This window comes from Motilimonas sp. 1_MG-2023, from assembly GCF_030547455.1.
GTDB lineage: Bacteria > Pseudomonadota > Gammaproteobacteria > Enterobacterales > CBDFNC01 > Motilimonas.
This window is the reverse complement of record NZ_JAUOPX010000016.1, coordinates 1-57671: the sequence shown is the minus strand read 5'-3', so window position 1 is coordinate 57671 and position 57671 is coordinate 1. Positions and strand designations below refer to the sequence as shown.

Here is a 57671-nt window from a genome sequence, read left to right as displayed (position 1 = left end):
AGGTGACAGCGCCGGTTTATTCCCATTTACAATACGACATTGTTCCGGGTGAATATCAAGTAGTTGAACAACCCGATATTTTGATTTTAGAAGGACTTAACGTGTTGCAAAGTGGCATGGATTATCCTGACCAGCTACACCGCGTATTTGTATCTGATTTTGTTGACTTTTCACTGTTTGTACATGCTGAACAAAAGCAGTTGAAAGATTGGTATATACAGCGTTTTCTGAAATTTAGAAGCGGTGCTTTTACCGACCCCAATGCATACTTCCATCATTATTCTAACCTTTCTGAGTCGGAAGCCAGCAAAACGGCGAGCCGGATTTGGGATGAGATCAATGGCGTTAACTTAGTTGAAAATATTAGTCCAACCCGTGAACGCGCCAACTTGATTTTGACCAAAGGTGAGGGGCATCAAGTTGAGAAAATTTGGCTGCGTAAATAGCCTAAGCTGAACGTGAGCTAGACGCCATTCTTGTAAAAAGTGCTTTTATCACCGCACAGTTTTGACTTTTATCCTCTTTCGCTATCTTGCTGCTTGCAGCCTTTCTTGCTGTAATATTGGACTCAATTGTCATTAAAAAGTAAACGTAAGCAAGATATACTGCGCGTTTAATGGCGATATTTTGCCGTGTCACAACGGTTATTGTTTTAGACTGCAAGGAAGGTTGCTGTGAGTAATTCAGTTCAGTTTTTGGTTGATGCCAATGGCGTGCGTCAAGCTGTTGTTATTCCGATTGATTTGTACAATGAGCTGATTACCTTAAAGCAAGAAATAAAAACCCTCAAACCCGCACAGCAAGAAAGTTATCACTTCCAAAGTAAAGATGCCCTCGCCAATGGCTACCCGAAAGGCCCTGTGACTAAGCCGAGTTTTGTCGTGTTACGTGGCTCTACCGCTAACTTTTCAAATGTTGGCTCGTTACGACCCGCTATTAAAAAATTACGTGATGAGCTGCTCGCTCAGGGCACGGTGGTGCAACAAGGTGAGTTGTTATTGTTTGATAAGGAAGTAGAGTTTACTAGCCCCAGTATGGCGGCTTGCTTTATTGCCGGTAACGCGCGCAGTGGGTTAGATGCTTGGGTTAATAGCCAGGGCAAAACATTAAAGCAATCTGGCTACGGTAAGAAGTAGGCTCTTAGGGCATTATTGTTTATAGCTTTGGAGCAGCTCTGCGAGTGCGCGCTGGTAATGGGCTTTTGCCGTCTCTGGCGCCAGCCAATCAAACCAGCAAACACCAAGATACAGGCTATTTATTTGATAAACAAAGTAATCTAAATCAAGGTCTGGTTTAAATAAGCCGAGGTTAATTGCCTGCTGGGCGCATTGCTTAAGGTGATCGCCCCAAGTTTGCTGTTGTATTTTTAGCTCGTTTTCTATTGCCCCGCCGATATCATCAAACCCAACCACAGCACCAATAAAGAAACAGCCACCACTGAATCTATGGTTCCATTGGTACCAGTGCTCACAAATACTGATTAAGCGCTCGATAGGGTGCTCTAAGTGTCTTGTCGGTTTTATCACCCGTTCATTAAACACCAGTTGTGCATATTGCAGCAGATCGAGTTGCAGTTTTTGTTTTGATTGAAAGTGGGCATAAACCCCGCTTTTTGACATTCCGCGGGCTTTGGCTAGATTGCCTATAGTTAAGCAATTAAGCCCCTGTTGACTCGCGAGATCCAGCGCGGTGCGCAAAATGGCCATTCGAGTGACCGTGCCTTTTTTCATCTATGCCCCTCAGTTGACTTAGTTGAGCGCGTATTTTTTTGGTGGCTAAAATTACGTAATGCTTGTTAAGCAATGATTGTTAAGTAATAGTGCGTTCGTGCGCTTTTTTCAATAAGGCTTTGCAGTTTACATTTTGATTAACTGCGATGGCAGGGGCCGCTTAGCTTGTTTGCGAAAGCAGTACTTCAGGGGGGAAGATGATATCAATTTTTAGGCCCGGCTGATTGTCACTTAAATGGATTTGGCCTTGGTGCAAGCTAACAATGGCTTTTACAATTGATAACCCCATGCCAAAACCGCTACTGTTACGGCTCTTGTCTAAGCGGTATAAGCGTCTAAATACCCGATCAAATTCTTCTTCAGGGATGCCGTTGCCATTATCCGCTATGGTAATGCCGTTACTCGCAATCGTTACGTCGACTTGGGTTCCGTCGGGACCATACTTAACGGCGTTGTCGACGAGGTTATAAATCGCCCTAAACAATAAATTAGGATCACCAGTGAGCTGGCAAGTGTCGTGGACTGTCAGGGTGATTTTTTGCTCTTTATCTTCAGCAATAGGTTGGATCAAATCTTGTACATCTTGGCATATCGAGGCTAAATCACAGGTTTTATGTTCGGTGCCTGAGACACCTTTCTCTAATCGCGACAGCTCTAACATGGCATTAAAGGTATCCATAATGTGATCAAGCTCTTGCAATAATAAATTGCGCCACTCTAAGTCTTCGTCCGTTAACGATTGCTGGCTAAGGCTATCTTCGACACGGATCCGAAGGCGCGACAGTGGGGTGCGCAAATCATGGGCAATGTTATCGGTCACACTCGATACCGAACCAATAAGTTCGTCTATTTCATCAAGCATTTGGTTGATTTGCATGGCGATATGATCAAATTCATCGGACTCATCGCTGATAGGCAAGCGTGCTTGTAAGCGGCCTGCTTTTACCTCTGCGGTTAAGCGGTTGATTTGCCTTACGCGGTGTAACACGCGTGAGTTAAAGATAAAACCAACCACTAAGGTAAAGATCATCCCCGCGCCAAGGGCACTTAAACTAGCGGTGCTAAAGCTTTGATCTAGCGCATCTTGGCTATCATCTATCAGGCCAACCAGTAAGGTGCCAAAGGGGGTTTTTAATCGCGTGGCCATTACTTTCTTTAATTCCATTTCACCTAAGTAATTGGTGGCAAGAATGGGAAAGTGTAAAACCGCAGGGTAGTGGGGAATATTTTGCGGCAAGTGGTTAAGGTTGCCAAATACTTGGTTGTTGCGCCTTAAGGCGAGTACCATATTATTGGTTTGTGAAGCACGCTCCACTACCGATTGAATAAAGCTTTGTGTGGTCATGCTGTTAGCATTTGCGAGGGAAATAAAACCCTCTGCAGCTAATGTTAACCTTTGATTTTGCTCTCTTTGCTGTCCAGCAATGGAAAAGTGGTAAACCATCGCCAAGATACCGCCACTGATAAAAAGCACCAGTAGGGTAAAGGCTAAGGTAAAGCGCCAAATAGAGGTGCGAGTAAAAATACTAAGGTGCTCGGACAACATAGCCAGCACCGCGAACCGTATGGATCAGTTGGCTTTCACCTTCTTCTTCTAGCTTTTTACGCAATTTGGCGACATGTACGTCGATCACATTGGTTTTTGGATCAAAGTGGTAATCCCACACCGATTCAAATAATAAGGTGCGTGAAACCACCTGATCTTGATGCTCGAGTAAATAACGCAGTAGCTGAAACTCTTTCGGCTGCAGCTTTACTTCACGCTGACCACGCATGACCTTGTGACCCACTAAATCCATCACTAGGTCTTCAATACTTAACTCAGTAATTTGTTGTGGCTGATGTTGCTTGCGTTGCATCAAGATTTCAGCGCGAACTAATAGCTCTTGAAAAGAAAAAGGTTTAGTTAGGTAATCATCACTGCCGGCTTTTAACCCTTTTATGCGCTCATCAACATGGCTTAAGGCACTTAAAAATATAACCGGGGTTTGATTGCCTGTGGCACGTAAGGCTGACAGAAGCTTAAGTCCATCCATTTTTGGCAGCATGCGATCAAGTACAATTAAATCATACTCTTGTGTTGTTGCTAAAAATAAGCCATCGGGACCTTCAATGGCGGTATCAACTGTATGACCTTGTTCTTGGAAGCCTTTTTGGATGTATTCTAAGGTAGTTATGTCGTCTTCTACGGTGAGGATTTTCATTTAGGTCCTTGGAGTGCAGATCGCTTATTTACGGTAAACTGGGATGAGATCTTGGGTTGAAATATCAACTAACCAGTTTTGTTTGCCTTCTGGCGTGGCTAACTCAATTTCAAATAAATTGATGCCCTTTTTGTTCTCTAGCTCGGCATCAACAAGAAAGCCTGGATGCTGCGATTGCACTATTTCCAGTGCTTTTATCATAGAAAAGCCTGTTTCTTGAATTTCTTCAATGGCAGTAATGTTTTTGTTGTCATTAAACCAACCTGTCATAGCCGTTTCTTTACCACTGATGAATAAAGTGGTTTGAGCATCATATACCAAGTGGCGCTTCACGTTATTGGCGAGATCGATCACTTCTACTTGATAAACTAAAACACCTTGTTGATCGTCAAGTTCAAAATTGGTGATGACGCCGCTGTATTGCTCGGTCACTTTTTCTAGAATTTGCTTAGGGCCTTGTTGATGACGTTGTTCTATCAATTGTGCGACCGCTTCGCTTTCGTGAGATTCAGCAAGGGCTCCAGCGCTAAGCAATAATGCTGGGCCGAGTAAACATGCTGCAAGAAGATTGTGTTTCATTGTCTTGCTCTCTTGGTAATGGCTAACTATCTGTCATTGTAGCTAAAAATGAATAAAGCTTGGCTATGCGTTATATTAATCATATTTCATCTAAAGATATGGGGGCTTTTTCACAGAGTTCAATATACCCAATCAACTTGAAGGTGCATGTTTCATGCATCTCCAGATTGATTAGGTATATACCCAAATAAACTCTCGCTGAACAAGCATCTTGAAGTTGCTTGGGCATATATTCAAACCAGCTGGACGAGTATATGAGTGTTTAATAACTGCTGCTTCAATGAGGCAGATATTCGTACAAGAAAGCGTCACTGTCGCGGAAAAACTATTAGAGGTCTGCCTTGTCCAAACAAGCCTTTAAAACTGGTTGAGTTATACAAAAAAACCAGTTTAATTTGATAGAAAAAGCAGTCATCCTAGCGCTATTTGTTATATTATTACGTTCCAATTTTTAGAGCTATGCATCCATGTTAGTGATCTTAAGTATTATTGCCTTATTTATGGGGCCATTTATTTGTCAATCTATACAGCAACGTAAGGGTTGGTTTTCGCTATTAGATGCGTTTATTTTTGTCACTATTAGTGGCTTAGTGCTGTTTCATATCTTACCAGAAGCCTTATATCACGGTGGTTTGGTTTCATTTGTTTTTGTTGCCTTGGGTCTATTTGGCCCAGGCTTGGTCGAAAAATATTTCCATGGTATTGCTAATCAAGCCCATAACTACACCTTACTTTTTGGTGTAGGCGGATTAGTGCTACATGCGGTGACCGATGGCGGAGCGTTGGTGGTTGATGAGTCTCATACCGCTTGGTTATTGGCGCTAGGGGTTATTTTGCACCGTTTGCCTGTTGGGTTGACGGTGTGGTGGTTATTACGGCCACAGTATGGTCGTATGTTGCCGATTGCGGTGTTAACAGCAATGTCTTTGGCTACGTTAGCGGGAAGCTATTTTGGCAGTCAGGTTATTCCGCATATGAGTAATGAATGGCTGGCATGGTTCCAAGCGTTGGTCACAGGGTCGATTTTACATGTGGTATTTCATCGCCCCTATCAAGACAAAAACAAAGCGATGGACGAAGTGCTGGAAAAGCGTATGGCTGGCTTAGGAACCTTATTTGGTTTGTTGTGTTTAGCGGCGGTGCTACTTCCTCATTGGCTCGGTTATGTGGCACACAATCATGTGCATATGGACTCTATTTGGGATCGTGCCCAAATGTGGCAAGGTGAAAGCCTGAGTGGCCATGGTCATGAGACAGCGCTGGCGTTACAGCGGTTTATCAGTTTGGCATTACATAGCTCACCCGCCTTATTACTGGCTTATGCCATTACTTATTTACTCAACTATTTGCGCATGCCAGCCCGATGGTTAACCCAGCTTAATCGTCATCCGGGCTCGACTGACAGCATAAAAGGGGCTTTTTTAGGTTTGTCTGTGCCTATTTGTGTACCGGATGCAGCGCGGATGTATCAGAATTTACAGGCGCAAGGCTCTAGTCAAATTTTTGCTTTGTCTTTTTTAATCGCCGCGCCCATTCTGAGTTTTGATGCGTTATTACTTTCTTGGCCATTGTTGGGCTCGCAATGGGTAATGCTCCGGTTGGTGTTGGCACTGTTGTTGATCCTGATTATTGGCGTGTTGGTGGGACGTTGGCTGCAAAAGCAGGAAGACATGTCTCATTCTCAAGCTGTTATGGAAGTGAATCAAGCCCAAGGCTCTCGCTTGTTAGGGGCGATAAAACACAGTTATGAACACTTAATTGATCACACGGCTCCTTGGATTATTGTGGGTTGGATTGTAGCAGCAACATTGGCGCCAACGCCGGGATGGCAGATGTTCGCTGAGCACTTATGGTTGCAAATTTTGCTGGTTATTGTTTTGGCCTTACCGATGCATTTATGTGCCACTGGGCTAACACCTGTTGCCGCCGTTTTATTGTTGATGGGCGTGTCACCGGGAGCGGTGCTTGCGTTGTTATTAGTAGGCCCGACGATTAATTTGTCGCTGTTTAGCTTCATTGAAAAACTACAAGGCAAGCGTGTGGCGATTACCTTGTTTGGGTCCATTGCGGCTTTTGCTTTTATGGCCGGCTGGGTGTTGAATCAATATGCAGAAGTAACCGTGTTGCCTTGGTTAGAGCATGATCACAGTTGGGCGCAGGATTGGTTGGAATATATTAGTTTGGCGGTAATATGCGTGTTGTTTGCTGTGTCTTTATTTAAGCGCGGCGCAAGAGCTTTTCTAGCTGAGTTAATACCTGCTAGTTTATTAAAAAAACACCAACATGAGCATGCCCATCACCATGAACACCACCATCATTAAATTTATCGTTGTTGCAATCGCGTTAAGCCTATTTTCGCCTTTGTCACTGGCCAGCAAGGTTGATAAGGTGCTGGTGATAAAAAGCGCGCGCACTTTATATTTATTGGATAATGGTCGGATTTTACAAAAATACGATATATCTCTTGGGAAACGTCCCGAAGGCCATAAAAAATGGGAAGGGGATAAACGTACTCCAGAGGGGCGCTATACGTTAGATTACCGCAATCCGGAAAGTAACTTCTTTCGCTCAATCCATATCAACTACCCGAACGAAAAAGATTTGGCTTATGCCAACCAGAAGGGTTATGAACCTGGTGGCGCCATTTTTATTCATGGCTTACCCAATGGTAAGGGACACCTTGAGGATGAATATAAAGGTCGGGATTGGACCGATGGCTGTATTGCGGTACTGAATGATCACATGGCAGAAATTTGGCAATTAGTGCCTGATGGTACCGAAATTGAAATCAGACCATAACGGTTTTTTAAAACAGCTCTCCCTGTGGTGGCATTTGTTCACCACTTTTATTCTCAGCGGCTAATGCTCGCTCAGCTCTGATTTTTCTTATCATTCTTTGACGGCATAACCGAATTATATTTCGCTGCTCAGTTGGGCTTAATTGTAGCCAACCAAATCTTTCTTCACGACTGCGCATGCAGCCCATGCAATAGCCGCGGTTATCTGTTTGGCAGATCCCGCGACAAGGGCTTTGTATTTGAAAAAATTCTAACTGTTCCATGCTCTGAAGATAGCAGTGTTTGCTGAAAATATGAACGATTTAATGTGTTTTGCAATACAAAAAAGGTGCCGACAAAGGGCACCTCATATCATTTAATGCTAGGTAAATTCAGGTAATCACTGAATTATTTTTTAATACCTTCGATATGAAACTCAAGCTCAACCGTTGCTGATTGTGGCCCTAAGTCCATTGGGATGCCGTAGTCTTTCATCGTGATAGTGGTGGCCCCTTCAAAGCCAGCGCGGTAACCGCCCCATGGGTCTTTACCTTCGCCAACTTTAGTTACGTCAATTACTATGTCTTTGGTTACACCGCGCAGTGTAAATTGGCCATGTAGTTTACCGGTTTGACCATCTGTTGAGTCAAACTTGGTGCTGACAAACTTAGCTTCTGGGAATTTGTCCACTTCTAAGAAATCTTTACCGCGGATATGCTTGTCACGCTCAGCGTGGTTAGAGTTTACGCTCTTCGTGTCGATTGTTACTGCAATCTTAGCCGCGCTTGGGTTTTCTTGGTCATAGCTAAAGTCACCCGAGAAAGTGTCAAAACGACCCACTACCCAACTGTAGCCTAAGTGATTTACTTTAAAGTTGACCGAAGCATGGGCACCACGGGTGTCGATCGCATAGTCTGCGGCTAATGCCGGCGTTGCAGCAGCAAATAAACCAGCCGATAAGATGGCAGCAGTAAGATGTTTTTTCATTATTGTTTCCTTGTTTCTGTAGAGTTCACCGGCTTTAACATCCGGCTGAGGGTAGAGTCTTTATCAATAAAGTGGTGCTTTAAAGCCGCCAGTGCGTGACCTGCGCTGAGTACGAGTAGGCTCCAAGCTAAAATTTCATGTATATCACCAGCTATTTCTTCCTGCTGGGGTAAACCCGATAGTAGTGCGGGTACATCGAACCAACCAAACACAGAAATAGCGCGCCCGTCTGCGGTGGAGATAAGATAACCAGAAATCATCAGCACAAACAATATGGCGTATAAAGCAAAGTGGCCTAGTTTAGCGACGGTTTTTTCCCAAGCTTGATGATTGGATAAGCCTTTTGGTTTGGGGTTAGTTAGACGCCAAATAATACGAAATACCATTAACGCGAATAAGCAGATACCAAAACTTTTGTGCAACATAGGTGCGGTTTGATACCAGTCAGAGTAGTAACTTAGATCAACCATCCAGTAGCCCAATGCGAATAAGCTGAACACAGCTAACGCAACTAGCCAGTGAATGATGATCGTCACCCATCCATAACCTTGAGTTGAGTTCTTTAACAACGGCTTGTTCCATTTATCAAATAATAACGATTCTAATTTATATCATGGCTGAAATTGTTTTAGAACAAAAGCAGAATATTTGGAGTGAAAGGTTCTAAAAAATAGGATGTTTATTAAGGCACTTTGGGAACGCCACTATGTTTCCACTACCTTGTTATGCTAATTTAAAAGGTGCCTACATTCTTGCATTAGCGTGCCTAGTATTGAAAACACGGTGGCGCTCTGAAACATGCATCTTCAAGTTGATTGGGTATATGAGGGGGCTAGTATGAATAAAGTGCTTTTATCATCAGCCGAGCTTACGTACTGATAATAAACAGACCATAATCAATTTTTTTGCAAAAAATGATTCTCAATTAAAGGTAGAAAAGCAGATTTAGCTGCTATCTTTGATATGCGAGATAACGGTAAGAGGAATTTATGTCTAGGACTTTAAACATTACTAATGGTGATTGCGCAGTTGATGCAATGCGACAAGCTGGCATTATCGGTGATTATCTGCCTTGGCGTGATTTATTACATGAGGGGCCGGTTCCTCATGGTCTTTCTCTTGAAGCCTTATCAGGCGTACGAGCCGAGTATATAGCGCAAATGGGGTGGGGAGATTATGACCAGGTGCTCAGTAGTTTCCGGACCCGTGATCAACAATTACAGCGCCTTAACTATTACAAAAAAATCATTCTTTGGTTTGAGTTTGATCTATACGATCAACTGCAAATGTTGCAGATTTTAGATTGGTTTAACAAGCAGCCACAGCTAACCGTTGAGATCAGCGTTATCTGTGTTGATAAGTATTTATCAGAATGCTCCGCGACCGAGCTGGTTTGTTTGCTCAATGAAGAGCAGCCCTTATGTTATCAAATGTTAGATGTTGCCAGTTATGGTTGGCAGGTGTTTACCCAAGAAAACCCTAAATTGTTATCTTCTTTGTTAAATTTAGACACCAGTGTACTGCCTTACCTTAGTGGTGCAGTAAGGCGCTTGCTACAAGAATACCCTTCTACCTTTAATGGCTTGGGCTTGGCGCAACAAATAGCCTTAAAAAATATTCAGCAAGGTTGTTCGGATCCAAAAGAGCTGTTTAGACTTTATCAAGTTGAAGAAGCAAGGCGATTTATGGCTGATACAGTATTCTTTCAACGTTTATTGTCTTTAAATGCGGCCAGAGTCATTCATTGGCCTAAACCAAGTTGGGAATGTCCGGTTAGTATCACTGAGTTAGGTGAGCAGGTGTTAACGGGTCGTCGCCACTTATTAGATATCATCGAGCTGGATTATTGGGTTGGTGGGGTTCATTTAACCCCTGACAATATTTGGTTATGGGATGATAAACTTGCATCCCTGACTAGGCGCGGCTTTTCACAGCAACCCAGTTTTTAGTTGAGGTAGTGAATCATCAATTTGAAAGGCTCAAATCTGCTTTTTAAACACTTCTATTTTAAAGTCTAAGTCCAACATGAGCGGTTGACTGCTCAGTTGTTGCTTTTGCGTTGCCGTTAACTTGTAAGCAAAAGGCGTCATTTCTAGCAAATTAGCGATGTCTTGGCTTTGCGTTAATGTCACGGGGTAGGTTAGTTGAACTTGCTCTACTACTATAAACCCTTCTATTTCTGATGGCGCCTCACTGTGAGGCTTTGGTGTATCGTAAATAGCTTGCTTTAACTGGAATAAATGCCTTGGTCCTGGACTGACACTGATAATACAGCCGTCATTTTTTAATACTCGTTGTAATTCATTGGCATCAGATGGGGCATAAATACGAGTAATGCAGTCAAATTGCTGCGCGGCAAAAGGCAAGTCAAAGGCACTAGCGATGCAAAATTGAATCGATTTAGCGCGTTTGGCGGCATAGCGGATCGCAGTTTTTGATATATCCAGACCATGCCAATTTATATTGGGATTCGCGTTTACGGCGAAATATTGGCTGTAATATCCCTCACCACAGCCCAGATCGAGGGCCTGAATATTCTCTTGCTGGGCGGCGCTTTGCTGATTGATTAAGTCTGCTACTTGCTTTGCTAAAGTTTGGTAGAAACCGTTATTTAAGAAATCACGACGCGCCTGCATCATTGCTTTATTGTCGCCAGGGTCAATGGAATTCTTTTTCTGCACCGGTAATAAATTTAAATACCCTTCTTTGGCAAAATCAAAACAGTGATTTTGCGGGCAACGTGCGCTGCTATGTTCGCGAGAAAGGGGAGCTTGGCATAACGGGCAAATAAAGAGCATTAAATTGACCTAGTTAAATCGGCATATTATAAAGATTTTTGCCCCTTAAGCCAGTGGTTCCTATTGTTGCTAGGCACTACGTTGAGGGCCAGAAAGGCAGTATAAAGGAGTGACTGAACGAGCAATAATGTTATGATTAGACTTTACTTTCTCACTTGCTAGGCTGTTTTATGGCAACTATTTGGTATTTAGAATCCTTACATCCTGATGAGCTGAAATCAAAGCCAGCTCCTGCTGACTTACCTTTAAATTTAGTTGAGGTAGAGGTCGCAGAATATCAATACAATCGTTTTTTATACCAGTTAGTCGGGGCCGAATGGCAGTGGACTGATAAGTTAAACTGGAGTGACTCCGATTGGCGCAAACATGTTGAGTCGGGCCAGTTAAGAACTTGGGTTTTATATTATTCGGGCGCTCCTGCGGGATATTTTGAGTTGCATAAAGAGGAGGAAGACGTTGAAATTCGATATTTTGGCCTTTCACCACGATTTATTGGTAAAGGCATAGGTGGTTATCTACTCAGTGAGGCGATTGCTCAGGCTTGGGCTTGGCAGGCGCAAAGAGTATGGGTCCACACTTGCGATTCAGACCATCCTGGAGCATTGAAAAATTATCAAGCGCGCGGCCTAGCCTTATATAAAACAGATATCGAGCCCTAAATGCTAAGCTAGGCAGCGTTTACGTATGATGAAGAATAAGGATATTCAATTGTTACGTTTAGTTGTGTTATTACTGATAGTTAGTTTTAGTTTCGTTAGCTTGTTGGCGCAAGCTAAATACAGCGAATTTATGCCTGTGGGCGATCCAGATCAAGCGACCCCTGCGCAAGTTGAGGGGGACGGGTTTGTTAGTTTACAGAAAGTTGTTCGGTCGTCTCCTTTTGTCGCCAGAATTAATTTCGTTGGCGATGAAAACCTAGCAATGGAAATGATGTTTGCGTTAGTCGAGAGTGCATCAGGTAAGGTGACTTGGTTGCAGCAACGTCGTACTAATCAGTATATGTTCGAGGTATTCCATCCTACTTTAGCTTTTGATACACAGCGTTATCAGCTAAAGGCTTACCGAGTGATTAGGCCGATTTTGCTTGCCAATTTGACCGAGCAAACGAGTACAGATAGGCCCCCTTCAGCAGCGCCAGTGGTGTCGACGAATACTAAATGTCAGATAACGAGAGCGCCACAACAAACGTTTTGGCAGCTGGCTAAACGGTTTTCTCAGCAGCAACAAATGAACATTTATGACGCCATACTCAGTCTCTATTACAGTAACTTGTCTGCTTTTTCGGGCCATAACATTCAGCGATTAGTTGGCACATCACTAGCTTGCCCAACTGAGGAACAACGTAAATGGTGGGCCGGAAAGGGCCGTTCAGCGACTATTTACCAAGCCTTATTAGAAGGTGAACCTTATAATAAGGTGATAGAGCTTAATGATATTCCTCAATGATTTACTAAGCTAACAAGAAGTAACTAGGGTCTGTTGATCTTCGTGATTGTTTTTGCAGCGAATTGTTGGGTATTTATACAAAACGTTCGTTGTGGCCAGCACCTTTGTGGCATAGTGAACTATGCGAAAAGGCGCTAACGCAGTAGAAGTGGCCAACAAACGCTGTCCTACGGATTCGGCTAAAAGCGTTTTGTCCATCGTTGAGCAGTATTTACTTAGAATGCTAAGCTACACACTGCTCGCCTTGCTCAAAACGCTTTTATCTCGAACAAAAATTAACCAGCAAAGATCAACAGACCCTAGGGTTTTATTCGGGGTAATTATGTCTATCATTTTACAAGAATTACAAAAACACATTAAGGTTGAGTTGGCTATTATTGATAGCTTAATAAGTGAAAGCCCTAAGGATGCGCTAGCTCGAGTTGTTTCATTAGTTGAAGATATGCGCCAAACCCGAGACGATCAGGGCTATGTCGCGGTCTTACTAAAAATGGCTGAAGTATATTGGCATACTATGGATTATCAGGCTGGGCTAAGGGTTTGTAGCCGTGTCGAATCACTTCTCACACCAGAGTTAGAGTTTCAGTTTTTAACTCAACTGCAGCACCGAATTGCTACCTTAAATTGGGGGCTAGCGCGCTATCGCTCGGCGCAACACTATTGGAATCAAGCGCTAGAAAAGTCGATTTTACATAATGAATTTGAGTTACAGCTGGAAGCGTTAATTGGCTTGGGCAATGTGTGGCGTATTACGGGAAATCTGGCCCAATCCGAATCTGCTTTACAATTTGCCCTCGATGCTTCCATTTTACGAGACTATAAATGGATTGCGGGAAAATCTTCTATACTGCTGGCATGGTCTTTGTTTTTGCAGAAAAAATATGTCGAAATGCTACCAATTTTAGCGCGCTGTAATGAATTTTTAGCAGATTGCCCCGATCAAACATGGCATGCAGAAATACATGACTTTAGGGGGTTAGCTTTACTTTATTCTGGTCATCCAGAGGAAGCAGGAAGCGAAATTAAGCAAGCTTTACAAATCGCGACAGAAAATAATTTGGCTTGGATGTCTGCCCATGCCTCTGTTTCAAGTGCGAGGGTGGCGAAAAAACAAGGCCAGCTTAGTCAAGCTAATGATTATCTGGAAGCTGCTGAGCGGCTAGCGCAAGGTTTTGATCAAGGCGAGTTACTGTCTCAGATTTGTCTGGAACGTACTGAGATTTGTCGACGCTTGGGCCAAGATAAAGAAGCCTTACAACATTACCGAGATTATCGACGTTATGATCTTAACTTAATTAGAGAGCAGTCGCTGTCAAAAGGCAGTGATGAGTTTCTGTCTTCAAGGGGTCAACTAGATCTGCGCTCGAAGCAGCTAATAAAGAGAATGAATGTCGGGGACTTTGTTAGTCAAATTCAACACTACCCGCAAATGCGGCAACGTGGCGCTTGGTTATTTAGTTGTCGAACTCGATTGGATGAGCCTGATTTAGTGGTGTTTGAGATCGAATTTGCCAGTGAGCAACAGTGTGATCATGCTGTGCCTTTGTTGCATAGTTTGTTACAAGAAACGGATCGAGGGGTGATTTGGGGCATGCAAAGCATTGCGCTTTTAATGGCTGCCAATTTGTCTGAGCGAGAGTCGTTACGCCTGCATATCGAGCAATTGCTTGTTGCATACCCTTGGTGGCGAACTGTCAAAGCTGAAGTTGCTGCCACTGTTACTATGTTTAATGTATCTGATTTTCTGAGCTTGGCCGCATCAACACAAGGGGGTGAGCAATGACTTGTTCAATGAGCGCGCTCAGCCAAGCTAGCCAATCATTGGCAGAGGGTGATAAGGCTAGAGCCATCGCGCTTTGTCAGCAATATATAGATGAAAACGCCGACGATGCGAAAAAGAGTTCATTAGGGCTACGGACTTTATCGGACATTTACTATGGCTCTGGAAAAATTGAAACAGCTATTCACCTATTGGAAACCGCAGAAGCCAAGCTAATCAATTCTGTAGAACAGGGCGAGCTGCTGGTGGTACAGAATCATTTAGCTCAGCGCTATGCCGATGATATTCGCTTTGAAGACGCCATGAATACTTGGCTGGCCATGTCTGCTGAAGCAGCAAACATGGGCGATATTGATCATTTTGTGGAAGGCTTGATCGGCGTTGCTCAGTTACTTGAAGTAGTGAGTGATCATCAGCGCGCTTTACAATTTTATAATAAGGGCAGAGATCATTATGAGGGCATTCAATCAAAACAGTTAAAACTAAGAATTAACCTATGTGAAGTATCATGTTTGATTGCGCTTACTTTGTATGAAGATGCGCGTCAGTTGCTGACTGAGTGTGAAACCCAAGCGTTGTTAGATGGCCAATTTGCGGATGCATATATGGCGGAACTATTTGTTTACCACAGCCAAATTTGTCGTGGCATGGGGCAAGTCGATATGGCAATAAATTTACTAGAGAAAGCCAAAACTTCCAGTGACCGACACAAACTCAAATGGATTAGTAATAAAATTTCGCTTGAGCTAGGGCTTTGTTATAGCTTGATTGGACGAGCAAATGAAGCCATATTACTGCTTAAGCAAACGTTAATTGATATCGGTGATTTGAGTTTGCCGATGCTTAAATGCGAATTATATGAAGCCTTAAGCCTCGCTTATGATGAAAATGGTGAATATCAACAAGCGCTTACCTGTGAAAAACAGGCTCATGCTATTGCCATAGAGCTGTTAAGTAAGGTGCCGGTTAGTGAACTAGGATTACATTGTTTACGCCGTTTTAAACGTTGGGAACCGAAACTGGATTTTGAGAAAACACGTTTAGAAAACGCGGCGTTGAAAAACCAAGCCTTAAGCCAGCAAGAGGTGGTGAGTCAGCTTGAAAAAGACGTTTATATTGACCCGTTAACGCGATTATACAATCGTCGTTGGTTGGATGTTACTTTTAGCGAGCGAAAAGGTGCTTACGCGATCTTAGTCGCAGACGCGGATCATTTTAAATCGGTTAACGATAAGTTTAGCCATCAAGTCGGTGATACCGTCTTGCAAGAATTAGCGCTTATTCTGCAACAAAGCGTACGTTCAGGTGATTTTGTTGCTCGCTACGGTGGAGAAGAATTCGTTATTCTATTGACGGAAACAGAAGCCGACAAAGTTGTAAGTACAGCCGATAGGATCCGTAATCAAGTAGAGCTGTATCATTGGCAAAACATCATGCTGGATAGGAAAATGACGATAAGTATAGGCATTGCCATAAAAAGTGAGCAAGAGACGGTTGATGTGGCATTTGAGCGTGCTGATAAAGCGTTATACCAATCAAAACACGATGGTCGTAACCGCGTTACCTTTGGTAAACAACCAAAAAATTGAGTAGGTAAAAAAATGGGACCACAGAAGGGTGGGCCCCATATGACAAAAGGATGCAAAGGGTTGAGTGATTAAACGAATAAAAAATCCGCTCTCTCCAGTACTTTATAATCATTACTTGATTTCGGTTCAACTCGCTAATAACAGCTAAAAACATCGGAAAAGCCGCGGGTAACTCATTGTTTGTAATGAATGCAAATATACTGCTTTGTCTTTATTGAGTTTTTTAACAATCGAAGTATTAAGCATAGGCTAATATTCGGAGACATTGCTGGGTTAAGGTTAGTTTTATTTTTCACAGCACTTAGCACCTTGTTGTTACATTACGCTATATTCTGAATGAAAATTCTTATAAACTGCTCGTTTTTGTTACTCTATAACATTGATGAGCATGCCTTCTATTCTATCTCGACTGCCCCGATTTCATTTGATGGCCATTTTCATAGTGGTTGTTATCTTTGTTGCTGTGTTTATTGCTTGGCCAAGTGGCGATGCGCCACCCAAGGTTGATGGTGTCGCTAGACCTCTTGAGCTCGATATGGACCGTATATTAAAGCAACAAACGGACATGGTTGCGCAAGATCCTAATGAAGTAATAAAAGCCCATGCTGAATTCCCTGATATGTCTGGCGTGTCAGAGCATTTTGTTACGCTACAACCGGGCGATACGGTCGGCAAATATTTAAGTGAGCTAAATGTTTATAGTGCATTACCTGAATTGTTAGTGGCGGATGAAAAAGATCTGCGTTTAGGTAATGTGATGCCAGGGCAAACCCTCAACATTACCTTGGATGCAAAAGGCCGTTTATCTAAGTTAGATCTTGGTATCGACATTGCTAACAAGCTGACTTTTACCGCGACCGAGGATGGTTTCAGTGCCGAGCTATTTACTGACCCTGGTGAATGGTCTGAACGGGTGATTGCGGGTGATATTCATGGTTCATTTAATATTAGTGCGAATAAAAATTCTCTCAGCATGAGCAGTATTACCCACATTGCAAAATTACTTGAAAACCGACTTAAGTTTAGAAACTTGCGCGCGGGCGACAAATATTACGTATTGGTTAACGAGCAACGTGTGAAAGGAGAGTTTTACCAAGATGAAGTATTAGGTGTAATAATTAAGAGCCGTAATACCACTTATAGTGCTTTTTTACATGATGATGGCAACTATTATGATCAGGCCGGTAGTGGTTTAAATAAGGCTTATCGTAAAAGTCCACTCAATGGTAAGTTTCGCTTGAGCTCGCATTTTAACTTAAAACGTAAGCATCCGGTGACGGGTAAAATTCGTCCGCACTATGGCACGGACTGGGCGACACCTATTGGCACGCCAGTTTACTCTATTGGTGACGGTGTGGTTGAACGGGTTGAAAACCACCCCTTTGCTGGAAAATACCTAGTATTGAAGCATGGTCGTAAATACACCACTCGCTACCTACACTTAAGCAAAATTTTAGTACGTAAAGGTGAGCGTGTTTCGATGGGACAAATGGTAGCGAAAACGGGGAATACAGGGCGCTCAACGGGAGCACACTTGCATTTCGAGTTTCATATCAACGGTCGTCAAGTTAACCCATTGAATGTAAAACTGCCTTTCGCGACAGAAATGACGAACAAGAGATTGCAAGACTTCAAACGTAATGTCGCTGCAATGAAGAAAAAAATGGGCGCTTAAAATACCTTTGAGTGCCTGAGGTGACATCTAATTGTCGCTGGTAAGGGCATCATTTTACTGGCCCAATTGTTATTTATTTGTAATTTAATGCAAATTTTAGCCGCTAAATAGATCTCACTTGTAACATATCTTATACCTCTTTAGGGATGTTTAAATAGCCAGTTGATTTATATCAACTGGCTATTTTTTATTATTACTACATTGCAGCCATAAGCAGAAAATATTGAGGCAGCAATGGACAAAATGAGACTGGCAGTTATCGGCAATGGCATGGTGGGACACCGTGTTATTGAAGAGTTAATCGAAAAATCCCCGCAATCCCAATTTGATATCACTGTGTTGTGTGAAGAGCCACGCGTGGCTTACGACCGCGTGCATTTGTCGTCTTATTTTTCTCACCATACAGCAGAAGAGCTTTCGTTGGTAAAAGAAGGTTTTTATGAAAAGCATCAAGTTAAGGTGTTAATTGGCGAGCGTGCCATTACCATTAACCGCGCCGAAAAAGTCATTCATACACAAACGGGGCGTGCGGTTTATTACGATAAACTAGTTATGGCAACGGGCTCGTACCCGTTTGTGCCACCGATCAAAGGCAACGAAAGCAAAGACTGTTTTGTCTATCGCACCATTGAAGATTTGAACGCTATTGAAGCCTGTGCCCGTCGCAGCAAAAGCGGTGTAGTAGTGGGTGGGGGGTTACTTGGCCTGGAAGCCGCTGGCGCTTTAAAAGCATTGGGCATCCAAGCTCATGTGATTGAATTTGCGCCTGTATTAATGGCAGAGCAGCTGGATGAGCAAGGCGGCAAGATGCTGCGCCGTAAAATTGAAAGCCTAGGCGTACAAGTTCACACCAGTAAAAATACCTTAGAAATTATTGCTCAGGGCACGACCGCCCGTAATACCTTGAAGTTTGCCGATGGTACTGAGTTAGAAGTGGATTTTATCGTGTTCAGTACCGGTATTCGGCCGCAAGACAAGCTGGCGAAACAGTGTGGCCTTGCCACTGGTCGCCGTGGCGGTATTGTGATTGATGATCAGTGTATTACCTCTGATCCTGATGTATTTGCAATTGGTGAGTGTGCTTCATGGCAAGAGCAATTCTTCGGCTTAGTGGCACCAGGCTACAAAATGGCGCAAGTTACCGCCGATACCTTGTTAGGTAACGACAACCAGTTTGCTGGTGCTGACATGAGCGCCAAACTTAAATTACTGGGGGTCGATGTCGGCAGTATAGGTGATGCCAATGGTCGTACACCGGGTTGTCGCAGTTATGTCTACAGTGATGAAAGCCAAGATCTTTACAAACGAATTATTGTCTCGAAAGATGGTAAAAAGCTGTTGGGTGCGGTGCTGGTGGGTGATGCTTCTGATTACGGCACCTTATTACAATACAAGCTTAATGATATCGAATTACCTGAACACCCAGATAGCCTGATTTTACCGTCTCGCGATGGCTGTGGTGGTGCTAAGTTAGGTGCGGATGCCCTGCCAGAGAGTGCGCAAATTTGTTCTTGTTTTGATGTTAGTAAAGGTCATATCGCGGCCGCGGTGGCTGACGGCCATACCACTATGTCAGCAATTAAAGAAGTGACCAAAGCAGGTACTGGTTGTGGCGGTTGTTTACCACTTATTTCACAAGTGCTGAACGCTGAATTAGCCAAACAAGGTATTGAAGTTAAAAATCATTTATGCGAACACTTTGAATATTCGCGCCAAGAGCTATACCACCTAATCAAAATTGAAGGGATTAAAACCTTTACTGAGCTGCTGGCTAAATACGGTAAGGGCTACGGCTGTGAAGTCTGTAAGCCGACAATTGGCTCGTTGTTGGCATCATGCTGGAACGAGTATGTGCTAACGCCAGAGCATAATGGTTTACAAGACACCAATGATATCTTCTTGGGCAATATGCAAAAAGACGGCACCTACTCGGTGATCCCACGGATGTCAGCTGGTGAAGTGACACCAAAAGCCTTATCTGTACTGGCGCAAGTCGCGCAAGATTACGATTTATATACCAAGGTAACAGGCGCACAACGCATTGGCTTATTTGGTGCCCGTAAAGAAGACTTACCGGCCATTTGGCAAACCTTACTCGATGCAGGCTTTGAAACTGGCCAAGCTTACGCCAAAGCATTGCGCATGGTGAAAACCTGTGTCGGTAGCACTTGGTGTCGTTTTGGTGTGCAAGACAGTGTTGGCCTCGGAGCGCTACTTGAAAACCGTTACAAGGGCATTCGCACCCCGCACAAGATGAAATTTGGCGTGTCTGGCTGCACCCGTGAGTGCGCCGAAGCACAAGGTAAAGATCTTGGTATCATCGCCACCGATTCGGGCTGGAACATGTATGTGTGTGGTAATGGCGGTATGAAACCACAGCATGCGGTGTTATTGGCATCTGATCTCGATCAAACCACCTTATTGCAATACGTTGACCGCTTCATGATGTTCTATGTGCGCACCGCCGACAAGCTTACCCGTACTTCGGTGTGGCTGAATAATTTAGAAGGTGGCATTGATTACCTGCGTGATGTCATCGTTCATGACAAGTTAGAAATTAATCAACAGCTTGAAGCCGATATGAGCAAGCTAATAGCGAGTTATGAATGTGAATGGGCAAAAACATTATCGGATAAAGATCAGCTAGCTCGTTTCGCACACTTTATTAACTCAGATTTAAGTGATGATAATGTGCAGTTTGTGCCAGAGCGTGGCCAAAAACGCCCCGCCTTTATTACCGAAAAAGTACCAACTTACCGTATTCAGCTGGATAACGCATTAGAGGAAGAAACCGTATGAGTAAGAATAACAAATGGTTCAGCGTGTGTGAGTTAAGCAAAATCTATCCTGCCACGGGGGTATGTGCTCTCGTCAATGATAAACAGGTGGCATTGTTTCGCCCTTATAACGATGAGCAAGTTTTCGCCCTAAACAATATGGATCCGTTTGGTCAGGCGAATGTGCTATCACGTGGCGTTATTTGTCAGCATGGCGATGCGTTGTGGGTGGCATCGCCATTAAAGAAACAGCGTTTTAACTTGACTGATGGATCATGTTTAGAGAATGCGGAAATAGCCGTTCCAGCCTATCAAACTCGGGTTAAAAACGGGGTGGTTGAGGTGCTGGCATAGCCAAAAGCTGACATAACCACAGGGCTTTCCGGTTTTACTAGCACTGTGCTGGTGGTTTGAAAGCCTTACATTATGTCATTTTTTTTAATTATTAGCGCAAGGATGATTTATGTCATACGTTAAACCTGCTGAATTTGTACAAACCATGATAGATGCTGGCGAAAGCAAAGTGTTTATGTCAACGCGCGACACCATTATTCGCGGCACCATGGCGGGGGCTATTTTAGCCATTGCTGTTGCTGTTGCGATTACTACCGCCGTGCAAACTGGCATTCCTATTACTGGGGCACTGGTGTTTCCCGTTGGTTTTGTGATTTTGAATCTAATGGGTTTTGACTTATTAACTGGTGTATTTGCGTTAGCGCCGTTGGCCTTATTTGAACAGCGCCCTGGTGTGACTAAGACCGGTGTTTTACGCAACTGGTTACTGGTGGCGTTGGGTAACTTGATTGGCGCAGTCAGTGTGGCTTTTTTAGTCGCGTTAACCTTTACCATGAATTTCAGCATGGATCCCGGTGCAGTGGGGCAAGCGTTTATTAAAGCCTCAACTGCCCGCTCATTAGGTTTTGCGGAACACGGCTTAAACGGTTGGATCACTGTCTTCGTGAAGGGGGTTTTATGTAACTGGATGGTGTGCTTAGGGGTCGTGGGGGCCATGGTATCAAAATCGGTCAGTGGCAAAGTGTTGGCTATGTGGTTTCCTATTTTTATCTTTTTCGGTTTAGTATTTGAGCATGCCGTGGTGAATATGTATCTGTTCCCATTAGGAATGATGCTAGGCGCTGAATTTACCATTGTGGATTGGTTAGTTTGGAACCAAATTCCAGTAACCTTAGGCAACTTAGTGGGCGGTCTAGTGTTTACCGGTTTAGCGTTATACGCCACTCATGGTAAAACGCTGCCTGCTCGTAATCTGTAGTTTAAAAGAACTGACAGCAATAAAAAGGCGCCGAGGCTGTTGCCTTAGCGCCTTTTATTTTGTTGCAGCAGAGCCTAAGAGGCGATGCGTTCGACTTTTTGCAACCAGCCTTCAGGGGCTTGGACATAGCCTTTTTGCATGTCGGTATACAATTTGTAAATGCGTTGCACATGCTCACCAACCTCACCATTACCAACAGTAACAACGCGGCCATCTTCAAAAATATAAGAGCCAACGGCAGAGACTACGGCAGCGGTGCCAAAACCACCTGCTTCAATAATTTCACCTGACTCTATATCAGCAATAAACTGATCTAACATGATGGTTTCTTGGCGCACCTCACAACCCAATTGCTCGCCTAATTCCATGATGGATTGCGAAGTGATGGATTTTAAAATTGTGTCGGTAAAGGTCGGGATGATCACGGTACCATCTTTCAGAATATGGAAGTGATTCATTGCGCCAGCTTCTTCAATTTGCTGATTATTGGCATCCAAATACAGCACTTGGGATGCGCCAAATTCAGCAGCTGCCTGGCCTGCTCGCAACGATGCCGCATAGTTTCCTGCTGCTTTTGATGCCCCAGTGCCACCTGAAACTGCGCGATGGAATGTTTTACTGATCAGCAATCGTATGCCCTTGTTTACGCCTGCAGCGTAGTAAGCACCACTTGGGCTTAACACTACGCAGAACGTGTAGCTTTTGCTGGCGCCAATGGAGAGACGGTCTTCTGTGGCAAAAATAAATGGACGAATATACAAACATGCGCCTTGCTGCATTGGAAACCACAAGCGATCAACGTCGATTAAGGCATTAATGGCATCAATTTGCATTTGTTCATCGAGATGAGGAATGCAAAGGATATCGGCAGAGCGATTCATTCGCTCGGCATTTTTATTGATGCGAAATGTGTAAATTTCACCATCTTCATGCATGAAGGCCTTGGCCCCTTCAAAAATTGATTGGCCATAATGCAGCGCCATTGCTCCTGGCGCCATTTCAAATGGCCCGTAAGGCACAATGCGTGGATCACGCCACTCGCCGTCTCGGTAATCCATGAGAAACATATGCTCGGTTCTGAGGTTACCAAAGCCAACATTTTCATCTGGCTTAAATGGTTCGGTGCGGCGCTCCGACGCCGATTTTAAGTTGTAAGTTATTTCCATCACAGACCACCTTGATTAGAGAGATAAGCAGACTAGGTAGCGATGAGAATAATGTCAAGAGGTTGCCTCATGTCTAGTCGTTCTTGTTGTGTTTTATGCGATTTTTTTGACTGTTTATTCAACTTTATCCCCGCTAGAGCGGGGGCATGTTGAATTTCTAGGCTAAAAAGCTAACTTTTGTAATGGGCCCGCTTTTAACCTTTCACGGTTGCTTGCTGTTTCGCCTTGCAGTTTTTGCTCATCGGCTTCTAGTTCAGCTTCATTGCCGACAAAGTTGCCCAAACTTGAGTCTAACAACGCGGCTTCAATCCACTGGCTGAGCTCAGCAGTTTGTTGTTGCAGTGTGTCTTCATCAGCAGAAAATTGCTCACCTTTACCCATCTCATGTAAACCCGCAATGGCACCACTAACAAAGCAGCTCACGCGGTTGCTGGCAAAATGCAGTGAATTTTTGTTGTTCGCTTGGCTTTTGTCGATCACACTTAGTAGGTAAGCGGCGTTGACTAAGCGTTGCAGAGCGTCTGCTTCATTGGCGGGGATACGCGATTTGTCTTGGTGGTAATCGAGCCACAGACAAAACATAGTGCCGGCATTAAAGTCCGCGTCGGTGATTAAGGCGCGACGTTCAACCAGAGTGGTTTCAGCTAGTGCGGCATGGCCAAACATGACTTGTGAGACTTGATGAAAGTACAGCAGTAATGCGGCATCAAGCGCGAGTTTAATGCTCGCCTCATCAGCTTGGTCTGTGTCTGCAAACCATTGCGTTAAGCTGGTTTGATCTTTTTGTAAGCGAGACTTAGCAATTTTGTTCTCATTAGCGCAAACCGTTAAATAGCTTAACTCTAAGGCGCTTGATAGGCAGCTGGCGGCCAGTGTTAAGCTATTTTCGAATTGGTAGTGTTGTTCTTTCGCTGACTTAACAATCTGATGTATCCACGCTGGCGTACTTTGCGGTATTAGTTCAATTGCCCATTGCTCTGGTGCCAGTTTATGTTGATTGAGTTGCTGGTTAAAAAAACAAGTCTCGTTATAGCTTTGTTTGGCAATACGATGGGCTAAGTCTAAACGAGTGCCGCTTAAGGTTGGATACGCAGCGGCAAATTGGGTTAAATCGGGAAAGCTAAACATGGATGAGCCTATAAAAGATAAATACCGCGCTAGCATAGCGCGGCTGATTTATTCGGTACAGCTTAGCTGACATTTTTATACTTCTTCTGGTGCTTGCGGCGTGTTTGCTCGGCTATTACGCTTGGCCTTAATCAATTTACGTTTTCGGCTATAGAAGTGCGCATGTACACCTTGGCGCATAAATTTAAAACTGTTTTCCAGCAAATCGACGCCAACCAGTATCAGTAATACCAGTAGTGTGATTATCAGCGCTTGACGCTCAAAACCGATACCTATCATTAAGCCAATGGCTGCAAGCATCCAAATACTGGCAGCAGAGGTGACGCCCATCACTTGACCATCGCGGGACATCATTACCCCAGCTCCTAAAAAGCCAACACCAGTAATAATTTGACCGTAAACTCTGGCTTGATCTAAAGAATGGGGCGAGAGTGATATTCCCACTTTTAAAAAACTGTAAGTGCCGAGTACAATTAAGCAGGCAGTGCGAATACCAACCGGCTTGCCACGATATTGACGTTCAAATCCGATTAAGCCAGCACAAATGACGCAGAATAATATGCCGTGCCAATCAAACGGGTAAATGTTAAGCAAATTGTCGGACATGGTTACTCCTCTATCTTAGGGCCGCAATATGCGACTAACCGAGTTGTGAAACAAGTATTTATTGAGTGAATTATTTTTGTGCTGAAATGAAAAATCTCCACTTAGATAATGTGATACCACTGTGTGAGTTGGTTATAAGATATTAGAATATAAAATTAGCAAGACTGATAATTTCTGATATAAAGAGAAGAGTAAATTCAGCGTAGTATGGATACGCATTTAACAATATTAGGAAAATGTGATGAGCAAGTTGTTTGACGATAATTCTTTAACGATAGGTAATACTCCTTTAGTGCGTCTAAACCGTGTCACTAAAGGGAATGTTTACGCCAAAGTTGAAAGCCGTAACCCTAGCTTTACTGTTAAATGTCGTATTGGTGCCAACATGATTTGGGACGCCGAGCAAAAAGGTAAGTTAAAAGCCGGCCAAGAGCTAATTGAGCCAACCAGTGGTAATACCGGTATTGCACTGGCATTTGTGGCGGCGTCGCGTGGTTACAAGCTAACCTTAACTATGCCTAGTTCAATGAGTTTAGAGCGTCGTAAGTTACTAAAAGCCTTGGGCGCAAACTTAGTGCTAACTGAAGCGGCAAAAGGCATGAAAGGCGCGATTGATAAAGCCAATGAAATCGCCGCTAGTGATCCTGAAAAATATGTGTTACTGCAGCAATTTGAAAACCCAGCAAACCCAGCTATTCACACCATGACTACTGGCCCTGAAATTTGGGATGCCACCCAAGGTGAAGTGGATGTATTTGTTGCTGGTGTTGGTACCGGCGGAACCATTACTGGCGTGAGTCGTTATATTAAACAACAACGTGGTAAGAATATTATCTCGGTTGCGGTTGAGCCGGAAGATTCACCGGTGATCAGTCAAACCTTAGCGGGTCAAGAAGTGAAGCCTGGACCGCATAAAATCCAAGGTATCGGCGCGGGCTTTATTCCTAAAAACTTAGACTTGCGCGTAATTGACCGTGTTGAAACGGTTGGCAATGATGAGTCTATTGAAATGGCACGTCGCTTAATGAAAGAAGAGGGTATTTTAGCGGGTATTTCTTCTGGCGCGGCAGTGGTTGCCGCGGCGCGATTAGCTGAACTTGAAGAGTTTAAAGATAAAGTGATAGTGGTTATTTTGCCAAGCTCGGGTGAGCGTTACCTAAGTAGTGCGTTGTTTGAAGGTATTTTTGATGAGCAAGATTTAGTGCAGTAATTGCACTTTCTGCCTGTGCTAAAAAAGCCGCATTAACGATGCGGCTTTTTTTTAATCTATACCCTTGCGTTTTATCCCTGAAAACGAAATGTGGCCGTAACGCATGCTTTTTCTGGCTAAATAGGTCAGAGGGTGTTTAATCGTTTAGCTCAATATATTCTCGGCTTTGCTTAGACAGCTCTAAAGCGTGTTGCCAAGCGTGTATCGTTTTATCCAATGTTTGATGGTTGAACGCGATGTAAAGCTCAACTTCATAAAGGTCAATATTGGTTAAGTGGATCTCGTCAGTGGGGGTGGCATTTTGAATCAATAAATCCCACAAGGTTTTGGGGCTACAGCTAATCAAAGTAACCCGTTTCTTCAATAGCTGGTTGATAGTGCTATTGGGTGTGTTGGTTAACTTTATGTGGTTAAAACCGAGTTTTTCGAGAGCGGCTTGCTCTGGATAGCCACGAGTGACAGCAATATGGATGTCTTTATCCAGCAGGTTGATATCGTCATACTTATTTTGATCTGATTTGTGCTGACATAGCGAGACTCTATCTCGGGTTAATGGGCCTACCCACTTAAATAATGCTTCTCGTGCCGGCGTGCGTGCGGTTAGAAATAAGGCGCTGTTCGGCTCTCGTAACACCTTTTGGTAAGCTCTGGCCCAAGGTTTTATGCGTATGGTATCTGGTTGGCCTAATAATCGTTGCATTTTTCTCACTAAATCAACTGATTCTCCGAGTATTTCAAATTGATCATCAATCGCAAAGGGAGGGAAGTGTTCGGTATAAAAATCTATCTTAGGTGTTTGGTGTTCGGGTGGTAGGTTGGCATGGGCAAGTTGAAAGAATAAAACGGGTAGCATTAATATTACCCAACTTATCCTCGCGATATACTTCATTATCTTTACCCTTGCCAAACTACTTAAGGATAATAAAAGTATAAAAATACGCTTAAGTTAACAATCATTAATGTTAAAAAATGTGGCTAGGCAAGTTAATCAATATTAATTAAGCCTAAAAAAATAGCACGCAGCCCATTAATTGGGCTGCGTGCAGTCGATTAACGCCAAGCTTTAAAGCAGTTGATCAAACCATTGGTTGACGCGTCATGAGCGCTAACGTTTTCGTCATCTTGCAGCTCAGGTAAAATTTGGCTAGCTAGCTGCTTACCTAATTCAACCCCCCATTGATCGAAGCTGAACACATTCCAGATAATACCTTGGACAAAAATTTTGTGCTCGTACATGGCGATCAATTGACCGAGTACACTTGGGGTAATTTTTTTCACCATGATTGAATTGGTTGGCTTGTTGCCCTCAAAGACCTTAAATGGCACTAAGTGTTTCACTTCTTCTAATGACTTTCCTGCGGCAAGAAATTCAGCTTCAACCTGCGTTTGGCTTTTGCCAAAGGCAAGTGCTTCGGTTTGGGCAAAGAAGTTAGATAGCAATTTAACGTGGTGATCGCCTGCAGGGTTATGACTTTGTGCCGGGGCAATAAAATCACATGGGATCAACTTAGTGCCTTGGTGGATCAGTTGATAAAATGCATGCTGGCCGTTAGTGCCTGGCTCGCCCCAAATAATAGGACCGGTTTGATAGTCAATTGGATTACCCGCACGGTCGCAGTTCTTACCGTTTGATTCCATGTTACCTTGTTGGAAATAAGCGGCAAAGCGATGCATGTATTGATCGTAAGGCAAAATCGCTTCGGATTCGGCGCCGTAAAAGTTGTTATACCAAACACCAAGCAAAGCTAAAATAACCGGGATATTTTGCTCGAAATCGGCATTTAAGAAATGCTGATCCATTTCATGAGCCCCGTCCAGCAGTTGCTCGAAGTTATCGTAGCCAATAGTTAGTGCAATGGATAAGCCAATGGCTGACCAAAGTGAGTAACGGCCGCCAACCCAATCCCAAAATTCAAACATATTGTCGGTATCAATGCCGAACTCTGCGACTGATTTTGCGTTGGTTGAAAGTGCGGCAAAGTGCTTAGCGACAAATTCAGGTTGTTTCGCCGCTGCTAAAAACCAATCGCGCGCACTGTGGGCGTTAGTCATGGTTTCTTGGGTAGTAAAGGTTTTTGATGCAATCAAAAACAGAGTGGTTTCTGGGTTTACTTTTTTCAACGTTTCGGTGATATGAGTGCCGTCAACGTTAGACACAAAATGCGCGTTAATGCCTTCTACTTTGTAAGCGTTTAGGGCTTCGGTGACCATGTAAGGACCTAAATCAGAACCGCCGATGCCTATGTTGACGATATCGGTAATACGCTTTCCGGTGTAACCAAGCCATTCACCTGAGTGAACTTTTGCGCAGAATGCTTGCATCTTAGCGAGCACGGCATTGATCTCTGGCATCACATTGTTGCCGTCTACTTTTATTTCACTGTTACTGCGATTACGTAAAGCCACGTGTAAAACTGCGCGGTTTTCTGTTTGGTTAATCTTGTCGCCATTAAACATGGCGTGAATTGCGCTTTTTAAATCAACTTCATGTGCTAGTTCGGTTAGTAACGCTAGAGTTTCCGAAGTGACTAAATTTTTAGAGTAATCCAGCAGTAATTCGTCATTGAGTTGACAAGATAGCTGCTTAAATCGATCGGGATTTTGGGTGAATTCTTGTGCCAACGTAATGTTATTTTGTGCAAAGTGGGCCTGCAGCTTTTGCCAAGCTTGTGTTTCAGTTGGATTAACAGTGTTAAGCATAAAGTGGTTACCTGAATGATAAGGAAAATAACGAAATAATAGTCACTTATATGAAGTATATTTTGAAATTGTGACAAAAAAGTAAAAAGCTTGTCTCGGCCCAAGCGCAACTAAAGAGCAATCGGCACTATTTTGCAAGTGTGAGAATATAAAACTTTGATCAGCTTCACGTTACGGTTTTTTGTGTCACTAAGTATATGATTTTAATTGCTTGCCTTTTGTAACAAAGGGTTTCAAAAGTGCGCAAAAGTGTAACGTTATCGGTTTAGTCTGGGGCGTTGCGTTAACATATTGGATTTTCTGCTTGTCTAGTAAATAAAATGTGAATATTTTATTAGTTGCTCTAAGTTAGGGCAATATAACATTTCTTAAAGTGTTGAAAAATGGATCTTTCTAAAAAAATGGCGGCCGAGTTTATCGGTACGTTTTGGTTGGTTTTAGGTGGTTGTGGTAGTGCAGTGTTAGCCGCGGCATTTCCGGAAGTTGGTATTGGTCTATTAGGCGTGTCGTTAGCCTTTGGTTTAACCGTTCTCACCATGGCGTTTGCCATAGGTCATATTTCGGGTTGCCATTTAAACCCTGCCGTCTCATTCGGCTTATGGGTGGTCGTTTTTCGGCGAAAGAGCTAGGCCCTTATATTGCGGCTCAAATGGCGGGAGCAATTGCTGGTGCTGCAGTGTTATATGTGATTGCGAGTGGTCAAGCCGGCTTTGATTTAAGTGCGGGCTTTGCCTCTAATGGTTATGGTGAGCATTCGCCCGGTGGTTACACTTTAACTGCGGCTTTGGTTACTGAAGTGGTGATGACTTTTGGCTTCCTCATTGTGATTTTGGGTGCGACTCATAAGTTAGCGCCTGCTGGTTTTGCTGGTATTCCTATTGGTCTAGCGCTAACGTTGATCCACTTAGTGAGTATTCCGGTAACCAATACTTCGGTAAACCCTGCTCGTAGTACAGGCCCGGCATTGTTTGTTGGTGATTGGGCGGTTTCACAGCTTTGGCTGTTCTGGGTGGCTCCTATTGCTGGTGCGATCTTAGCAGGTATTGTGTATCGTTGGTTAGCACCGAATAAAGACTAAACAACCCTTAACTAGCGTTCTTGAATCAACGAGGCCGCTAGTTTTTCTCTATGTTGTGCGGCTTTTCTTTATTAATCACGATCAGATGATTACGCATGTTCTCAACCTTAATTACTTGCGGTGTTTGCTTAAATTGTTGGGTCACGAGCAAGATCACTGCGTCAAGCTCATCTTGCTGCCTTGGTAGTAAATTAATTATTAAGGTATCGCTAAACTTGCTAGCACAGGCTTGATAAAATGCAGGATCAAAGAGAAATGCAGGACTGCCAAAATCGCTAAATAAATCGCAGAGCATGACATCAGCAGGGGCCAGTTCAGTGATAGCGGCACAGGCATCAGCGGCTAAGACTTTTACCTGACATTGGCTTGGGTTGAAATAGTCATTAAACCAATCAATCACTTGCTGGCTTTGTTCAATACAAGTGTATTTTAGGTCTGGTTGCCTGTCACATAGATAGCGGATCAAGCTACCACCGCCTAAGCCTAGCTCAATAATAGACTCAAAGTGGTGGGGTAAATGCGGCAACAAAGCATGATGATAGCCAAGCATCAGTTTACTTGGCTCGGTCTTGCTCATAATACTTTGTACGACGGTATCAAGGGTTAGCCACAAGTAGTCATGGTCTTCAAATAATACCCATTGCTTATCATCTTGATGTACTAAATGGCGCACTTGGGCTTGGCTGAGACGGTTGATTAGCTCGTAATCGGATAGCAAGAGTGGCTCCTTATGCCAAGTGGCGAGATTATTGTTTTATAACTTATTGTTTATAAAGTTTAATTATTAATGTGGTAGGCAGAATATGCAATGCTAAAAACTAGCTAATTGAGCGGATATTGAATATTGCTGAAAGACTAGGCAATATAAGAAGCATTAGTCACAGGAGATATTACTTGTATCATATTTTTGAGCCTACTACCAAAACGGAACTCGATGAATACTTTCATTTCCGTTGGTCGATCTTAAACGCACCTTTACAGTTGCCAATGGGCTCTGAAAAAGATGGTTATGATCCCCATGCCTTGCATCGGATGATCCGAGATCGTGACGGTAAACCGCTGGCGGTTGGGCGGGTATATGTTACTGATGCCGATGAAGCGCAAATTCGTTACATGGCTGTAGAGCCTTCTTATCGCGGTAAAGGGATTGGAGCTTTGTTGTTAAAAGCTCTGGAACAAGCTGCGCGTGATGAAGGAGCAAAGCGCATTGTGTTGCTGTCTCGAATCAAAGCGATCTCTTTTTTTGAAAAGTTTGGCTATGTTGCTGCGCAACGTGAACCCCATCGTATGGAAGGTACGCAACTACTGCAAATGATTAAGCAGCTCGCCCCTGCGAAAAGTTTGCTGCGGGTGCCTGAATTATGCTTAGCATTAGAGCGGGTTTGGGCTGAGCAAATTCCCATTAGTGAAAAAATGGGTATTACTGTTTACCAATACACGGGCGAGCGCTTTGAAACTCGCGCCAGTTTACATGCCAATGTGAATACTAAACATGCCATGTTTGCTGGTAGTATTTATAGTCAAGCTACCTTAACCGCGTGGGGTTTGTGTTGGTTAAAAATGAAAGAGCAAGGTTTTGATGGTGAGATAGTGGTTGCTAAGGCTGAAATTGCTTATCGCCAACCTGTTACTGAACTGCCTAGAGCGGTGATCTTAAAAGATCATATTGATGGCAGTTTTGCAGGCCTAAAAAAAGGCTGTAAGGTCAAAGTCAAAATGACGGTGAGTATTATTAGTGGTGAGCAAAATGCAGCAGACTTTGAAGGCCTGTTCATTATTTTACCGAGAGAGTCCCAGTCGGAGCCGCCTCCTTTAACTGATATCTATTCAGTGGCCAATGAGTAATTGATAGCTACACAGACCTTAATCTAACCTAATCACCCGTTTTTCGGGGGCTTTATCCATTATTTTACCTTCCACATTGACCGGCGTGCTGGGGATTAATCGTTGTAGCATGTCGGGATTCAGGTAATCTTCGTTTAGCTTGCCTTTAATTCTTATCTTATCGGCTTTCATGCCCTGATATAGCGCTTCGTTGACGATTAGTTCAAAGCTTGCCTGTTGCGACCATTGCGGTGGTATGGTTAATAAATGGCGTTGCTTGATCAATTGCGCTTGCTCTAAGCGCAGACTGATCCCCCGAATAGAGAGGGGCAGTTCATCAGCGTAAGAAAGCAGATTTAAATTAAATAAATCGAGTTTGTCGATGACTAAGCTGTTGATTGGCAGCAAAAGATCTTTCGGCTCAGCCAGCTCTTCATTCTTTGTGGCTAACCATTCAGGTTGGATCCCGATATCTAGGTCGCGAGCAGTGAGGTGGTTGATATGAAGATCGGGGTAGCGCTGTAAGCTAATATCAAACAACGCAGAAAAGTGGCCATCAAAGCTATTCCCTTGGACCTGATAAAACTCCCACTTGCCACCTTTTACTCGACTTTTAAGGGTTAAGTCGGTAATGCTGGTTCCCGCGTAGTAGAACTCACGCATATTGAGGTTAAATTGGCTATTAAGTTGATCCACTTGGCTTAAATCGAGCCATTGGCCAGTGCTTAAAATGGGTAAATTTTTCAAGTTGAGATTGAGCTTATTAAAGGTCAGCGGGAGTTGTTTGTCGTAGCTAGTAAAACTAATCTCGCTTAATGCCAGTTGCTCAATCAAGATGCTGTCGAATAAAGGGGATTCGACGGGCTGGTTTACTTTTTGGTCTGATTCTATGTTGGCTGTCAGCTGCGGTGCATTGGCTTGAAAGTTTTGTAGCCAGCTTTCGCTGTATTCTAAGTTTAAATCGCTCAGCGAAAATTGTTTCACCTTGAGTGCCAAAGGTGGCGTAACATTCATAGCTAGCTCACCCACTAACTTACCTTTCAAATGATTTGCACTAAATTGGTCAATTTCTAGCTGTTGGTTTTGCAGTTGGGCCGAGACAAAAACATTGTTCACTGCAAAGGCGTTGATCGCGATCTGGTTAATTGCTAATTCTAGATCAACAGCCCCTTTGCTGGTGAGAAGTTGGTGATCTTGAACTAATTGCCATTGATTCAAGTGCATTGTCAGATCGTGTAGTGTCACCGCAGGGCTTTGTCTCAAAGACACCGCTAAATCGAGATGATTTATACTAAATTGTTTTATTTGTAATGAGGCAATAGGTAATGGTTCAACGTTACTTGGCTCATTCGCGCTAGTAGGCTTAGGGTTACCGCTTTGCAAATGCTGTAGTAAGTTGTCGTTAATGGATAATGTTGGTCGTTCTAAAATCACTTGTTCAATAACTAGCTCACGGCTAAACCAACCTGAGCTACTCAACTGCAACCAAATTTGTTCAATTTCAGCGACGGGGTGTTCAGCTGGGGTGTGCTGTGGCAATGTGAGTTTGATGTTATTAAGGGTAAGTTGAGTCGGCTTGGAGATATTCCATTGAATATCTTGTATATCCAGCTCAAAACCTAAGTTGGTTAGTGCCCACTGCTTAATGTCAGCGCGGTAATCATTGGCATTAAACATCAATGCGGCAAGGCTAATAATCACTAATAGTAGCAGTAATAGACCAGCAACAATACGCACCATTAAGCGTGCTGTGGGGTTCATGATAGTGATTTCCTTATCTCGCTCTGCGATGAAACTAAATAATACTGAATAAACATTACCTTGTCGTGATTATGCTGCCACGGTGCGGCGCAGCTAACAATTTTTTAAGCATGGGAATAAATTTCTTTCTGTCCCAGCCAGCGTTTGACTATTTTATCAACAGTTTCTGGATATTGCTGCATAACATGCTGAGCTAATTGTTGCACTTGTGGAATTAAACGCTGATCGCGACTTAAGTCTGCAATGCGCAAGTCTGCTAAGCCAGTTTGCTTACTGCCGAGTAATTCACCAGGGCCACGGATTTCTAAATCTTTTTGCGCAATGTAAAAGCCGTCAGTGGACTCTCTTAATACCCCTAGTCGTTTGCTTGCAGTGACCGATAATGGATTATGATATAGCAGTACACAGTGGCTGGCAGTGGCACCACGACCGACGCGGCCTCTTAACTGGTGTAATTGCGCTAGTCCAAGACGTTCTGGATTTTCTATGATCATCAAACTGGCATTGGGCACATCTACACCGACCTCAATGACTGTTGTGGCAACCAACAGGTCGAGCTCTGCTGCCTTAAAAGCATCCATTACGTACTGTTTTTCGGCAGGCTTCATACGGCCATGCACCAGACCAATACGCAATTGTGGCAGCATCAGTTGCAAATCATTGGCGGTGACTTCAGCCGCTTGGCATTCAAGGGCTTCCGACTCCTCAATTAAGGTACACACCCAATATGCTTGACGTTGCTCGTTCTCACAGGCTTGACGTACGCGCTCGATCACTTGCTCGCGCCGCGTATCAGGGATCGCCACGGTGGACACAGGCGTTCTTCCAGGCGGTAATTCATCGATGATAGAGGTATCTAAGTCGGCGTAAGCGGTCATCGCTAAGGTTCGGGGGATGGGAGTAGCAGTCATGATCAATTGATGAGGGGCATAAGGACCAAAGGTGCCTTTTTCACGCAGTGCTAAGCGTTGATGCACGCCAAAACGGTGTTGTTCATCAATGATCATTAAGGCTAAATTAAAGAATTCAACTTCAGCTTGAAACAGTGCGTGAGTGCCCACTATCATTTTACTTTCGCCATTAGCAAAGGCAGCAAGTTGCTGTTCGCGCTGTTTACCTTTTACTTTTCCTGCTAACCAGCCGACTTGTATACCTAATGGCTCAAGCCATTGGCTGAACACTTTGGCATGTTGTTCGGCCAATAATTCGGTGGGGGCCATTAAGGCGACTTGATAGCCCGATTCAATCACTTGTAATGCCGCCAGAGCTGCGACCAAGGTTTTGCCTGAGCCAACGTCACCTTGCACCAAGCGCATCATCGGTACGCTTTTATGTAAATCTTGGCTGATCTCATTGACCACGCGTTGTTGTGCGTGAGTGGGTGAAAAGGGTAATTGCGCCAATAGTTGAGCCACCATAGGCCCAGCTTGTTGAATAGACGCCGCTTGATTTTGGCTGGACTTTTGTCGCAGTAGGAGCATGCTGAGGTTATGGGCCAATAACTCCTCGATGATAAGGCGTTGTTGTGCTGGGTGCTCTCCGGCATCCATCAAGTCTTGATCGGCATCGGCCGGAGGTTGATGCAGGTAAATTAAAGCCTCCTGCAAAGAAAAAGCATAGTGATTGAGCTGAGCGGGCAGTACTTCGTCTATATTATGCTGCTTTAATAGTTCAACGGCTTGATGAGTAAGACTACGAAAGGTGTTTTGCTTGAGTCCTTCTGTTGTGGGATAAACGGGAGTGAGCGCCTCTTCACATTCAAGTTGTTCGGGATCATTTAATACTTGATATTCAGGGTGGGTGATCTCATAACCAAACTTGCCGCGACGAAACTCGCCATAGCAACGTAGCCACTTTCCTTCGCTAAGTGCATTCTTTTGGCCTGCGTTGAAGTGAAAAAAGCGCAGTGTCACACTGCCAGTACCGTCACTAATTTTACAGGTCAGGATGCGGCGATTACCAAAGCTGACTTGAGTGCTTTTTATCTCGCCTACAATGGCGCCATGTAAGCCTGGTAGCATATCTTGAATGGCAAAAATTCGAGTGCGATCTTCGTAACGTAGCGGTAAGTGAAAGAGCATATCTTGAACATTAGCTAGCCCCAACTTAGTGAGTTTTTCAGCAAGTTTGCTGCCGACACCTTTTAATGTCGTGAGAGGTAACTTTTCTAGTTTCACCGTCTGCGTTCCAAATACCTGTAAATATAAACAGATAATACAAGAACATCCGCTGTAACGTTATTAAAATGCATAAAAACAATAAAGATAGCGCTATCATTTTATAGGAAGCTTATCATTCATAAGTTTAAATAGGTGTTGATAGCGTTATCTTTTTCGCTTTATATAGATTATTTGTTCTTATTAATTATTTGTTTTTAAATGGTTATTTTTGTTTTTTTAAGAAATTGACGTGATTGGCTTTTCGGTTAACGTAATTGCAGCATAAAGCCATAGACGAATTTTGCTCAACTCTGATAATCTAGCTGCACAGTTTAGGAAATAACTTGTTTCCTCTGAGGTTTTTTGAATATTTGCGGGTGTAGATGGAGCTCTTTGAGCTCTACTAAAGACAAAGTTAGCAGATGCTAATTGAAATAAAAAAGGGAGCTATTTAGCTCCCTTTTTTATTTTCTCGAATAGGGCTACTCCCTTTCGAGTGACTAAATTATTTAGCATCAGGTACATCGTCTAACCAGTTAAAAGGCCTTATTCTGAGTGGCATTGGTTTTGCGGTAACACGGCAAAAATTGTCACAATATCTTACCAATCTCTCGAACTATTCTGCTCTGAGGCGAAGCTTAAACTTTTTAAGCTTGGCTAAGTCTTCCTCAGGTAAGCTAGAGGGGTCTAACGTTAATATACTGCTTTTTAGTGCCTCAACTGCAGATTGATCAAATTTAGCAAAACCACTGCTTTGCTCTACTGTAACATCCACATTTCCCATCAAATCATTGTTTACCATGACTGTAACCGTTGAGCCTGGATAGGTGTGACGTGCTTTCCAGTGTTGATAAATGTTTTCTTGCATTGCTTGTTGGCATTGCACTAAATCTTCGCAGGTTGTCATTGCTGATGCCGCAGGGGTCGTGATCAATGCAGCGAGAATCGCCATTGTTATTGTTCTATACATGTTTATCTCCTAATGGTTTATTAGTTTTTTATTGTTATTTCTAACAGCAGTGTTGTTTTGACTTTAATCATAGTATGATCGCAATAACAAACTGCATCATTTGTAACAGTAGGTAACAACGAATATGAAGTTGATCATAGGTTAATTAATTCATTTTTGTTACAACATGATGGGATTAGAAAGTATAAAAAAAATAATAATAATTTATCAGGGCTTATTGGTCTTTTTGGTGATCCTATATTGAAGTTACCTCACCACGAAGACACGTAAACCTTAGCCAAATATGATGGACGTTTCTTTTAAATGGGTCATCCACGACCATCATAGCTATGCCATTGCAGTGGACTTGTTGCCACGATGGCGCTACATCACTCGTTGTAATATCAGGAGATAAAGAGTGCTAGGATTACTTAAAACATGGATGATGCCAAGAATCACCCCGATGCCAGCGAGCATGGCGAGAAAGTTATTGTCAGAGCAGCAGCTAACCCAGCTAGGCATAAAAGTTGATAAGAATTTGCCTTCCTTGCCTGATGCCGGAGAATGTCAATTTAGATCCGTTTCAGACATAGTGCATCGCTTGCAAAGCTTAATGTTATTAACTGCTCACGCCGAAGAACTGCCAAGTGCCGTGATCGATGCTTTGTATTTACGAACAGGCGCGCAACATTGCTTCACCCTTAAAGAACAGCATTGGCTTGCTAAAACCCACCTAACGCCAGCAGAAAAGCAAGTTTGTATGTGGCGCTATGAATCAATCAAATTATTGCTGTGGGCAATAGGCCACCTAGCTGAGTTGGGGAAAGCAACAGAAGGGGCCAATATTATTGAGCTATCGCGTCTGATCCAGTGGCAAAGTTATGATGAACTATTGGCAGGAGCAAAACCATTAAACCCAGTTACGCTGCTAGATACTGCGGACCAGTATTACCGAATGGCTCACCTTGGTAAGCATCAGCCTCGCGCCCTACCTGCCAATATCAGCCTGTTAATAGTGCAAGAGCGTTATACTTGTTTAAGCTGGTTGATAGGTGAATCAGACTGGGATGAACTGTGTGAGTAAATAAGTGAGAGATTAGCTGTTAGCCTTGATGTTTAGAGTTGTGTTTATATAGTTCTCTTGCTCTAATCTCTCGTTTAATTATTTAACTCACAGGGAAAGTTTATGAAATACCTACTTTTAGCGGCTGCGATGCTTTCGACTGCCGCTATCGCAGAGCAGGTTGGTGATACCGGGGCTGATAATGCTGCTCTCGAGCAACGTTTGGCCGATGAGCGAGAAACCTATGATAATCCATTTGTAATTACGGCCCATAAACCTACCTATATTTTGCTGGGCAACTATAACGATAAGCTCTCTGCTGAAAATTATGCTAATTATGGTGAGCTACAAGACGTTGAGATTAAATTTCAATTTAGTTTTAAAATGCCAGTTTGGAGTGCTCAATCTCAGTACGGTCCTTCCTTGCTGTTCGCTTACAGCCAAGTTTCTTATTGGCAGGCATATAATAAAGCGGAATCATCACCATTTCGAGAAACCAATTATGAGCCTGAAGCGTTTTTGTCTTGGCGGCCAAATTACCAGCTTGGTGCCGGCTGGAGTGTTCAGGTAGCGCAAATTGGCTTTGTGCATCAGTCCAATGGTCGTAGTGAGCCGCTTTCCCGCAGTTGGAATAGAGTTAAGGCCAGTGTCACTTTAGAGCGCGGTAACTTAGGGCTAGCGTTAGTGCCATGGCTGCGAATTCCAGAAGACCGAGAAGAAGATAATAACTACGACATTACTGACTATTTAGGCCATGGCAAAATATTGGCGGCTTATAAATGGCATGATCATACTTTTTCCATGATGAGTCGTAACAACCTAGAGAGTGGCTTTTCAAAAGGGGCGATAGAAGGGAGCTGGAGTTTTCCTTTGACATCTCGGGTTAAGGGTTACGTTCAATTTTTCTCAGGTTATGGTAATAACCTGATTGAGTATGACCAATACAACAACACAGTAGGCATCGGCATTGCGTTGACCGATTGGCTGTAAGTTGAGCATCGATCAAGAGCACGCCTCGGCGTGCTACTTGTTCAAATGTACATTTCCTTCCTAATTTTTTATTTCTTCATTTAACTTGATACTAGGGTTTGTTGATCTTTCGTGATTGTTTTTGCAGCGAATTGTTGGGTATTTATACAAAACGTTCGTTGTGGCCAGCACCTTTGTGGCATAGTGAGCTACGCGAAAAGGCGCTAACGCAGTAGAAATGGCCAACAAACGCTGTCCTACGGATTCGGCTAAAAGCGTTTTGCCCATCGTTGAGCAGTATTTACTTAAAATGCTAAGCGACACACAGCTCGCCTTGCTCAAAACGCTTTTAGACAAGGTGTCCCCTCTCGAACAAAAATCAACCAGCAAAGATCAACAGACCCTAGATATTGTTTGTTTTTTGAACTAATATTATCTCGCGTGACAACCTAGGTTGTCTTTTTGGGAGGGCTCTAATCTGTTTGTTGAGAGCCCAAGTAGGTTAAGCTAACTTTGGTAGGTAACATGGCACAACGTATGCTTAGTCACTTAATTCAGCGGCAGCATCAGCTTATTGATGAAAAAATGTCGCAGTTAGCGCGCGCGCGTGGTTGTGATATGACGCTCGCACAGAGGACAGTATTTAATTTAGCGAGTCAACAAATCATTACCTTATCTGAACTAGCGCAATACTTGACTATTAGTCGACAAGCAGTACAAAAAACAGTTGCTGTATTAGTTGAGAAAAAGTGGGTAAAACTAGTGCCTCATCCTGATAATCGCGCGGCTAAAGTGGTGATTATTACAGAACAAGGTCAAATGGTCCGTCAGCAGCAGCAGCAAGTAGTTCGTGAAGTTGAGCTTAATTTATATCAGCAGTTAGGTGAAGATAAAGCTAAGTTATTACAGCAACTGTTAAATGAAGAATGGCAAATTGACAATATAGGTTGACGGGTTGCGCTGAGAGTTTGTATCGCTAGTTAATACTGGTTAATTAAGATTTTAGAGGAGATGAGTTGTGATGTATCAATTAGCCAATACTTGTCCTTTGGCCGATTTACAAGCTTATATTAATCAAGTAAATCGTTTACCAATACTTAGTGCCGAGCAAGAGCGTGAGTTAGCAGAGAAGCTGTCTAAAGAGCAAGATCTTGAGGCCGCGAAAGCGTTAATTATGTCAAACTTGCGTTTTGTAGTGATGATAGCTCGCGGCTATCAAGGCTATGGTTTACCGCAAGCTGACTTAGTACAAGAAGGTAACATTGGTTTGATGAAGGCGGTAAAGCGTTTCGACCCTGAAATGGGCGTGCGTTTAATGTCCTTTGCCGTTTATTGGATCAAGGCGGAAATTCATGAATATGTATTTCGTAACTGGCGAATAATTAAATCTGTCACCACTAAAGCGCAAAAGAAACTTTTCTTTAATCTGCGTAAGTTCAAGCGTGATTTACATTGGTTTAGTGCAGATGAAGTAGAAGAAGTTGCCGATACTCTTAATGTTACTCCTGCGCAAGTGAGAGAAATGGAAATGCGACTGTCGAGTCAAGATGTCTCATTACTACTGAGTGATGATGACGAAGAGGATCGCTACCTCGGGATCCCAGAATCCTCTTTGCCTGCTGCAGATGCATCGCCAGAGTTACAATTGCTAAACTTAGATCAGCATCAACAGGGGCAAGATAAGCTGTATCAGAAATTAGCGCAATTAGATGATCGTAGTCGGGATATTATTGAAGCGCGCTGGCTCAGTGAAAACAAGGCTACTCTCCACGAGTTAGCTGAAAAATACGGTGTTTCTTATGAGCGGATTCGCCAATTAGAAGGGCAAGCTATTGGCAAATTACGTGCTCATATTCTGGCATAGTTACTATACTTACACCAAAGTACCAAGATGTAACGGTACTTTGGTGTCAGAAGCATTCAGGCATGCTTTTTAGCATTATCAGTTAAATTTGATGCTTAATTTTATTCATAAGGAGGTGGTTAAAAAGGAGGTAATATGTATATTCAACGTTTGAGCAATTATTTAAGTCAAGCTCATATCCATTATCAGGTGTTGCAGCATTCACCCGCTTACAGCGCCAAAGAAATAGCCGAAATGACCCACATTAGCGGAATGGATTTTGCGAAAACCCTTATTATCAATGTCGATGGTATTAGTATGATGCTAGTGCTACCCGCGACTTATCGCTGGGAGCCGACTAGCTTTGCCAAAATGATGGGGGCTGAATCGGTGGAATTGCTCCCAGAAGAAGAGTTAGCGTTGCTATTTCCGAACTGCGAAGTAGGCGCCATGCCACCCTTTGGTAACTTATATGGTATCGCGGTCTATATTGCACGTGAGCTTACGTTACGTGAGCACATTATGTTTAACGCGGGTAATCACCACGAAGTGTGGCAAATGGATTATTATGATTACCATGAACTTGTTTCACCTAGGGTGATTACTGAGGGATATGTGCGTAATAATCCTTCGCGTCCTGTGCATGTACATCATGGCGGGTTTAGCCACTAGTAAGCCATGCTGTTAAGCGCCCATAAAAAAGCCAGCGTTAAACTGAGCGCTGGCTTTAGGTTTCCATCAAAAAAGCGATTTCTAATCGTTATCGATTTCCGTCCATGCTGTTTTACTCATTTGTACTTTCTGCCACCACTCTTCCGATGCGACAATTTGTCCTTCATCATCAATTTCTGGGTAAGGTAAATCTTTTTGGCGGCACAGCTTAGCAAAAATAGGGTGGCCGCCTTCAAACATAATCCGGTCACGCTCTTTTTTCTCGATATGATCTGTTTTTGGTTGGTACATACCAGCAAGCTCACGCTGGCGTTGTGCTTCGTAGAGCATCAATGCTGTAGCAACAGATACATTTAACGACTGGCACATGCCGACCATAGGAATAATGACATCTTGATCAGCTAACGCGAGGGCTTCGGCTGTGATGCCGTCTTTTTCTTGGCCCATTAAAATAGCGGTTGGCTTGGTATAATCAATTTGACGAAAATCAACAGCTGTATCAGACAGGTTTGTCGCAATAATTTGCATGCCTTGAGCTTTTAGGGCTTTAACTGCATCGCTGATGCTATTGTGTGGCTTGACTTGAACCCAGTTTTGGCTGCCTGTTGCAGTATGGCCCGATAAACGCATCTTAGGATCATCCCAAATGGCATGAACTTCGCTGATGCCCACCGCATCACATGTGCGTACGATAGCGGCTAGGTTGTGTAATTTATGAACCTTTTCCATACATACGGTGAGGTCGGTTTGACGATGCTGTAGCATCTGGTCAATGCGGGTAAAACGCTCTGGAGTCATACTTTTTCTCTAAATTAGTGCTTCTTAACTGGGCGGTTGCGATTTCGAGCCACCTTAGTTACGTCAGGCAAGACACGGATCTTACGCATAATATTGGCTAGATGGATACGGTTCTTAGTGGTGATCAGTAAATCGACTACATAGACGCGACCGTCTTTTTCATCGGTATTTATGTTATGAATATTAGAGCCCGTGGCAGCGACCGCGTTGGTTAAGTCAGCCAACACACCTTGATGATTGATTAATTCAACACGAATTTCGGTGCGGTATTCGTGTTCAGTATCCAGACTCATGTCCCACTCAACCGCCATATATTTATCCACCTCATTAAGATGGTTCTGAATATTGCGACAAGTATCTAAGTGGATAACAAGCCCCTTACCTGGGCTAATATGGGCAATGATAGGGTCGCCAGGTATCGGGCGACAACAGTTTGCATACGTTACTAGCATGCCATCAGCGCCTTTGACTGGCATTTTACCGTGTTCAGTATCGGCTAAAGTTAGTTCATCGGCATTGCCAAGTAAACGACGGGCAATGACGATACTCATGGCGTTACCTAAGCCGATATCTGCCAGCATATCTTCAATGCACTCTTGCTTGGTATCTTGCAGTACCTTCGCGATATTTTGTGGGTCAATATCTGACAAACTCTTGTCGCCTAAAGCATGATTTAGCAAGCGACGACCTAAGCCGACTGATTCGTCAAAACGTAGGTTTTTCAGCATTTGGCGAATTGTATTACGAGCCTTACCTGTCACTACGTAATTGAGCCAAGCGGCATTCGGTCTGGCTCCCGGCGCGGTAATAATCTCTATCGCTTGGCCATTTTTTAGTTTACGACTAAGTGGGTAAGGCTGGCGATCTACCCGCGCGCCAACACAAGCATTACCAACATCAGTATGCACGGCATAAGCAAAATCAACCGGCGTTGCACCTAAAGGTAATTCGATAATGCGACCTTCAGGGGTGAAAACATAAATCTCATCAGGAAACAGCTCGGTTTTTACACTTTCAACAAATTCAAATGAACTGCCCGCACTTTGCTGCAACTCAATCAAGCTTTGCATCCAGCGACGAGCGCGCACTTGGGCGGTTGTACCTGAAGCTTCGCCATTTTGTTTATAAGACCAATGTGCAGCAACCCCTTTATCGGCCATTTGATCCATGTCTTCGGTGCGGATTTGGATCTCGACTGGTACACCATGAGGGCCGACTAAAGAGGTATGTAATGATTGGTAACCATTGGCTTTCGGGATCGCAATATAATCTTTAAAGCGGCCAGGGCGGGGCTTAAATAAACTGTGCATTTGACCAAGCACACGATAGCAAGTATCGAGTGAGTCCACCATGATACGAAAAGCGTAAATATCCATCACTTCATGGAATTGCAGCTCTTTACTGCGCATTTTATTGTAAATGCTGAATAAATTTTTCTCGCGACCAAGTACTTGTGCTTCAATACCAACATCTTCTAAACGGCCCGCTACTTCAGAATGAATATTATCCATTACCTCGCGGCGATTACCACGCGCACGGCGCACCGATTCTTTCAGTACACGATAGCGCATTGGGTAAAGCGCTTGAAAGCCAAGCTCTTCCAACTCGTTCTTAATATTGTGAATACCTAAACGGTTGGCGATGGGGGCAAATACTTCAAGGGTTTCATTGGCGATGCGGCGGCGTTTATCGGGACGCAGTGCGCCTAGGGTGCGCATATTATGAGTGCGGTCGGCAAGCTTGATTAGCACAACGCGAATATCTTGCACCATGGCCATAACCATTTTGCGAAAGTTCTCAGCTTGCGCTTCTTTGCGATCACGAAACTTTAGCTTGTCTAACTTACTAACCCCTTCCACTAACTCGGCAATGGTGTCGCCAAACATGGCGGCTAAGTCATCTTGCGTGGTTTCAGTATCTTCTATTACGTCATGTAACAACGCCGCGGCCAAGGTTTCATAATCAAGGCGCATTTCAGCCAAAATATAGGACACAGCAACAGGGTGGGTAATATAAGGTTCACCACTAGAACGAAATTGACCTTCGTGCGCATCCCTTGCCACGATATAAACTTGTTTTAGTTTTTCTTGTTGCTCTGGCGGCAAATACGTTGCGGCCAGTGTTTGTAAGCTTTCAAAGATATACAAACTCGTCCCCGATAGTGCAAAGGTAATAAAGTGAAGATACTAAATATTGAGTGGAATAGTGAGCTTTTTGATCAAAAAAGCACCCATGGCGGGTGCTTTATAGAGAAAGGTGCTTAACCGCGACCTTCTGCAATCGCTGCAACCGCTGCCATTTCAGCTGCGTCTTGTTCTTGTTGCTCTTGGCGATCTTGCATATCCATTGTGCTAGAAGTCACTAGGCCTTCTTCAATTTCACGTAAAGCGATCACTGTCGGCTTATCATTTTCACTGTCAACTAAAGGCTCTTTACCTTGTACCGCGATTTGACGAGCGCGACGAGCCGCAACTAGGATCAAATCAAAACGGTTTCCAATTTTATCTACAGCATCTTCTACAGTTACGCGTGCCATCTAAGGACTCCGTGGATTAAAAAAAACGACGCAAAATTATACAAGCTTAGACGAGCTAGATCCAGATCCTTTTCGCCTAAACGTGTCACTTAATTGTGTGTTAGCTTAACACATTAAGCTAACAACTCTGAAATCATGTTTCTATGCAATGCACTCTGGCGCGTTTGCGCTAAGCGCTGACCTTTAATAATAGTATCAAACTCGGCCAATGCTTGGTCAAAGTCATCATTAATAATTAAAAAATCATACTCATCATAATGAGACATTTCTGATTTGGCTTGTGCCATACGTTTGTTAATGGTTTCTTCACTGTCTTGACCACGTTGGTATAGGCGTTGTTCTAGCGCTTCGCGACTGGGCGGTAAAATAAAAATGCCTTTTGCTTCGGGCATTAGTGCTTTCACCTGACGAGCACCTTGCCAATCAATGTCCAAAAATACATCAATCCCTTGATTCAAGCTGTCTTCAATGGCTAGGCGTGAAGTGCCATAAAAATTGCCAAATACTTCAGCCCATTCGAAAAAGGCCTTGTCAGCGATCATTCCTTTAAATTCGGCTTGATCGACAAAATGATAATGCTCGCCGTTTACTTCGCCTGGACGTGGGTCTCGAGTGGTGTGAGAGACAGACACTTGCAGCTGTTTGCGATCGGAAATATTTAGTAATGCGTTGATCAGACTTGATTTACCAGCTCCACTGGGAGCAGAAACAATATATAAAGTACCTTTAAGTGACATGGTAATACTCTGCAAGGGCCATAAAGGCGGCTAAATGTAGCAAAAAAAAGGGCGCGGAAAAAGCTTAGCTTGCAGGGCAATGATATTTGTTGGTCATTGGTTTTTTGCTAATTGCAGGTTAATGAACCAGAATTTGATAAAATAGTTAATTATGGCTGTTTGTTTGCTTTTAAAATAGGTAACCTAATCAGTGCTATGTAACGTCACCTTGGATGTAAGTGATTGTAACTTAATCAGTACATCATTGTGGTCTTTGAAATTATCCAACAATAGTGGAGTAACATATGAAGACGAAAGAGTCGTTAAAAGCAGTAAATGAAAAGCTCGAATCTTTGAAAGGTAGCTTAGCCGAAGAAGCTGGCAAGCTGAAAGAAAATGGTCAGCAGTCGTGGCGTGAAACTCAAAAGCATCTAGATAACATGTCGGATAAGTTGAAAACAGCCTATGAATCGTTAGAGTCAAACTACGATGAGACTAAGCTAAAAGGGCATCTTGCGGTCATGGAAGCGCGTGATAAGTGGGATGAATTAGGTAAAGTGGTTGAGCAATATTATCAGCACTCTAAAGATGTCAAAAACAAGGGTGAACAAGCATTAGATGAAGCTCAGCTGCAATCCCATTTATTAAAATTGGAGGCCCGCGACGCCATTGAGGCTAAAAGTAAAGCGGTTCGTCAGCAATACAATGAATCGCGTACTGAGTTAGAAAATTTGACCGCTAAATCGATTAAAGAAATAGATAGTTCGTTTGAAACCTTAAAATCGAAATTTACCCGCTAGCGGTTTTAGGCGAATTAGTCTGGAATGGATGTGCCGACTAAGCTTCAAATAAATGTTCCACATCGCCGGGCTTCATTGGCTTGGCGATGTAATAGCCTTGGCCGTATTCACACCCTATTTCGACTAATTTTTTATGCTGTTGTATCGTTTCTATCCCCTCTATAATCACTTGGAAACCTAAGTCATTACTTAAATCGCGCACCGCCCTCATGAGTGATAAATCTTTTTTCGAACTGAGCATTCGACTGGTGAAAGAACGATCAACTTTGATAAAATCAATTGGATAGTCGAACAAGGCATTAAGGGAGCTAAAGCCCGTGCCGAAATCATCCATGCCGATTAAAATGCCCGCAGCGCGCAACTTATCTAAAGCTTCAAAAGAAGACTGATTTTGTCGCACAAACTCTTTTTCACTGAATTCAAATACTAAATTTTTCGGTGATACCTTAGCTTGATTGATAATGTCCAAAAGAGTATTAACAGATTCCGTGTTGAGTAAGTGCTTAGGTGATAAATTGACCGCGACACGAATGTGTTTGGGGTGCAACTCCAGTTGTTGCCATTGATACAGCTGCTTGCAAGATTGACGCAAAATGTTCAAATCTAGTTGGATAATAAGACCCGATTTTTCGGCAAAAGGAATAAAGTCTAGGGCTTTGCGTAAAGTATGTTTACGGTCACTCCAGCGAGCGACCACTTCAAAGCCCATTAAAGAGTTATCTTGCAGCCGGATCATCGGTTGATAGTGCGGGATAATGTCGCCATGAGATAATGCGTTTAATAAATCTTTGCTCAATTTTGCGCTGTCTTTATTAAGTCCATTGTCTTGGTGAAAGCTAACATGAGATTTACGATGTTTAGCGATATACATGGCGTTGTCGGCATCCTCTAAAATTTGCTCGACACTGGTGTATTCGTTATTAACCTGCGTTATACCAAGGCTGCACTTGCAAGTTAAGAGCTCGTGACCAAGGGACATTGGGGCTTCAAACGCGGCGACAATGCGCTGGGAGATTTCTATCACGTCTTCTTTCGCTGCTATTTTATCGAGTAGAATAACAAACTCATCACCACCAAAGCGTGCTAACACATCATTCTGTCTTATACAGCCTTCTAATAACCGAGCACTACTAATCAACACTTGATCTCCCATGTGATGACCGTAGTAATCATTAATGTTTTTGAACTTGTCGAGGTCAATAAATATGACAGCAAAAGTTTCATCAACATGACGCTTTACGCGTTTGAATGCGACCGTTAACTTTTCAATAAACAGTGCTCTGTTACCTAGCTGAGTTAAAGGGTCGTGAAAAGCGCCATAAGTCAGTTTTTCTCTAATACTTTGATATTGTCTTAACTCTTGCTCTAGTTTCCTATTTGATTGGCTGAGTTGCTTAATTTTGCTTTGTATTTGTCGGTCAAAACGTAAATTTTCTTGCAAGGAATATTGTGTTAATTGACGCTGCAAAGTTAAGGCTGACAAATGCGCACAATACACCACTAAATTTTGTATTTCTCTTTGCATACCAAAGGTATGAGAGTGGCTGCAGATAGCCAGTACTCCTAATAATCTACCATCATAAAGAATGGGCGCGCCAAACCAAGAATGTTTAAGGGTGTAGAGAGGCGGCTGTTTTTGTTGTGCATGTTGCAAGTGAGCAAAGCTTAAAGGGGTGAGAAAACGTGCTTTGCCATTTTTAATCACTAGCTCAGCTAGGTAAAGATATAAAGGCGCAGTTAGTGCTTTTGTACTGGTGAAGAACATATTTGGTTCACTGTCATTCAATAGAATGACGTAATTTTCAACGTCAGGAAGATAAGGTTGTAGGGTGACTCTAAGCTTTTCAGAAAGCTTATCCATGGCTGAATTACTTACAGCTTGTAGCGTCAAATCTTGATAAGCAGAAGGACTAATTAATTGGTATTGGCCGTTGGCAAGTAATGCATTTAAGCGCGCTTTGAGTATATGTTGTGCTAGTTGTTCGATAGCGGGAGAAGCAAATTCGGCGCTGATTAGTAAATAGAGAGAAGGACGCAAAAAAAGATTGTTATTTAGTAAGTTAATACAGTGCCAAGATGCTGACATGTTTAATTTATTAAGGGCGTTGAGGGCGTTGGTATTTGACAGGTTTAAATGAATTTCTTGTTCAATAATATGGCTTACCTGAGGCGATCCAATTTCAGTATGGGCTAAGATTTGGCCACCGCCAGTCCCCGAAAATTGGACTAAATAGACTTGTTCTACCTTGGCACATAGGCTTAATAAACCGAAACTGAATTGACAGACATCAGCATGCTGTTTTAAACGCTGTTGAGGTTCATAGTCAAAAAGGTGTTTTAGTTGCGCTAATAAGTGCGATCTTGAATCACTAAAATTAGTAAAGCGTGGAGAAAAATAGTCTGGCTCTGAGCTCGTTTTAAAGTTTGGGTCATCCATGCCACTACACGCCTATAAAGCCATAACGGGAGTACCTTTGAGTTTAGCAGGGATTGCTTATTGAGCAAAAACTATACAGAAATGATGGCTACTTTAGTAAAATAGCCGTTTCTATCATTTTTAAGTAGTCATTCACACTGACGAATCGAGTTTAACTACATTGAGCCTAGTGACTATTCCACTAGGCTTGATCTTAATTCGCTCACATCTCAAATCAACCCAAGGGTAGGCACTTCATTTCTTTCATGAAACATATATTTTATGCGAAGCCCAAAGGCTTCGTGGTTGGATCGAAAGAAACTAGTACTGAATACCACGAGCTTTAATGCTATTTAAGATACCTATATGAGCGTTTCGACTCGCTAGGATATTATTCATTCGCTCGGTGTCGGCTTCTTTATATAAGTGCCACCAAGCATTTAAAATGGTCTGGTAACCCATGCTGCGTGCCATTTCAATGAAATCTTTATAATCAGAAATAGTAGTAAAAAACATTCGTTCGCCACTAGGGAAAAACGCAATTGACTCCACTTCTAAGTTGTCGACCATAGGGCGGCCAGCTTCGTCACTGTGATGAACGATGTTACCCCCTTGGTACCCTGTGTTACGAAAGCCAGTATTCAACCTGTTTCTTACAGCATGTAAACGGCGTGTCATATTGCCTGTATGGCGACTTTCTTGGGCGGTAAAGGTATCAAAATTAAAGAGCTGATTATTTGAATCACGAACCCTACGTCTATCGTCGCCATTGGGGTTGTAAAGTGATTTCAATGGAAAGCAGCCCCATAAATCATAGTCTCCCGTCATCACCGCGCGATAAGTTGCTTTGGTTGCCTTGTCGCCTCGGGGATCGGTTAATCCCATCACTTGATATAGCTGACCGAAGCTCGTAGTGATTTGAGGGCCAAGTAATTTTTTTTCTGGTAGTTGATGACGATGGCGATAGCACACAGCCCACAAGCGGGTAGTTCCTCCTCCTGTTACGCGATGTGGCAATTGTCGTTTCAATATGAACTCTAGAATGAGTCCGCCTTTCGATGTGCTGATGCGGCGCTCATTATCGGAAACATGATGCTCGACATAAGTTGTTGAGCCATCTCCAGCAAAAAGTGCAGGTAGAGCGCGACGGCGAGCTTCGGTAATAAACAGCCCTTTTAAGGTAGCGCCTTCATGAAGTGCACTGTTTACACTTTTCAATTGGCTACGTACTTTATCTGCCGCGACCCCATTTTTTGAAAAGCGAGGGTCGGCCAACACAAAACCAGCCATAGGTCCCCAATTGCAAGATTTGGTCTTTATGTGGAAACCTTTGGTGGCGTAGTTTTCTAGAATAAGTTGAGTCGCATACTTACCGACAGAGCGAGAAATGATAATACTGTTTTGATTTTGAGCGACCTGACTAAAAACGTTAGCATGAGTGGGAGGGATCCCTGATTCTGTCACTGCTGCCTGCCCGTATAACATAAAAACTCCTTGTATGGCTTGCGACATCTTCATCAGCGCAATAAATAAGGATGAGTATAGAGTCCGTTGTGAGGAAAGCCATTGAAAAATGAGACATTAGTTAAAAAATTGTAAAATTCAAACAAGTTGGACTTAATTGCTAACAAAATCTATTTCTTCACTTGCTATGCTTGTTGCTGATTCGGTTTGATGAGGTAACAAACATGGCTATATTCACTGTTTTCTTTTGTGGTACTGGCTCAAATGCCAATGACCATGGCCACCGTAACTATTTTGAAGGTGAGCTTATTTCGACCTTAGCCAAAAATGCAGTGGGTCAAGAAACATTAGATTATTTACAAGTAGACGGCGTGGGTAGCGGGAACCAAAGTGAATGGATGAAGCATACCAAGGATGACACTTATGGTAATACCCTTGGAACTATGGGTCGTGGTATTGATAGTAACATGAACCATGTTTTAAATGTTCTGCGGGGGGGCTTTGTTGATAAGGGAAACTATCAAAGGCGTGCTGAAGATATGCTGTCGGAAAAGAAACCCAGCCTATGGCAACGTTTAACTACGTCGGCATACGAAGAATGGCAAAGAGATACGAAAGAACTGGCTGGAGATCTTAAGCATGCAATGTCATTGCAGCGTGGTAACATTACCGCAGAGCGGCGCCTAAACCCGATCACTCAAGTTAATATGGTTGGCTGGAGTCGCGGCGGGGTTAGCTGTTTTGAGCTAGCAAACCGAATGGCCAAAGATCCTCAACTCAGCAATATTCCAGTCAATATATTTGCTTGTGACCCTGTTCCGGGTGGTGTGAATGCATTCAAAGATTACAAAACATTGCGTAGTAATGTTAAACAAATTGTGTGTTTATTTGCTGCAGACGAACGCTCATTTGGTTTTAAAGCGAGGATGCCAAGGCTGCATTCCAGTACTAAATATTACACGAGCTACATGCCTGGACGTCATGCCACCTTGGTTGGTAACTCGGATACAACAGGTGGTAGCTCGGGAGAAAAGCGGCTAAATGGCCCAGGTAATGTTACTCGAGACTTTATGGAAAAAGTATTGCTAGGTTGGGGCTCAAGGTTGAAACAAAGTAGCTTGAAAAATCTTAATCGGGCTGAAATTTTAGCCTTATATCAGCAAATGCAGGGTAACCAGCACTACTACCAAAACCAACACAGTCAGGTATATACAGTCAAAAACCGCATACTGTGGAGTGGAAAAAGTCGAATAGGACAAAAGCGTGAAACTTGGATGGGGTTACCCAGCCGCAGATTTCAATACCAAGGCATTACTCAAGACTTTGGCGAGTGTGTTAATCGCCATCATGCCGATGTACTCGGCCATGATATATTTGCGTTACATGGCCTGAGTAAAGCCATGCCATGTTCTATTAATGATTTAATGTAAATGCTAATAAAGCCAAGTTTTCATAACTTGGCTAGCTCGGTTTTTTCCATTAGTTAGTTCTTAAAGGGTCTGCCATTCTTGACCACTTTAGTGATTAATATTATTTAGCCGTTATACTTTGGAGTTATCAATTTTGTTGACAGGTCAGTAGCAAGCCATGCTCAAATAGCGCCATATCTAGAATAAAAAGCAGTCTTGGAATAGTGAATTGAGCAGATATAATGACGCTGCGGTTAAAAAATAAATAGCGCAGAGTGACCTAGCATGAAGATAAGCCGAAACGATCCTTGCCCATGTGGAAGTAGCACAATATATCAGCGTTGTTGTATGAATAATGCTGCTAAACAACAGGCTGACGTGTTTGATGATATTGCGCAAACTGTAGCAATGAACCCGAATCTAACCCTAGATGAGTTAAGCCGGGTGGTGCAGCGTAAAATGGCACAAAGGAACAACCAACCTCATACTGATTTTTGTGGTCTTTCACCCACACAAATGGCTAACTGGCTGTATGCCCCGTTTAACGAATTGATTGGGGTGACGATTAATACACCAGTAGACTTATCCTCCTGCCCCGTGATGCGTTATCTGGCGCTTATTTTAGATGAAGCCGTGCAACAAGGTGGCTCATTTAAAGCGACGAGTAAAGGTAATTTACCTACAAAACTGGTTAAGCAAGCCAGTGGTTTACTGCCTGAGTTTGCAGTCGCAGAGTATGAACTGGAGCCAAGTATTAGCGACTATATGGGTAGCAATGAGGACAAGTTTATAGCCCTTCATTACACGCGAGTGTTGGCTGAAATTGCTGGAATTATTTATCGTCGAAATGGCCGCTTTCAGATTAAAAAAACCGCGCAGAAGCAGTATCAAAGCCATGGTCTCAGCATTTTCTTCCAGCCCATGTTAGAGGCGGCTATTACTCAGTACAACTGGGGCTATCTCGATAGCTGGCAAGACAATGTAGATTTACGAACCTTTTGGTTATTTATGCTATGGCGACTGCAAAGTCACGGTTCTATTGATCAACTCATTGCAGAAGTATGCATCGCTTTTCCTGATCTTGTGAGCCAGTTCCCTCGCGATACATATGACACCTCACAACAGCACCTCAGCATGCGCATTGAAGCGCGCTTTATTAATCATTTTTTACAGTTTTGGGGATTTATCACCGTTGACCCAAAGCGCTATGCAAATAAAAAACGTTTGCCAAGAAAGGCGAATATCCAACTGCTGCTGACTCAGACATTTGAGTTTAGTATTTAGCAGCAATACGTGAACATTGAGTGGGCGTAATTGCGAAGAGCAATAAGAGCCTATAGTATATTACTCAAGTACACTGTTATGAGCATAAAAGCCGTGCAGCAACCGAATAGAGAATATTCAGTAAAAACTATAGGCCTTCAGTGTTTGGAGCCAGGCTCACTTGGGCAGTGTTACTTTTGACCCTATGATGGTCCAATACTAAAAAGGAACTACCCGATGATAAAACTCTATGGCGAAGCCCAAGTCTCAGGTTTCCTTGAAGAAAATCTGGCCGCTGAGCTGTACACAGAAGACGAATTGAGCTGGGTGGTCACCACGACAAACAAGAGTATCAACCGATTTCCTTTTTATAATCTTTTATTAAAAGGGGATGAAAGAGCGATCATCAAACATGGTCCAATCAGACAAGAGTTGGCTGCTTCCTATGCTTCATATCAAGAACACCTGTTTAAGGGAACGTTGTCCTTTCCTAAACAGTGGCAGGCCAATAGACAGAGAGTTTGGCCAGACCACTTGCTGGGCTTAGACATCGTATACTCATCGCCAAGTATATTGGTCTCAGCTAAGTTCAAATCTTTATGTGAACGTGAGGGAATAACCGGTGTCACGTTTGAGCCCTGCTTGCTTGAAGGTCGGGAATACCCTGAAGCCATGACAGCCTTTGGCGGCGACATTATTGAAGGGTTTGAACTGGCAGATTGTTATCAATTGGTCATCACCGAGGAGGCCGGACCGGTAAATTATGGCGCAGCCACTTTTCTAAAAACCGCTACTGGCCACTACTCTATTCACTGCGATTTAGCCATGCCAACCAGCACCTTCTATCGCCCAGAGAGCTTAAAAAATGTTGATGTTCAGGTCAGCTCTGCAGTGGAAGACTTGCTCAATAATGAAGTCATTAAACATGATGCGGCCCCGATATTTAGTGCCAAACTGTTGAAAATAATGCTGGATAATAAAATAAAAGGCAGCCAGCCATTCAGTCGAAAACCCAAAATCGACTTCTTGGTGGTGCCCGTCAGGACCGAGCCTTACGATGATTCTATAAACCACGGCCATTGGGATAGTGATACGATAACCCAATACTTAGCTAGGTGATGAACCAGATTGTATTGGCGTAGTGAAGTGTAACTATACTGAGGAATCTTATAGTCAAAATATATTCCAAAATGGATACGATTGTAACCGTACCATCTAATTGGCTATACGCAACTATTTGCTAAAAGACAACTTGTTACGCCCCTTTGCGTAGCACAAACATCTGATAACCAAACTCGCCTAGGTAGCGTTCATAAATCGTAATTTCTTGCTCCATATCTGCAAGGGCGTTTGAGTTTGGCATGCTTGCTTTTATTTCTGCAACTCGTGCTTTGAGCGGTTGATAGTAATCGTGCCATGCTTGTTCACTCAGAGTGAAATGATCCATCACATCAAAACCAGCTTGGCGCATTTGCCCTAAGCGTTTTTCGATGGTTTGCATATCTGGGTATTCACCTGCCCAGAACGCTATAGCTTCTTGGCTTGGGCTATCGGTTAACCATACCAAATCACTGACTATCATATAGCCACGATCAGTCAGTAATTTACGCCACTGGGTTAACGCTTGCTCAACACCCATTATGTAAGCCGCCGCTTCTGACCAGATGCAATCAAAGCTGGCAGGGGCAAAGGGCAGGTCCGTCATGCTGGCGCAGCTTAAGGTAATGCGGGTATCTAACTCCTGCTCAGCAAGGCGTTCACCGAGTTCATCCAGTGCACTTTGCTCGTTATCTACTGCCACGATCTGTGCTTGGGTGTGCCGTGCCAATAAACGGGTTGAAAAACCTTTGCCACAGCCAATATCAACGATCTGGGTTGGCGCTGTTGGCAGCGTTGATAACGCTTTTAGTGTATCGGCATCGCAGCCCGGCCCCCAACGCTCTAAGCGTTGGAATACTCTCATAAAGTCGGCCATATATTGATCGTGTTCGTTCATATCTTTTGACAACCATTTTAAATGCAGGGCTTGTTGTTCATTAAAACCTTGCTGTTTTAACCAATCCAGATGGACATCCGGCGCTAATTTGTCAGTCAGTTGATGCCAGGGCCGCAGTGAGCCTTCACCCAACAAGGCGGCGAGTAAATCTCGAGCCTGTTGCTTTTGAGCTATATCTTGCTCCAATTGTTGCAAGCGGCTCTTCAGCACTTCGCGCTCTACTTTGCTGTCTAGGCAAGCCTTACATTCCTTGAGCGTTAAGCCACCGGCTTGCAGTTGCTGTAATAAATGCAGCCGCTGAGCATCTTTTTCTGAATAAAGTCGGTAGCCGTTGTCTTGGCGTGTGCCATGCAACAGGCCTTGCTTCTCATAGTAAAGCAAGGTTGATCGCGACAGCCCGACTTTTTCAGCTAACTCAGAAATGCGATACACAGATAAAACGTCCTTTCCGTTAATTTTTTACAATCGGGCGACTGGCTTAAACAGACCAGGGCGTTAATGACGATAAACTATGAAGTTATAGACAGGTCAAATGCTGTTAGCAAAAAATACCGTTCAGTAAAACGCATAGACGAGTACTCAACTTGCATTTCACACTTTTACGCGCAGAAAAGTGCGGAATTTTACATTTTTATGCGCATAAAAGTGTAATTTGGTACTCTTTAGTATTCAGGGATTCACATCATCGCCTTGGCCAACGCGCAAAATAAACCTAAAAGTAGGATATAAATCCAATTATAATGAGTAAAATGGGAATATAGTCCCGTGTTTGACTTATTGGAGTTGCTTGGGCTTCAAAGCTGGACTATATTCCGAGTAATGATTAAATAATGGGAATATAGTCCCTTTTGTTGGTGATATGGCTAAGCGTGATTTACACAATGTACTGTTTCCAAAGCAGCGCAAAATCCTGACTCATTTTGGTGAAGACTTGCTGTTGGCGATGAAGCGACGTGGTTTTACTAAAAAGCTGCTGTGTGAGCGTACTGGCTTTGATCATAAAACCGTGAACAAAGTCTTCGCAGGTGATCCTGGCGTTGCCATAGGCACTTACTTAAAAGTGATGGCCGTCCTTGGCATGGAAAGCAACTTTGCAGAAATGGCCGCCCATGATGAAGTGGGTATCAAGCTGCAAAACATAAAATTGCTGGAAGGTTCAAGATGAGCCGTGAAATTGTCGAAGTCTATGCCGACTGGCAGCCAATTGAAGCGCCTTTGCTAATAGGGCTGCTTTCTTACAGCGATTCAAGCAGAGGTGGCGTGTTTAGTTTTGCCTACGATAAAGCATTTTTAACCTCAGCCTATCGCTTGCAAATTGATCCAATCCTGACGCTTCACTCCGGTGTACTCTACAACGATGAAGCCGATAAAAACTTCCGTGCATTTCTTGATTCGTCGCCTGATAGATGGGGACGTATTTTAATGCAGCGGCGTGCGGCCATTGAAGCGCGCAAAGGCATTCGAGCAACAAGTCGATTAAACGAGTTGGATTACCTGTTGGGCGTACATGACTCTTACCGGATGGGTGGTATTCGATTTAAGCAAGCAGGCTCGGATGCTTTCTTAGATGACAACTCTGAGTTTGCTGCGCCGCCAATGGCTTTTTTGCGAGAGCTAGAGCACGCAGCAATGCAGATTGAAAAAGACGATAACATCGACAGTGACGAGTATTATCGCTGGTTGAAGATGCTGATTTCTCCAGGCTCATCATTAGGTGGTGCAAGACCCAAGGCTTGTGTGGCAGATGAACAAGGCCACTTGTGGATTGCCAAGTTTCCCAACTTAAATGATACCTTTGATGTGGGGGCGTGGGAGATGGTCTGTTATGAATTGGCTTTGGCGGCAGGTGTTGACATGTTTCCAAGTGAGATTAGGCAGTTTTCCTCTGGGCATCATACCTTTTTAACCAAACGGTTTGACCGCGACGGCGATCAGCGGCTGCATTTTTCATCGGCCATGACTCAACTACAATACTATGATGGTGAACAATCTCAAGGTGCCAGCTACTTAGAAATTGCTGAATTTATTTCCAATTCTGGTGCACAAACCGAAGCTGATTTAGCACAGTTATGGCGACGTATCGTGTTTAATATTGCCGTGTCCAACACCGATGATCACCTGCGTAACCATGGATTTTTATTAACAAAGAAGGGTTGGAAGTTATCACCCGCTTATGATTTAAACCCGATAGTGGGTAAGCATGGCCTGCATCTGAACATTACCGATGCAGACAACGCTTTAGACTACCAATTAGCCTTTGACGTAAAAGACTTCTTCCGACTATCTCAAACCCAAGCCACGCAAATTTACGATGAAGTATTAAATGCGGTTAAGCAATGGCAAGCCGTTGCTAAGCGGCTGGGGATCAGCCGGGCCGAGTTAGCTATGAAACAACCGGCATTTAACGTTTAGGTATTTTGACAACAAGTCATCAGAATCCAAGGGAACATATGCAACAAGTCGGAATTTATGAGCAGCTTATAACCCAACTTATCGAGGGTCACATTGACCGAGAGCGGTTCTATGTTGGCGAACGTGAGCTTAATAGCGCCGAAGCATCCACTTGGTTATCTCGCTTCCTTTCGCACATTCTTGAGTATGCGATTGATTCAGTGCCTGCGAGCGATGATCGCCTGCAACAGCAAATTGCTTTGTCCAACCAATTGCTTCTTTGGCTTAAAACGCAAATTCAAAATAGCGATTTTATTGAAGACAACTTGCTTGCTAGCCAAGGCAAAATTCTGACCGCGCTATACGAGTTAGAAAATCCAATCTCAGCCGATTTAAAAAATTACATTAAGGATGTTTTTCCTCTAACAGGTTTAACGCAAAGTGAGCTGTTTTGTGGCAGCAATGCAGGATTGTCGCTGGAATCTGAATTAAAGCGAGAGATCTTGTCTGCAGATAAGATTTACTGGCTAGTGTCATTTATTAAGTGGGCTGGGATCCGAATTTTTCGCAAAGAGCTAGAAGAATTTACGTCTAGCGGCCGTGAGCTAAAAATTATCACCACTTCATACATGGGAGCTACCGACGCGAAAGCGGTGGAATATTTGGCGAGTTTGCCCAATACCCAAGTCAAGCTGAGTTACAACACAGAGCGTGAACGGTTACATGCTAAGAGCTATCTATTTTTGCGCAACACTGGCTACCACACCGGTTATATCGGATCTTCCAATCTTTCCCATTCAGCGCTAACCAATGGCTTAGAGTGGAATTTAAAAATTACCTCGCAAGAAATCCCACATATTATCAATAAATCATTGAGTACTTTTGAAACTTATTGGGCATCCAATGAATTCGAACATTTTAGCGGGGACACAAAGAGCAGCGAGAAACTCAAAAAAGCCTTGAACCAGCAGCGCGGAGATTTTGAGGCTAGCCCCACCCATTTCTTTGATATTTCGCCGTTTCCGCATCAGAGTGACATATTGGAGCAATTGGCTGTAGAGCGTAGTGTAGTGGTCAACTAAAACTGGCCACCTCGTTATAAGTTTTGAAGTATTCTGCTTCAGCCTTTTGTGGCGATA

50 protein-coding genes and 2 pseudogenes (1 of these 52 running past the window's edge) are annotated in these 57671 nt (G+C 43.3%); 28 read left to right on the top strand and 24 right to left on the bottom strand.

What is annotated here, in order from left to right; genetic code table 11:
* Together coaA and Q4519_RS10685 are read left to right on the top strand one after the other, a co-directional pair.
* On the top strand, window positions 1-446 hold the end of the coding sequence (gene coaA, locus Q4519_RS10690; RefSeq protein ID WP_232801589.1) for a type I pantothenate kinase. It extends 511 nt beyond the left edge of the window; 446 of the gene's 957 nt are visible here — the last part of the coding sequence; its start codon lies beyond the left edge, outside the window; its stop codon occupies window positions 444-446.
* Between the two features lie 228 nt (window positions 447-674).
* Complete coding sequence (locus Q4519_RS10685) at window positions 675-1136, top strand: DUF4357 domain-containing protein (protein WP_232801590.1); 462 nt, start codon at window positions 675-677, stop codon at window positions 1134-1136.
* Window positions 1137-1148: 12 nt separating this feature from the next.
* Here Q4519_RS10685 and Q4519_RS10680 read toward each other — a convergent pair whose 3' ends face one another.
* The 4 genes from Q4519_RS10680 to Q4519_RS10665 form a co-directional block, all read right to left on the bottom strand.
* The gene (locus Q4519_RS10680; RefSeq protein ID WP_303512085.1) at window positions 1149-1730 is read right to left on the bottom strand and encodes a TetR/AcrR family transcriptional regulator; all 582 of its coding nucleotides are present in this window, start codon (window positions 1728-1730) and stop codon (window positions 1149-1151) included.
* A 160-nt stretch (window positions 1731-1890) separates the two neighbouring features.
* The gene (locus Q4519_RS10675; RefSeq protein ID WP_303512083.1) at window positions 1891-3276 is read right to left on the bottom strand and encodes a HAMP domain-containing sensor histidine kinase; all 1386 of its coding nucleotides are present in this window, start codon (window positions 3274-3276) and stop codon (window positions 1891-1893) included.
* The gene (locus tag Q4519_RS10670) at window positions 3257-3934 is read right to left on the bottom strand and encodes a response regulator transcription factor (RefSeq protein ID WP_303512081.1); all 678 of its coding nucleotides are present in this window, start codon (window positions 3932-3934) and stop codon (window positions 3257-3259) included. Before Q4519_RS10670 ends, Q4519_RS10675 begins: the two co-directional genes overlap by 20 nt.
* A gap of 24 nt (window positions 3935-3958) precedes the next feature.
* Window positions 3959-4513, bottom strand: coding sequence for a PepSY domain-containing protein (locus Q4519_RS10665; protein WP_232801594.1), 555 nt, complete (start codon window positions 4511-4513; stop codon window positions 3959-3961).
* A gap of 467 nt (window positions 4514-4980) precedes the next feature.
* Between Q4519_RS10665 and Q4519_RS10660 the strand changes: the two genes are divergently transcribed.
* Window positions 4981-6834 carry a permease gene (locus tag Q4519_RS10660; protein WP_232801595.1) on the top strand — a complete coding sequence of 618 codons (1854 nt, stop codon included), beginning with the start codon at window positions 4981-4983 and terminating at the stop codon, window positions 6832-6834.
* Window positions 6815-7312 (top strand): murein L,D-transpeptidase family protein, encoded by a 498-nt coding sequence (locus tag Q4519_RS10655; protein ID WP_303512078.1) that lies wholly within the window; start codon window positions 6815-6817, stop codon window positions 7310-7312. Before Q4519_RS10660 ends, Q4519_RS10655 begins: the two co-directional genes overlap by 20 nt.
* A 7-nt stretch (window positions 7313-7319) precedes the next feature.
* Here Q4519_RS10655 and Q4519_RS10650 read toward each other — a convergent pair whose 3' ends face one another.
* From Q4519_RS10650 to Q4519_RS10640, 3 genes are all read right to left on the bottom strand, one after another.
* A complete protein-coding gene (locus tag Q4519_RS10650) occupies window positions 7320-7574 on the bottom strand; it encodes a DUF1289 domain-containing protein (protein ID WP_232801597.1) in 255 nt (84 codons plus the stop codon).
* 124 nt (window positions 7575-7698) lie between these two features.
* Window positions 7699-8277: a YceI family protein gene (locus Q4519_RS10645; RefSeq protein WP_232801598.1), complete on the bottom strand. Its 579-nt coding sequence runs from the start codon at window positions 8275-8277 to the stop codon at window positions 7699-7701.
* Window positions 8277-8846, bottom strand: coding sequence for a cytochrome b (locus Q4519_RS10640; protein ID WP_303512077.1), 570 nt, complete (start codon window positions 8844-8846; stop codon window positions 8277-8279). Before Q4519_RS10640 ends, Q4519_RS10645 begins: the two co-directional genes overlap by 1 nt.
* A 420-nt stretch (window positions 8847-9266) precedes the next feature.
* On the opposite strand from Q4519_RS10640, the gene Q4519_RS10635 reads away from it, so the two are divergent.
* Window positions 9267-10226 (top strand): hypothetical protein, encoded by a 960-nt coding sequence (locus Q4519_RS10635; protein WP_303512075.1) that lies wholly within the window; start codon window positions 9267-9269, stop codon window positions 10224-10226.
* A gap of 30 nt (window positions 10227-10256) precedes the next feature.
* Here Q4519_RS10635 and rlmA read toward each other — a convergent pair whose 3' ends face one another.
* The gene (rlmA, locus tag Q4519_RS10630) at window positions 10257-11075 is read right to left on the bottom strand and encodes a 23S rRNA (guanine(745)-N(1))-methyltransferase (protein WP_303512073.1); all 819 of its coding nucleotides are present in this window, start codon (window positions 11073-11075) and stop codon (window positions 10257-10259) included.
* Window positions 11076-11245: 170 nt separating this feature from the next.
* Between rlmA and Q4519_RS10625 the strand changes: the two genes are divergently transcribed.
* The 8 genes from Q4519_RS10625 to Q4519_RS10590 all read left to right on the top strand — a co-directional run bounded on the left by Q4519_RS10625 (window position 11246) and on the right by Q4519_RS10590 (window position 21615).
* On the top strand, window positions 11246-11734 hold the full coding sequence (locus Q4519_RS10625) for a GNAT family N-acetyltransferase (RefSeq protein WP_303512071.1): 489 nt from the start codon (window positions 11246-11248) through the stop codon (window positions 11732-11734).
* 25 nt (window positions 11735-11759) lie between these two features.
* Window positions 11760-12521 (top strand): hypothetical protein, encoded by a 762-nt coding sequence (locus tag Q4519_RS10620; protein WP_303512069.1) that lies wholly within the window; start codon window positions 11760-11762, stop codon window positions 12519-12521.
* 322 nt (window positions 12522-12843) lie between these two features.
* Complete coding sequence (locus Q4519_RS10615; RefSeq protein ID WP_232801604.1) at window positions 12844-14304, top strand: M48 family metallopeptidase; 1461 nt, start codon at window positions 12844-12846, stop codon at window positions 14302-14304.
* A complete protein-coding gene (locus Q4519_RS10610) occupies window positions 14301-15890 on the top strand; it encodes a GGDEF domain-containing protein (protein WP_303512066.1) in 1590 nt (529 codons plus the stop codon). The genes Q4519_RS10615 and Q4519_RS10610 overlap by 4 nt, the downstream gene beginning before the upstream one ends.
* Window positions 15891-16317: 427 nt before the next feature.
* The gene (locus tag Q4519_RS10605) at window positions 16318-17565 is read left to right on the top strand and encodes a peptidoglycan DD-metalloendopeptidase family protein (protein ID WP_303512064.1); all 1248 of its coding nucleotides are present in this window, start codon (window positions 16318-16320) and stop codon (window positions 17563-17565) included.
* A 234-nt stretch (window positions 17566-17799) separates the two neighbouring features.
* The gene (nirB, locus tag Q4519_RS10600; RefSeq protein WP_303512062.1) at window positions 17800-20364 is read left to right on the top strand and encodes a nitrite reductase large subunit NirB; all 2565 of its coding nucleotides are present in this window, start codon (window positions 17800-17802) and stop codon (window positions 20362-20364) included.
* Window positions 20361-20696 (top strand): nitrite reductase small subunit NirD, encoded by a 336-nt coding sequence (gene nirD / locus Q4519_RS10595; RefSeq protein ID WP_303512060.1) that lies wholly within the window; start codon window positions 20361-20363, stop codon window positions 20694-20696. The genes nirB and nirD overlap by 4 nt, the downstream gene beginning before the upstream one ends.
* A gap of 109 nt (window positions 20697-20805) precedes the next feature.
* Window positions 20806-21615 carry a formate/nitrite transporter family protein gene (locus Q4519_RS10590; RefSeq protein ID WP_303512059.1) on the top strand — a complete coding sequence of 270 codons (810 nt, stop codon included), beginning with the start codon at window positions 20806-20808 and terminating at the stop codon, window positions 21613-21615.
* 74 nt (window positions 21616-21689) lie between these two features.
* Here the strand turns inward: Q4519_RS10590 and Q4519_RS10585 are convergent, their stop codons facing one another.
* The 3 genes from Q4519_RS10585 to Q4519_RS10575 all read right to left on the bottom strand — a co-directional run bounded on the left by Q4519_RS10585 (window position 21690) and on the right by Q4519_RS10575 (window position 24515).
* Window positions 21690-22781, bottom strand: coding sequence for a branched-chain amino acid aminotransferase (locus Q4519_RS10585; protein ID WP_232801610.1), 1092 nt, complete (start codon window positions 22779-22781; stop codon window positions 21690-21692).
* A gap of 162 nt (window positions 22782-22943) precedes the next feature.
* Window positions 22944-23909 carry a hypothetical protein gene (locus Q4519_RS10580; protein ID WP_303512057.1) on the bottom strand — a complete coding sequence of 322 codons (966 nt, stop codon included), beginning with the start codon at window positions 23907-23909 and terminating at the stop codon, window positions 22944-22946.
* A gap of 75 nt (window positions 23910-23984) precedes the next feature.
* A complete protein-coding gene (locus Q4519_RS10575; RefSeq protein WP_232801614.1) occupies window positions 23985-24515 on the bottom strand; it encodes an MgtC/SapB family protein in 531 nt (176 codons plus the stop codon).
* A 241-nt stretch (window positions 24516-24756) separates the two neighbouring features.
* Here Q4519_RS10575 and cysK point away from each other — a divergent pair, with 241 nt between their 5' ends.
* Window positions 24757-25725 carry a cysteine synthase A gene (gene cysK, locus Q4519_RS10570; RefSeq protein WP_232801615.1) on the top strand — a complete coding sequence of 323 codons (969 nt, stop codon included), beginning with the start codon at window positions 24757-24759 and terminating at the stop codon, window positions 25723-25725.
* A 136-nt stretch (window positions 25726-25861) separates the two neighbouring features.
* On the opposite strand, the gene Q4519_RS10565 is transcribed toward cysK, so the two are convergent.
* Entirely contained in the window at window positions 25862-26614 is a 753-nt protein-coding gene (locus Q4519_RS10565) for an ABC transporter substrate-binding protein (RefSeq protein ID WP_303512054.1), read from the bottom strand.
* A gap of 161 nt (window positions 26615-26775) precedes the next feature.
* Window positions 26776-28425 (bottom strand): glucose-6-phosphate isomerase, encoded by a 1650-nt coding sequence (gene pgi / locus Q4519_RS10560; RefSeq protein ID WP_303512052.1) that lies wholly within the window; start codon window positions 28423-28425, stop codon window positions 26776-26778.
* Window positions 28426-28808: 383 nt separating this feature from the next.
* Between pgi and aqpZ the strand changes: the two are divergent.
* A pseudogene (gene aqpZ, locus Q4519_RS10555) lies at window positions 28809-29503 on the top strand (aquaporin Z).
* 37 nt (window positions 29504-29540) lie between these two features.
* Here the strand turns inward: aqpZ and Q4519_RS10550 are convergent.
* The gene (locus Q4519_RS10550; protein WP_303512050.1) at window positions 29541-30221 is read right to left on the bottom strand and encodes a spermidine synthase; all 681 of its coding nucleotides are present in this window, start codon (window positions 30219-30221) and stop codon (window positions 29541-29543) included.
* Between the two features lie 176 nt (window positions 30222-30397).
* On the opposite strand from Q4519_RS10550, the gene Q4519_RS10545 reads away from it, so the two are divergent.
* Window positions 30398-31348, top strand: a complete 951-nt coding sequence (locus tag Q4519_RS10545; protein WP_303512027.1) for a bifunctional GNAT family N-acetyltransferase/hotdog fold thioesterase — start codon at window positions 30398-30400, stop codon at window positions 31346-31348.
* An 18-nt stretch (window positions 31349-31366) separates the two neighbouring features.
* Here the strand turns inward: Q4519_RS10545 and Q4519_RS10540 are convergent, their stop codons facing one another.
* From Q4519_RS10540 to Q4519_RS10530, 3 genes are all read right to left on the bottom strand, one after another.
* Window positions 31367-33088, bottom strand: coding sequence for a hypothetical protein (locus tag Q4519_RS10540; RefSeq protein WP_303512025.1), 1722 nt, complete (start codon window positions 33086-33088; stop codon window positions 31367-31369).
* 104 nt (window positions 33089-33192) lie between these two features.
* Entirely contained in the window at window positions 33193-35265 is a 2073-nt protein-coding gene (gene recG, locus Q4519_RS10535) for an ATP-dependent DNA helicase RecG (protein ID WP_303512023.1), read from the bottom strand.
* Window positions 35266-35863: 598 nt separating this feature from the next.
* On the bottom strand, window positions 35864-36217 hold the full coding sequence (locus Q4519_RS10530; protein ID WP_303512022.1) for a TonB C-terminal domain-containing protein: 354 nt from the start codon (window positions 36215-36217) through the stop codon (window positions 35864-35866).
* 397 nt (window positions 36218-36614) lie between these two features.
* On the opposite strand from Q4519_RS10530, the gene Q4519_RS10525 reads away from it, so the two are divergent.
* From Q4519_RS10525 to Q4519_RS10500, 5 genes are all read left to right on the top strand, one after another.
* On the top strand, window positions 36615-37280 hold the full coding sequence (locus Q4519_RS10525; RefSeq protein WP_232801623.1) for a DUF4272 domain-containing protein: 666 nt from the start codon (window positions 36615-36617) through the stop codon (window positions 37278-37280).
* A 102-nt stretch (window positions 37281-37382) separates the two neighbouring features.
* Complete coding sequence (locus Q4519_RS10520; RefSeq protein WP_232801624.1) at window positions 37383-38249, top strand: phospholipase A; 867 nt, start codon at window positions 37383-37385, stop codon at window positions 38247-38249.
* A gap of 504 nt (window positions 38250-38753) precedes the next feature.
* A complete protein-coding gene (locus tag Q4519_RS10510) occupies window positions 38754-39179 on the top strand; it encodes a MarR family winged helix-turn-helix transcriptional regulator (protein WP_303512019.1) in 426 nt (141 codons plus the stop codon).
* Window positions 39180-39249: 70 nt separating this feature from the next.
* The gene (gene rpoH / locus Q4519_RS10505; RefSeq protein ID WP_303512132.1) at window positions 39250-40092 is read left to right on the top strand and encodes an RNA polymerase sigma factor RpoH; all 843 of its coding nucleotides are present in this window, start codon (window positions 39250-39252) and stop codon (window positions 40090-40092) included.
* 135 nt (window positions 40093-40227) lie between these two features.
* On the top strand, window positions 40228-40743 hold the full coding sequence (locus tag Q4519_RS10500; protein ID WP_232801626.1) for an aminoacyl-tRNA deacylase: 516 nt from the start codon (window positions 40228-40230) through the stop codon (window positions 40741-40743).
* Window positions 40744-40824: 81 nt separating this feature from the next.
* On the opposite strand, the gene trmH is transcribed toward Q4519_RS10500, so the two are convergent.
* The 4 genes from trmH to gmk form a co-directional block, all read right to left on the bottom strand.
* Window positions 40825-41541: a tRNA (guanosine(18)-2'-O)-methyltransferase TrmH gene (gene trmH / locus Q4519_RS10495; protein ID WP_232801627.1), complete on the bottom strand. Its 717-nt coding sequence runs from the start codon at window positions 41539-41541 to the stop codon at window positions 40825-40827.
* A 14-nt stretch (window positions 41542-41555) separates the two neighbouring features.
* Window positions 41556-43688, bottom strand: coding sequence for a bifunctional GTP diphosphokinase/guanosine-3',5'-bis pyrophosphate 3'-pyrophosphohydrolase (spoT, locus tag Q4519_RS10490; protein WP_232801628.1), 2133 nt, complete (start codon window positions 43686-43688; stop codon window positions 41556-41558).
* 113 nt (window positions 43689-43801) lie between these two features.
* Window positions 43802-44077 (bottom strand): DNA-directed RNA polymerase subunit omega, encoded by a 276-nt coding sequence (gene rpoZ, locus Q4519_RS10485; protein ID WP_232801629.1) that lies wholly within the window; start codon window positions 44075-44077, stop codon window positions 43802-43804.
* Between the two features lie 113 nt (window positions 44078-44190).
* The gene (gmk, locus tag Q4519_RS10480) at window positions 44191-44814 is read right to left on the bottom strand and encodes a guanylate kinase (RefSeq protein WP_303512016.1); all 624 of its coding nucleotides are present in this window, start codon (window positions 44812-44814) and stop codon (window positions 44191-44193) included.
* A 284-nt stretch (window positions 44815-45098) separates the two neighbouring features.
* Between gmk and Q4519_RS10475 the strand changes: the two genes are divergently transcribed.
* Window positions 45099-45593: a hypothetical protein gene (locus Q4519_RS10475; protein ID WP_232801631.1), complete on the top strand. Its 495-nt coding sequence runs from the start codon at window positions 45099-45101 to the stop codon at window positions 45591-45593.
* A 37-nt stretch (window positions 45594-45630) separates the two neighbouring features.
* Here Q4519_RS10475 and Q4519_RS10470 read toward each other — a convergent pair whose 3' ends face one another.
* Together Q4519_RS10470 and Q4519_RS10465 are read right to left on the bottom strand one after the other, a co-directional pair.
* The gene (locus tag Q4519_RS10470; protein WP_303512014.1) at window positions 45631-48030 is read right to left on the bottom strand and encodes a GGDEF domain-containing phosphodiesterase; all 2400 of its coding nucleotides are present in this window, start codon (window positions 48028-48030) and stop codon (window positions 45631-45633) included.
* Between the two features lie 300 nt (window positions 48031-48330).
* The gene (locus Q4519_RS10465) at window positions 48331-49494 is read right to left on the bottom strand and encodes an anthrax toxin-like adenylyl cyclase domain-containing protein (RefSeq protein ID WP_303512012.1); all 1164 of its coding nucleotides are present in this window, start codon (window positions 49492-49494) and stop codon (window positions 48331-48333) included.
* Between the two features lie 203 nt (window positions 49495-49697).
* Between Q4519_RS10465 and Q4519_RS10460 the strand changes: the two genes are divergently transcribed.
* The 3 genes from Q4519_RS10460 to Q4519_RS10450 all read left to right on the top strand — a co-directional run bounded on the left by Q4519_RS10460 (window position 49698) and on the right by Q4519_RS10450 (window position 53264).
* Window positions 49698-50903, top strand: coding sequence for a hypothetical protein (locus Q4519_RS10460; RefSeq protein WP_232801634.1), 1206 nt, complete (start codon window positions 49698-49700; stop codon window positions 50901-50903).
* Between the two features lie 264 nt (window positions 50904-51167).
* A complete protein-coding gene (locus tag Q4519_RS10455) occupies window positions 51168-52166 on the top strand; it encodes a YecA family protein (protein WP_303512009.1) in 999 nt (332 codons plus the stop codon).
* 216 nt (window positions 52167-52382) lie between these two features.
* Entirely contained in the window at window positions 52383-53264 is an 882-nt protein-coding gene (locus tag Q4519_RS10450) for a hypothetical protein (RefSeq protein ID WP_303512008.1), read from the top strand.
* Between the two features lie 136 nt (window positions 53265-53400).
* Here the strand turns inward: Q4519_RS10450 and Q4519_RS10445 are convergent, their stop codons facing one another.
* A complete protein-coding gene (locus Q4519_RS10445; RefSeq protein WP_303512006.1) occupies window positions 53401-54573 on the bottom strand; it encodes a MerR family transcriptional regulator in 1173 nt (390 codons plus the stop codon).
* 427 nt (window positions 54574-55000) lie between these two features.
* On the opposite strand from Q4519_RS10445, the gene Q4519_RS10440 reads away from it, so the two are divergent.
* From Q4519_RS10440 to Q4519_RS10430, 3 genes and pseudogenes are all read left to right on the top strand, one after another.
* The gene (locus Q4519_RS10440) at window positions 55001-55306 is read left to right on the top strand and encodes a helix-turn-helix domain-containing protein (protein ID WP_004249763.1); all 306 of its coding nucleotides are present in this window, start codon (window positions 55001-55003) and stop codon (window positions 55304-55306) included.
* Entirely contained in the window at window positions 55303-56553 is a 1251-nt protein-coding gene (locus Q4519_RS10435; RefSeq protein ID WP_303512005.1) for a type II toxin-antitoxin system HipA family toxin, read from the top strand. The genes Q4519_RS10440 and Q4519_RS10435 overlap by 4 nt, the downstream gene beginning before the upstream one ends.
* A gap of 38 nt (window positions 56554-56591) precedes the next feature.
* Window positions 56592-57602, top strand: a pseudogene (locus Q4519_RS10430) (phospholipase D-like domain-containing protein); the annotation flags it as partial.
* Window positions 57603-57671: the final 69 nt, after the last annotated feature.

Bases quoted from the DNA above. Each gene is read 5' to 3' on its own strand.
- Q4519_RS10665 (WP_232801594.1), bottom strand. From the start codon at position 4,513: ATGAAACACAATCTTCTTGCAGCATGTTTACTCGGCCCAGCATTATTG.
- Q4519_RS10455 (WP_303512009.1), top strand. From the start codon at position 51,168: ATGAAGATAAGCCGAAACGATCCTTGCCCATGTGGAAGTAGCACAATA.
- Q4519_RS10530 (WP_303512022.1), bottom strand. From the start codon at position 36,217: ATGTATAGAACAATAACAATGGCGATTCTCGCTGCATTGATCACGACC.
- Q4519_RS10520 (WP_232801624.1), top strand. From the start codon at position 37,383: ATGAAATACCTACTTTTAGCGGCTGCGATGCTTTCGACTGCCGCTATC.
- Q4519_RS10565 (WP_303512054.1), bottom strand. From the start codon at position 26,614: ATGAAGTATATCGCGAGGATAAGTTGGGTAATATTAATGCTACCCGTT.
- Q4519_RS10460 (WP_232801634.1), top strand. From the start codon at position 49,698: ATGGCTATATTCACTGTTTTCTTTTGTGGTACTGGCTCAAATGCCAAT.
- Q4519_RS10450 (WP_303512008.1), top strand. From the start codon at position 52,383: ATGATAAAACTCTATGGCGAAGCCCAAGTCTCAGGTTTCCTTGAAGAA.
- Q4519_RS10475 (WP_232801631.1), top strand. From the start codon at position 45,099: ATGAAGACGAAAGAGTCGTTAAAAGCAGTAAATGAAAAGCTCGAATCT.
- Q4519_RS10510 (WP_303512019.1), top strand. From the start codon at position 38,754: ATGGCACAACGTATGCTTAGTCACTTAATTCAGCGGCAGCATCAGCTT.
- Q4519_RS10470 (WP_303512014.1), bottom strand. From the start codon at position 48,030: ATGGATGACCCAAACTTTAAAACGAGCTCAGAGCCAGACTATTTTTCT.
- Q4519_RS10660 (WP_232801595.1), top strand. From the start codon at position 4,981: ATGTTAGTGATCTTAAGTATTATTGCCTTATTTATGGGGCCATTTATT.
- gmk (WP_303512016.1), bottom strand. From the start codon at position 44,814: ATGTCACTTAAAGGTACTTTATATATTGTTTCTGCTCCCAGTGGAGCT.
- Q4519_RS10620 (WP_303512069.1), top strand. From the start codon at position 11,760: ATGATGAAGAATAAGGATATTCAATTGTTACGTTTAGTTGTGTTATTA.
- Q4519_RS10655 (WP_303512078.1), top strand. From the start codon at position 6,815: ATGAACACCACCATCATTAAATTTATCGTTGTTGCAATCGCGTTAAGC.
- Q4519_RS10440 (WP_004249763.1), top strand. From the start codon at position 55,001: ATGGCTAAGCGTGATTTACACAATGTACTGTTTCCAAAGCAGCGCAAA.
- cysK (WP_232801615.1), top strand. From the start codon at position 24,757: ATGAGCAAGTTGTTTGACGATAATTCTTTAACGATAGGTAATACTCCT.
- Q4519_RS10645 (WP_232801598.1), bottom strand. From the start codon at position 8,277: ATGAAAAAACATCTTACTGCTGCCATCTTATCGGCTGGTTTATTTGCT.
- rpoZ (WP_232801629.1), bottom strand. From the start codon at position 44,077: ATGGCACGCGTAACTGTAGAAGATGCTGTAGATAAAATTGGAAACCGT.
- Q4519_RS10435 (WP_303512005.1), top strand. From the start codon at position 55,303: ATGAGCCGTGAAATTGTCGAAGTCTATGCCGACTGGCAGCCAATTGAA.
- Q4519_RS10610 (WP_303512066.1), top strand. From the start codon at position 14,301: ATGACTTGTTCAATGAGCGCGCTCAGCCAAGCTAGCCAATCATTGGCA.
- Q4519_RS10675 (WP_303512083.1), bottom strand. From the start codon at position 3,276: ATGTTGTCCGAGCACCTTAGTATTTTTACTCGCACCTCTATTTGGCGC.
- nirD (WP_303512060.1), top strand. From the start codon at position 20,361: ATGAGTAAGAATAACAAATGGTTCAGCGTGTGTGAGTTAAGCAAAATC.
- Q4519_RS10680 (WP_303512085.1), bottom strand. From the start codon at position 1,730: ATGAAAAAAGGCACGGTCACTCGAATGGCCATTTTGCGCACCGCGCTG.
- Q4519_RS10635 (WP_303512075.1), top strand. From the start codon at position 9,267: ATGTCTAGGACTTTAAACATTACTAATGGTGATTGCGCAGTTGATGCA.
- nirB (WP_303512062.1), top strand. From the start codon at position 17,800: ATGGACAAAATGAGACTGGCAGTTATCGGCAATGGCATGGTGGGACAC.
- rlmA (WP_303512073.1), bottom strand. From the start codon at position 11,075: ATGCTCTTTATTTGCCCGTTATGCCAAGCTCCCCTTTCTCGCGAACAT.
- Q4519_RS10650 (WP_232801597.1), bottom strand. From the start codon at position 7,574: ATGGAACAGTTAGAATTTTTTCAAATACAAAGCCCTTGTCGCGGGATC.
- rpoH (WP_303512132.1), top strand. From the start codon at position 39,250: ATGTATCAATTAGCCAATACTTGTCCTTTGGCCGATTTACAAGCTTAT.
- Q4519_RS10500 (WP_232801626.1), top strand. From the start codon at position 40,228: ATGTATATTCAACGTTTGAGCAATTATTTAAGTCAAGCTCATATCCAT.
- Q4519_RS10625 (WP_303512071.1), top strand. From the start codon at position 11,246: ATGGCAACTATTTGGTATTTAGAATCCTTACATCCTGATGAGCTGAAA.
- Q4519_RS10580 (WP_303512057.1), bottom strand. From the start codon at position 23,909: ATGTTTAGCTTTCCCGATTTAACCCAATTTGCCGCTGCGTATCCAACC.
- Q4519_RS10465 (WP_303512012.1), bottom strand. From the start codon at position 49,494: ATGTTATACGGGCAGGCAGCAGTGACAGAATCAGGGATCCCTCCCACT.
- Q4519_RS10585 (WP_232801610.1), bottom strand. From the start codon at position 22,781: ATGGAAATAACTTACAACTTAAAATCGGCGTCGGAGCGCCGCACCGAA.
- pgi (WP_303512052.1), bottom strand. From the start codon at position 28,425: ATGCTTAACACTGTTAATCCAACTGAAACACAAGCTTGGCAAAAGCTG.
- Q4519_RS10590 (WP_303512059.1), top strand. From the start codon at position 20,806: ATGTCATACGTTAAACCTGCTGAATTTGTACAAACCATGATAGATGCT.
- trmH (WP_232801627.1), bottom strand. From the start codon at position 41,541: ATGACTCCAGAGCGTTTTACCCGCATTGACCAGATGCTACAGCATCGT.
- Q4519_RS10670 (WP_303512081.1), bottom strand. From the start codon at position 3,934: ATGAAAATCCTCACCGTAGAAGACGACATAACTACCTTAGAATACATC.
- Q4519_RS10615 (WP_232801604.1), top strand. From the start codon at position 12,844: ATGTCTATCATTTTACAAGAATTACAAAAACACATTAAGGTTGAGTTG.
- Q4519_RS10540 (WP_303512025.1), bottom strand. From the start codon at position 33,088: ATGAACCCCACAGCACGCTTAATGGTGCGTATTGTTGCTGGTCTATTA.
- Q4519_RS10605 (WP_303512064.1), top strand. From the start codon at position 16,318: ATGGCCATTTTCATAGTGGTTGTTATCTTTGTTGCTGTGTTTATTGCT.
- Q4519_RS10575 (WP_232801614.1), bottom strand. From the start codon at position 24,515: ATGTCCGACAATTTGCTTAACATTTACCCGTTTGATTGGCACGGCATA.